This window comes from Streptomyces sp. NPDC056452 (genome assembly GCF_042796085.1).
In the GTDB taxonomy this organism is placed as follows: domain Bacteria; phylum Actinomycetota; class Actinomycetes; order Streptomycetales; family Streptomycetaceae; genus Streptomyces.
This window is the reverse complement of record NZ_JBHTRI010000020.1, coordinates 1-57671: the sequence shown is the minus strand read 5'-3', so window position 1 is coordinate 57671 and position 57671 is coordinate 1. Positions and strand designations below refer to the sequence as shown.

Below are 57671 nucleotides of genomic sequence, written 5' to 3'. Positions count from 1 at the left end.
CTTCTTTCGGCCCGTACGGCACAGCGGTCTCGCCGCCGTCGGCCGCGAGCACCACTGCCTCGTTCTCCTCGGACCCGAAGGTCTTGCGCTCCCCCACCTCGTTGACCACGAGCAGGTCGCAGCCCTTGCGTCGGAGCTTGTCGCGGCCGTTGGCGAGGACGTCGTCGGTCTCGGCGGCGAATCCGACGACGACCTGGCCGGGGCGGGCGCGGTCCGCGGAGACCTCGGCGAGGATGTCGGGATTGCGGACGAGGACGAGGGGCGCCGGCTCCTGGCCGTCCTTCTTCTTGATCTTTCCCGCCGCGTAGTCCGCGGGGCGGAAGTCGGCGACGGCCGCGGCCATCACCACCACATCGGCGTCGGCCGCCGCCTTCAGCACGGCCTCGCGCAGCTGCAGGGCGGTTCCGGCGCGCAGGACGTCGGCGCCCGCGGGGTCGGGCAGCCCGGTGTTCGCCTCGACCAGCGTCACCCGGGCGCCGCGGGCGACAGCGGTGCGCGCCAGCGCGTAGCCCTGCTTGCCGGAGGAGCGGTTGCCCAGGTAGCGGACCGGGTCGAGAGGCTCCCGGGTGCCGCCGGCGCTGATGACCACGTGCCTGCCCGCGAGGTCGGGTTCGGCCGGGCCGCGGGTCAGGACGCGGCGGCAGACCTCGAAGATCTCCCCCGGGTCCGGCAGCCGGCCCTTGCCGGTGTCGACGCCGGTGAGGCGGCCGACGGCGGGCTCGATGACGACGGCACCGCGGCGGCGCAGTGTGGCCACGTTCTCCTGGGTGGCCGGGTGCTCCCACATCTCGGTGTGCATGGCCGGTGCGAAGACGACCGGACAGCGGGCGGTGAGGAGCGTGTTGGTGAGGAGGTCGTCGGCGAGGCCGTGGGCGGCCTTGGCGAGCATGTCGGCCGTGGCGGGTGCGACCACGACGAGGTCGGCCGCCTGCCCGATCCGGACGTGCGGCACCTCGTGAACGCTGTCCCAGACCTCGCTCGACACGGGGTTGCCGGAGAGCGCCGACCAGGTGGCGGCCCCGACGAAGTTCAGCGACGCCTCGGTCGGCACGACCCTGACGTCATGACCGGACTCGGTCAGCCGGCGCAGCAGCTCGCACGCCTTGTAGGCGGCGATGCCACCGCTGACCCCCAGGACGACCTTCGGCTTGTCCACTGCGTCTCCCCGCACTCGTTTCTCCGCGCAACCGATGCGCACCCGGCTGCCTGCAGCCGGGGGACGTACGCACTCCATGCTGCCTCACCGCGTGGGAGGGCCCCCGGCGGGCCCGGCCCCGGACACACCACAGGCCCGGCGGTGGTGACCGCCGGGCCTGTGGTGAAGGTGCGTCTCCTGCTTACTGCGCGGGGCCCTCGATGGCCTCGGAGGTCAGCAGGCCCGCGTTGATCTCGCGGAGCGCGATCGAGAGCGGCTTCTCGTGCACGTGGGTGTCGACGAGCGGACCGACGTACTCGAGGAGGCCTTCACCGAGCTGCGAGTAGTACGCGTTGATCTGGCGCGCGCGCTTGGCCGCGTAGATCACAAGGCTGTACTTCGAGTCGGTGGCCTCGAGGAGCTCATCAATCGGCGGGTTGATGATGCCCTCGGGCGTGGTGATGGAAGAGGACACTCTCTGCCTTCCGAAGGGGATAGAGATCAAAGAGATCTTTGATCATGCTGGTTCCGCAGTGGTGATGCTCTGCGTCCGCGGGGCCGACGAGGTCAGTCGTCGATGCCGCGGAGGCCGGAAGCCTGCAGCATCAACGTTAGCAGCTCACGTGCCACGTCCTCGACCGAGGTGTTGACAAGGGTCGTGTCGAACTCCGCCTCGGCGGCCAGCTCGACCTTCGCCGCCATGAGCCGGCGCTCGATCACGTCGGGCGCCTCCGTCCCGCGGCCGGTGAGCCGGCGCACCAGCTCGTCCCAGCTCGGCGGGGCCAGGAAGACCAGCTGCGCGTCGGGCATCGACTGGCGGACCAGCCGGGCACCCTGCAGATCGATCTCCAGCAGCACCGGCTCGCCCGCCTCGAGGCGGTCCAGCACGGCCCGGCGCGGGGTGCCGTAGCGGTTGCCCGCGAACTCCGCCCACTCCAGCAGCTCGCCGTTGGCGATCAGCTTGTCGAACTCCTCGGTGTCCACGAAGAAGTAGTGGACACCGTTGCGTTCGCCGGGGCGCGGCTTGCGGGTCGTGGCCGACACCGAGAGCCAGACCTCGGGGTGAACCTTGCGCATATGAGCGACGACCGTGCTCTTACCGACCCCGGAGGGGCCGGAGAGCACGGTCAGCCGCGGACGTACGTCCGGGGGTACGGGGGAGTTCCCCCGGGATGTTGCAGCCATGGAGCGATTATCCCGCTTCTCAGGAGTGCCTGAGAACGTCAGGCGGCACTGCCGCCGAACTCACGCTCCAAAGATGCGATCTGGTTGGAGCCAAGACCCCGGACCCGGCGGCTCTCGGAGATGCCGAGCCGCTCCATGATCTGCTTGGCGCGGACCTTGCCCACGCCCGGCAGGGACTCCAGCAGGGCGGAGACCTTCATCTTGCCGATGACGTCGTTCTCCTGTCCCGACTTGATGACCTCGTGGAGGGAGGCGCCGGAATGCTTGAGTCGATTCTTGACCTCGGCCCGCTCCCGGCGAGCCGCGGCGGCCTTTTCGAGCGCGGCTGCGCGCTGTTCAGGGGTAAGGGGCGGAAGAGCCACGCCTACGTCACCTCGGATGTCGATCTGTCGGATACGGACCGGTGAGGAACGTGAAAGCCCCACAGCCGGTGAGCAACGAACAACCTGTGCTCGTTGGCTCTCGACCGGAGACTAGCGGCCATGGCCGCCTGAGTCAGCGAGAACAGACGAAAAGTCCTGGTCAGCCTCAGCCGACCGGGACATTTCCGTCATAACAACCCGGATTTCTGCTCAGGATTCCGTCAACGCGCTGTTACGTGGCATGGTCAGCCATCCGAGACGGCTGCGCGGACCTCGTCCGCGAACCGACCGGCGGCTTTGCGCAGCCCTGACGCGTCCGGCCCGTGGCGCAGCACGCCCCGGCTCACGCTCGGCACCACATTGCCCACCGAGGCGCCGAACACACCGGGCAGATCCGCGGGAGTGGCGCCCTGGGCGCCGATGCCGGGAGCGAGCAGCGGACCGTTGATCGCCAGATTCACACCCGCGTCCCCGAGCGTGGCACCGACGACCGCCCCGACCGAGCCGAGCGGAGCCGCGCCCTCGTTCTCGGCGGCCATGTGGTCGAGCATCAGCTGGGCCAGCGGCCGTCCGTCCGCGGTGGTGGCGCGCTGGACCTCGGCGCCCTCCGGGTTGGAGGTGAGGGCGAGGACGAAGACACCCGAGCCGGAGACCGCGGCCGCGTCGAGCGCCGGGCGCAGCGAGCCGAAGCCGAGGTAGGGCGAGACGGTGACCGCGTCGGAGAACAGCGGCGAGTCCTTGTCGAGGTACGTGGCCGCGTAGGCGCCCATGGTGGAGCCGATGTCCCCGCGCTTGGCGTCCATGAGCACCAGGGCTCCGGCGGCGCGCGCCTCCTCGACGGCCTTCTCCAGGACGGCGATGCCGCGCGAGCCGAACCGCTCGAAGAACGCCGACTGCGGCTTGAGCACGGCGACCCGGTCGGCCAGTGCCTCGACGACCGTACGGGTGAAGCGCTCCAGGCCCGCGATGTCGTCGTTCAGGCCCCAGGAGGTGAGGAGCGAGGCGTGCGGGTCGATGCCCACGCAGAGCGGCCCGCGGGTGTCCATGGCGCGGCGCAGGCGGGCGCCGAAGGGTTCGAGGGTCACTGCATGACCTTCCGTGTCGAGGCGCCGACGGCTTCGGCGAGGGTGGCGTACGGGGAGGCGGCCAGGCGCGCGGCCAGGCCCTTGTGGATCGAACGGGCGTAGAACGGGCCCTCGTAGATGAAGGCGCTGTAGCCCTGGACGAGCGTGGCACCGGCGAGGATGCGCTGCCAGGCGTCCTCGGCGTTCTCGACGCCCCCGACGCCGACGAGGGTGATCCGGGTCCCCACACGGGCGTACAGGCGGCTCAGGACCTCCAGGGAGCGCTCCTTGAGGGGTGCGCCGGAGAGTCCGCCGGTCTCCTTGACCAGCGAGGCCGGGGACTTCAGTCCGAGGCTGTCGCGGGCGATGGTGGTGTTGGTGGCGATGATGCCGTCCAGACCGAGCTCGACGGCGAGGTCCGCGACCGCGTCGACGTCGTCGTCGGCCAGGTCGGGGGCGATCTTGACGAGCAGCGGGACCCGGCGGTCCGTGACCGTGCGGTCGGCGGCCTCGCGCACCGCCGCGAGCAGCGGCCGGAGCGCCTCGGTGGCCTGGAGGCTGCGCAGCCCCGGGGTGTTCGGCGAGGAGACGTTGACGACGAGGTAGTCGGCGTGGGCGGCGAGCCGCTCGGTGGACTTGACGTAGTCCCCCACCGCCTCGGCCTCGGGGACCACCTTGGTCTTGCCGATGTTGACGCCGACCGTCGTACGGAAGACGGGCCTGCGGGTGGCCAGGCGTTCGGCGACGGCCGCGGAGCCCTCGTTGTTGAAGCCCATGCGGTTGATCAGCGCACGGTCCGCGACGAGCCGGAACAGGCGCTTCTTCGGGTTGCCGGACTGCGCCTCGCCGGTGACCGTGCCGATCTCGATGTGGTCGAACCCGAGCATCGACATGCCGTCGATCGCGATCGCGTTCTTGTCGAAGCCGGCGGCGAGCCCGAACGGGCCGTGCATCCTCAGCCCGAGGGCCTCGGTGCGCAGTTCCTCGTAGCGGGGGGCGAGCGCGGCGGCGACGAAGGTCCGCAGGCCGGGGACGCGGGCCGCGAGGCGGATCCAGCGGAAGGCCAGGTAGTGGGCCTGCTCCGGGTCCATGCGCTTGAAGACCAGCTGGAAGAAGAGTTTGTACATCACACAGTCCTCATGAAGAGGGGGACACCGTTTCCGGTGTCCCCCTGCTGGCGTCCTAGTCGCGGGCCGCGGTCAGATGTTCCGCGTGTTCCTGGAGGGAACGTACGCCGACGTCTCCGTGGTTGAGCGCGTCGATGCCCTGGACGGCCGCGGCGAGCGCCTGGACCGTGGTGAGGCACGGCACCGACCGGGCGACGGCCGCGGTGCGGATCTCGTAGCCGTCGAGCCTGCCGCCCGTTCCGTACGGGGTGTTGACGATGAGGTCGACCTGGCCGTCGTGGATCAGCTGGACGATGGTCTTCTCCCCGTTGGGGCCCTCGCCCTCGGACTGCTTGCGCACGATGGTGGCGTTGATGCCGTTGCGCTTGAGCACCTCGGCGGTGCCGGACGTCGCCATCAGCTCGAAGCCGTGGGCGACGAGTTCGCGGGCCGGGAAGATCATCGAGCGCTTGTCGCGGTTGGCGACGGAGATGAAGGCGCGGCCCTTGGTGGGCAGCGGGCCGTACGCACCGGCCTGCGACTTGGCGTACGCCGTGCCGAAGACCGAGTCGATGCCCATGACCTCACCGGTGGAGCGCATCTCCGGGCCGAGGACCGTGTCGACGCCGCGGCCGTGGATGTCGCGGAAGCGCGACCACGGCATGACGGCCTCCTTGACGGAGATCGGCGCGTCGAGCGGCAGGGTGCCGCCGTCGCCGTGCTTCGGCAGCAGCCCCTCCTCGCGCAGCTCGGCGACGGTCGCGCCCAGCGAGATGCGGGCGGCGGCCTTCGCGAGCGGGACCGCGGTGGCCTTCGAGGTGAAGGGGACGGTCCGCGAGGCGCGCGGGTTGGCTTCGAGCACGTAGAGGATGTCGCCGGAGAGCGCGAACTGGATGTTGATCAGGCCGCGCACGCCGACGCCCTTGGCGATGCCCTCGGTCGAGGCCCGCAGGCGCTTGATGTCGAAGCCGCCGAGCGTGATCGGGGGCAGTGCGCAGGCGGAGTCGCCGGAGTGGATGCCGGCCTCCTCGATGTGTTCCATGACGCCGCCGAGGTACAGCTCGGTGCCGTCGTAGAGCGCGTCGACGTCGATCTCGATCGCGTCGTCGAGGAAGCGGTCGACCAGGACCGGCCGGGTGGGGCTGATCTCGGTGGACTCGGCGATGTACGAGGAGAGGCGCGCCTCGTCGTACACGATCTCCATGCCGCGGCCGCCGAGCACGTACGACGGGCGTACGAGTACGGGGTAGCCGATCTCGTCGGCGATGGCCTTGGCCTCGGAGAACGTGGTCGCCGTGCCGTGCTTCGGGGCGGGCAGGCCGGCCTCGGCGAGGACCCGGCCGAAGGCACCGCGGTCCTCAGCGGCGTGGATGGCCTCCGGGGAGGTGCCCACGATCGGTACGCCGTTGTCCTTGAGCGCCTGCGCCAGGCCGAGCGGGGTCTGGCCGCCGAGCTGGACGATGACACCGGCGATCGGGCCCGCGAGGGACTCGGCGTGCACGATCTCCAGGACGTCCTCGAGCGTGAGCGGCTCGAAGTACAGCCGGTCGGAGGTGTCGTAGTCCGTGGAGACGGTCTCCGGGTTGCAGTTGACCATCACGGTCTCGTAGCCCGCGTCGCTCAGCGCGAAGGAGGCGTGGACGCAGGAGTAGTCGAACTCGATGCCCTGGCCGATGCGGTTCGGACCGGATCCGAGGATGATCACCGCGGGCTTGGTGCGGGACGCGACCTCGCTCTCCTCGTCGTAGGAGGAGTAGAAGTACGGCGTGTTCGCGGCGAACTCCGCGGCGCAGGTGTCGACCGTCTTGTAGACCGGGCGGATACCGAGGGCGTGCCGCACCTCGCGCACGACGTCCTCGCGCAGACCGCGGATCTCGCCGATCTGGGCGTCGGAGAAGCCGTGCCGCTTGGCCTCGGCGAGCAGCTCGGTGTCGAGGCGCTCGGCGGCGGCCAGCTCGTCGGCGATCTCCTTGATCAGGAAGAGCTGGTCGACGAACCAGGGGTCGATCTTCGTGGCGTCGAAGACCTCTTCCTGCGTGGCGCCGGCGCGGATCGCCTGCATGACGGTGTTGATGCGGCCGTCCGTGGGGCGGACCGCCTCGGCGAGCAGCTCGGCCTTGTCGCCGGGCTCGCCGGTGAAGGCGAACTGCGAGCCCTTCTTCTCCAGGGAGCGCAGGGCCTTCTGCAGCGCCTCGGTGAAGTTGCGGCCGATCGCCATGGCCTCGCCCACCGACTTCATGGTGGTGGTGAGGGTGGAGTCGGCGGAGGGGAACTTCTCGAAGGCGAAGCGAGGGGCCTTCACAACGACGTAGTCGAGGGTCGGCTCGAAGGAGGCCGGCGTCTTCTCGGTGATGTCGTTGGGGATCTCGTCGAGCGTGTAGCCGACGGCCAGCTTGGCGGCGATCTTGGCGATCGGGAAGCCGGTGGCCTTGGAGGCCAGCGCCGAGGAGCGGGAGACGCGCGGGTTCATCTCGATCACGATGACGCGGCCGTCGGTCGGGTCGATGGCGAACTGGATGTTGCAGCCGCCGGTGTCGACGCCGACCTCGCGGATGATCGCGATGCCGATGTCGCGCAGCCGCTGGTACTCACGGTCGGTGAGGGTCATCGAGGGGGCGACGGTGATCGAGTCCCCGGTGTGGACGCCCATCGGGTCGAAGTTCTCGATGGAGCAGACGACCACGACGTTGTCGTTCTTGTCGCGCATCAGCTCCAGCTCGTACTCCTTCCAGCCCAGGATGGACTCCTCCAGGAGCACCTCGGTGGTCGGCGAGAGCGTGAGGCCCTGTCCCGCGATCCGGCGCAGCTCCTCCTCGTCGTGGGCGAAGCCCGAACCGGCGCCGCCCATGGTGAAGGAGGGGCGGACGACGACGGGGTAGCCGCCGAGGGTGTCGACGCCCGCGATGACGTCGTCCATGGTGTGGCAGATGACGGAGCGGGCGGACTCGCCGTAACCGATCTTCGCCTTGACGGCTTCGACGACACCCTTGAAGAGGTCGCGGTCCTCGCCCTTGTTGATGGCCTCGACGTTGGCGCCGATGAGCTCGACGCCGTACTTCTCCAGGACACCGTTCTCGTGCATGGAGATCGCGGTGTTGAGCGCGGTCTGGCCGCCCAGCGTCGGCAGGAGCGCGTCGGGGCGCTCCTTGGCGATGATCTTCTCGACGAACTCGGGGGTGATCGGCTCGACGTACGTGGCGTCGGCGATCTCCGGGTCGGTCATGATCGTCGCCGGGTTGGAGTTGACCAGGATGACGCGCAGGCCCTCGGCCTTGAGGACGCGGCAGGCCTGGGTGCCGGAGTAGTCGAATTCGGCGGCCTGCCCGATGACGATCGGGCCGGAGCCGATGACCAGGACGGACTGGATATCGGAGCGCTTAGGCACGCTGGCCCTCCATCAGGGAAACGAAGCGGTCGAAGAGGTACGCGGCGTCGTGCGGGCCGGCGGCTGCTTCGGGGTGGTACTGGACGCTGAAGGCAGGCCGGTCCAGGAGCTGGAGGCCTTCGACGACCTGGTCGTTCAGGCAGACGTGGGAGACCTCGGCGCGGCCGAACTCCGTGTCGGAGACCTTGTCGAGGGGTGCGTCGACGGCGAAGCCGTGGTTGTGCGCGGTGACCTCGACCTTGCCGGTCGTACGGTCCTGCACGGGCTGGTTGATGCCGCGGTGGCCGTACTTCAGCTTGTAGGTGCCGAAGCCGAGTGCGCGGCCCAGGATCTGGTTGCCGAAGCAGATGCCGAAGAGAGGTGTCTTCCGCTCCAGGACGCCCTGCATGACGGAGACCGGGTGGTCGGCGGTGGACGGGTCGCCGGGGCCGTTGGAGAAGAAGACTCCGTCGGGCTTCACCGCGTACACCTCGTCGAGGGTGGCGGTGGCGGGCAGGACGTGCACCTCGATGCCGCGCTCGGCCATGCGGTGCGGGGTCATGCCCTTGATGCCGAGGTCGATCGCGGCGACCGTGAACTTCTTGGTGCCGACCGCGGGGACGACGTACGTCTCCTTGGTGGCGACCTCGGCGGAGAGGTCGGCGCCGCTCATCTCGGGCGCCTGGCGCACCTTGGCGAGCAGTATGCCCTCGTCCGCGATGGCGTTGCCGGAGAAGATGCCGACGCGCATCGCGCCGCGCTCGCGGAGGTGCCGGGTCAGCGCACGGGTGTCGATGCCGCTGATGCCGACGATGCCCTGGCTGACGAGCTCCTCGTCCAGCGAGCGCCGGGAGCGCCAGTTGGAGGGCTTGCGGGCGGGGTCGCGGACGACGTATCCGGCGACCCAGATCTGCTTCGACTCGGGGTCCTCGTCGTTCACACCGGTGTTGCCGATGTGCGGGGCGGTCATCACGACGACCTGGCGGTGGTACGAGGGATCGGTCAGCGTTTCCTGGTAACCGGTCATGCCGGTGGAGAACACCGCCTCGCCGAAGGTCTCCCCCACGGCCCCGTAGGCGCGGCCGCGGAAGGAGCGGCCGTCCTCCAGGACGAGTACGGCGGGAGCTTTGTCGGCTCCCCGGGTGGAGATCGTCATCGTGCGGTGCCTTCCGTAGTGCTGGTGAGGTGGTTGACGGCGTCGACCCAGGCCGGGTGCTCGGCGGCGTGGTCGGAGCGGAATCCGGAGTCGATCAGCTTGTCGCCGTGCGCCCAGGTGATGACCAGGAGGCCGCCCTCGGGGAGGACCTTGCCGGCGAGTGCCTTGTCCAGCCGGGCCTCGCGCAGTGCGGCGGCGGGGACGAAGAAGTCGGCCGCACCGGGGCGTACGACGTCGAGGCCCTGCTCCATGAGGGTGAGTTCCACCCGGCTGCGGGTGCCGAGGCCGTGGGCGACGATCCGGTCGAGCCACTGTCCCGCGGTCGTCGACGCGTGGTAGCGGCCGGTCAGCGTGAGCAGCTTCTCGCCGTCCGCGAATCCTTCGGGGGCCGTGGCGAGCTCGGGCAGATCCGACTGGAGGCTCCCGCGCCACTTCCACCCCTGGCGCATCAGCCAGTAGACGAAGGCGATGAAGACGACCAGTCCGAGGACCCAGCTGATGCGGGCGGACCAGTCGGTCACGTCCGCCGACTTCTGCTCGGCGGCCAGCTGGTAGAGGGGGTTCAGTGTTGTCACGCGAGCTTCCCGTCGACGACCGTGGCACGGCCCCGCAGGAAGGTGTGGGTCACTCGGCCCGGCAGCTCGCGACCCTCGTACGGAGTGTTGCGGCTGCGGGACGCGAAGCCCGCGGGGTCCACGGCTCCACGGTATGCCGGATCGACCAGGGTGAGGTTGGCGGGCTCACCCGCCGAGACGGGCCGGCCGTGTCCTTCGAGCCGGCCGATGGCCGCGGGACGGAACGACATGCGGTCGGCGACACCCGCCCAGTCGATGAGACCGGTGTCCACCATCGTCTGCTGGACCACGGACAGCGCGGTCTCCAGGCCCACCATGCCCATGGCGGCGGCGGCCCACTCGCAGTCCTTGTCCTCGTGCGGGTGCGGGGCGTGGTCGGTGGCGACGCAGTCGATCGTGCCGTCGGCGAGCGCCTCGCGCAGGGCCATCACGTCGGCCTCGGTGCGCAGCGGCGGGTTCACCTTGTAGACGGGGTCGTAGGTCCGTACGAGCTCGTCGGTGAGGAGCAGGTGGTGCGGGGTGACCTCGGCGGTGACGTTCCAGCCCTTGGACTTGGCCCAGCGGACGATCTCCACGGAGCCGGCGGTCGAGAGGTGGCAGATGTGCACCCGGGAGTCGACGTGGGCCGCGAGCAGGACGTCGCGGGCGATGATCGACTCCTCGGCGACGGCGGGCCAGCCGCCGAGACCGAGCTCGGCCGAGACGATGCCCTCGTTCATCTGGGCGCCCTCGGTGAGGCGGGGCTCCTGGGCGTGCTGGGCGACGACACCGTCGAACGCCTTCACGTACTCCAGGGCGCGTCGCATGATCACCGCGTCGTCGACGCACTTGCCGTCGTCGGAGAAGACCCTCACTCCGGCGGCGGAGTCGTGCATGGCTCCGAGTTCGGCGAGCTGCTTGCCCTCCAGGCCGACGGTGACGGCGCCGATGGGCTGCACGTCGCAGTAGCCGGACTCCTTGCCGAGCCGCCAGACCTGCTCGACGACACCCGCGGTGTCGGCGACCGGGAAGGTGTTGGCCATGGCATGAACGGCGGTGAAGCCGCCGACGGCCGCGGCCCGGGTGCCGGTGAGCACCGTCTCGGAGTCCTCGCGGCCGGGCTCGCGCAGGTGCGTGTGCAGGTCGACGAGGCCGGGCAGCAGGACCTGGCCAGCGGCCTCGATCACGGTGGCGTCGCCGGCGTCGAGCCCGGTGCCGACCGCGGAGATGGTCTCGCCGTCGATGAGGACGTCCTGGGGCTCGCCGCCGAGGACCTTCGCACCGCGGATAAGGATCTTGCTCATGGTTACTTGTTCTCCTCGGTACGGGTGTGAACGGCGGGAGCGGCGGGCTCGGAGCCGCCGAGCAGCAGGTAGAGCACGGCCATGCGGATCGACACGCCGTTGGCCACCTGCTCGACGACCGTGCAGCGGTCGGAGTCGGCGACGTCGGCGGTGATCTCCATGCCGCGGACCATCGGGCCGGGGTGCATGACGATGGCGTGCTCGGGCATGCGCGCCATGCGCAGGCCGTCCAGGCCGTAGCGGCGCGAGTACTCGCGCTCCGTCGGGAAGTACGCGGCGTTCATCCGTTCGCGCTGCACACGGAGCATCATCACCGCGTCGGACTTCGGCAGCACCTCGTCGAGGCTGTAGTTGACGTCGCAGGGCCACTGTTCGACACCGACCGGTACGAGGGTGGGCGGGGCCACCAGAGTGACGTGCGCGCCGAGTGTGGTCAGCAGGTGGACGTTGGACCGGGCCACCCGGCTGTGCAGGATGTCGCCGACGATCGTGATCCGGCGGCCCTCGAGGTCCCGGCCGAGCCCCGCGTCGGCACCGACCAGCCTGCGGCGCATCGTGAAGGCGTCCAGCAGTGCCTGGGTGGGGTGCTCGTGCGTGCCGTCGCCCGCGTTCACGACGGCCCCGTCGATCCAGCCCGATGTCGCGAGGCGGTACGGAGCCCCCGAGGCGCCGTGCCGGATGACGACGGCGTCGGCACCCATCGCCTCCAGCGTCAGGGCGGTGTCCTTGAGGGACTCGCCCTTGGAGACGGACGAACCCTTCGCGGAGAAGTTGATGACGTCGGCGGACAGCCGCTTGGCGGCGGCCTCGAACGAGATCCGCGTGCGCGTCGAGTCCTCGAAGAAGAGGTTGACGACGGTACGGCCGCGCAGGGTGGGGAGCTTCTTGATCGGCCGGTCCGCGACCCGGGCCATTTCCTCGGCGGTGTCGAGGATCAGGACGGCGTCGTCGCGGGTGAGGTCTGCGGCCGAGATGAGGTGACGCTTCATCTGGGGTTCTCCGTGGATGGTGGAGGGATCAGGCATGCGGGCGTGCGGAAGCTGCCGTACGGCCACTGGAGCGGCGTACGGGGCGCGGAGCTACTGCTCGCCCGCCGGGACGGTCTGCTTGACGCCGAGCAGCACGGCGTCGCGGCCGTCCTCCTCGGCGAGCTGGACCTTGACCGTCTCCCGCAGCGACGTGGGGAGGTTCTTGCCGACGTAGTCGGCGCGGATCGGGAGTTCGCGGTGGCCGCGGTCGACGAGGACCGCGAGCTGCACGGCGCGGGGGCGGCCGATGTCGCCGAGCGCGTCGAGTGCGGCGCGGATCGTACGGCCGGAGAAGAGCACGTCGTCGACCAGGACGACGAGCCTGCCCTCGATGCCCTCACCGGGGATCTCGGTGCGGGCCAGGGCGCGCGCGGGGCGCATCCTCAGGTCGTCGCGGTACATCGTGATGTCGAGCGATCCGACCGGCGTCTTCCGGCCGGTGATCTCTTCGAGTTTCCCGGCGAGCCGGGAGGCGAGGTAGACCCCCCGCGTCGGGATGCCGAGGAGCACGACGTCGTCGGCGCCCTTGGCGCGTTCGACGATCTCGTGGGCGATTCGGGTCAGTACCCGGGCGATGTCGGGAGCCTCGAGAACGGGGCGTGCCGCATTGCCGTGGTCGTCATGCTGTGCGTCCATAAGAAACGGACCTCCTTCTCCGCCTCACTGGACGGACGTTAAAGGACGTCGAAATTGCGTCATCCACGTTACCAGGGCTTGTGCGAGCCCCGACCCCGCCCCCGGGAGGTGGCAGTCCGGACCTTTCAGCTTGACGCATCCAAGTAACGCTGCGTAACCTCACAGTGAGTTACCAGCCACGCGGCGGAGCCGCAGAATGTTCCAGCGTCCGGGGAGCCTTATGTCCAGCGAATACGCAAAACAGCTCGGGGCCAAGCTCCGCGCCATCCGCACCCAGCAGGGCCTCTCCCTCCACGGCGTGGAGGAGAAGTCGCAGGGCCGCTGGAAGGCCGTAGTGGTCGGTTCGTACGAGCGCGGCGACCGCGCCGTGACCGTGCAGCGCCTTGCCGAGCTGGCGGATTTCTATGGCGTCCCGGTGCAGGAGCTCCTGCCCGGCACGACGCCCGGCGGGGCCGCCGAGCCGCCGCCGAAGCTCGTCCTGGACCTGGAGCGCCTCGCCCACGTCCCGCCGGAGAAGGCCGGACCGCTGCAGCGTTACGCGGCGACGATCCAGAGCCAGCGCGGCGACTACAACGGCAAGGTGCTGTCGATCCGCCAGGACGACCTGCGCACCCTGGCCGTGATCTACGACCAGTCGCCGTCCGTGCTCACGGAGCAGCTGATCAGCTGGGGCGTGCTGGACGCCGACGCGCGCCGCGCTGTGGCCCACGACGAGGGCTGACAGCCGCAGCAGAAACGTACCGCCGGGTAGGCGGGGGCCCTCGGGCACCCCGCCGGCCCGGCGTTTCCGTTTCCCGGGCCCTTGGCGGTTCGCGCTCCGTTCCCCGGACGGGCAGGTGCCGGGCACGCCGAAGGGCCCACAGCTCGCGCCATGGGCCCTTCGTTCGGCTGAACGCCGCCGGAGAGGCTACTGCTCCCGGCGAAGGTTCGGCTTGAGGTCCTTGAAACGGGCCAGCAGGCCGTTCACGAAGGACGGGGAGTCGTCCGTGGAGAACTCCTTGGCGAGCTGGACCGCCTCGTCGATCACCACGGCGTCCGGGGTCGAGTCCATCCAGATCAGCTCGTACGCGCCGAGCCTGAGGATGCTCCGGTCGACGACCGGCATGCGGTCGATCTCCCAGTCCACGGCATAGGTGACGATGAGGTCGTCGATCCGGTCCGCGTACTGCGCGTACCCCTCGACGAGCTCCATGGTGAATTCGCCGACCGGCGGCTGTCGGTCGTCGGTCCGCGAGAGCCGAACCCAGTCCGCGAGGACCGTCTGCACGGACTCACCGCGCTGGTCGGCCTCGAAGAGGATCTGGAAGGCGCGCTTGCGGGCCTTGTTCCGGGCAGCCACGGTTAGCTGTTCACCCGGCCGAGGTAGTCGCCCGTACGGGTGTCGACCTTGATCTTCTCGCCGGTGGTGATGAAGAGCGGCACGCCGATCTCGTAGCCCGTCTCCAGGGTGGCGGGCTTGCTGCCACCGGTGGAGCGGTCACCCTGGACGCCCGGGTCGGTGTGCTGGATCGTCAGCTCGACCGCGGCCGGCAGCTCGACGTAGAGCACCTCGCCCTCGTGCTGCGCGACCGAGGCGGTGAAGCCCTCGATCAGGAAGTTGGCGGCGTCGCCGACAGCCTTGCGGTCGACCATCAGCTGGTCGTACGTGTTCATGTCCATGAAGACGAAGTACTCGCCGTCCATGTACGAGAACTGCATGTCTCGGCGGTCAATGGTGGCCGTTTCGACCTTCACGCCGGCGTTGAACGTCTTGTCGACGACCTTGCCGGAGAGCACGTTCTTGAGCTTGGTACGCACGAAAGCCGGGCCCTTGCCGGGCTTGACGTGCTGGAACTCGACGACGGACCAGAGCTGGCCTCCGTCGAGCTTGAGCACCAGGCCGTTCTTGAGGTCGTTCGTGGAAGCCACGGTTGCGGAATCTCCTGGACTGAAGCTGGTGGACGACAAAGGATGCGCGCTAGAGCGCGAGCAGCTCCTTGGTCGTAATGGTGAGTAGCTCGGGTCCGCCGTCCGCCTCGGGGCGCACGACGAGCGTGTCATCGATCCGGACACCGCCCCGGCCCGGGAGGTGGACCCCCGGTTCGACGGTGACCGGCACACAAGCGTCCAGTTTACCCATGGCTGTCGGTGCCAGCTGCGGGTCCTCGTCGATTTCGAGCCCGACCCCGTGCCCGGTCCAGGCCTGGAGGCCCTCCGTGTGACCCGCCGAGTCCAGCAGATGACGGGCCGCGTGGTCCACGTCGCGGTAGGCGGCACCGGGTACGAGAGCCTCCCGTCCGGCCCGCTGAGCGGCGAAAACAAGGTCGTACAGGTCGATCTGCCATGCGGCGGGAGCGGTCCCGATGACGAAGGTCCGCCCGATCTCGCACCGGTAGCCGCGATAGTTCGCCCCCAGGCAGACGGAGAGAAAATCGCCTTCCTCCACCCTCCGGTCCGAGGGCCGGTGACGTCCCTGGCCCGAATTGGGGCCCGTACCGACGGAAGTGGAGAAGGCGGGGCCGTCCGCGCCGTGGTCCACCAGGCGGCGCTCCAGCTCCAGGGCCAGGTGCCGCTCCGTACGGCCCACCAGGATGGATTCGAGGAGCTCTCCGAGGGCCTGATCGGTGATCTCGGCGGCGATCCGCAGGCAGGCGATCTCCTCCTCGTCCTTGACGACCCGCAGCTGCTCCACGGTGAAGCCGAGGTCGGCCAGACGGAGGCGGGGGGCGACCGAGCCCATGGCACGGTGCCGGGAGACGGTGAGGTCGTGCTCCTCCACGGCGAGGGAGTCCGCGTCGAGGGAGAGGGCCAGATCCGCGGCGGCGACGACGGGATCCCCGTCGGGCGCGGGCAGCACCGTCAGCCGCAGCTGTTCGTCGGGGCGCCCGTGGGCGGGGTCGCCCGTCGGGGCACGGGGGCAGAGCAGGACGTCCTGTCCGGGGCCGAGGAGCAGCACGGCGCCGGGCGGGGCCCCGCCCGCGAGATAGCGGACGTTGGCGGGGCGGGAGACCAGGGCCGCAGCGGATCCGGCGGCGGCGTACCGGTCGCGGAGCAGCCCGCGTCGGACGGCGTACACCTCTGACATGTTCCGAGCCTACGAGCGCGGGCGGCGGGCCGCCCGGTCAGCGCATCCGACCGGGGGCGCCGCACCCGCGGCTACCAGGTCGGCGGGCTGGCTATGGAGCGGGCGAGCACGTCGTCCAGGACCCTGGCGGTGGTCTCGACGTCGTACGTGGAGTTGTCGATGATCGGCAGGCCGGAGCCGTACCAGCCGGCCATCCGGCCGTGGATCCGGGCGACTTCCTCGTCGGAGAGGCGGCGGTTGCCGCTGCGTGCCGCGTTGCGCTCCAGGACGATCTCCAGGCCGGGCAGGAGGACGACGGGCAGCAGGCCGGGGCCCACGTGGCGCTTCCAGCCTCCCAGGCCGACGACGGGCCGGTCGGGGAAGACGGCGTCGTCGAGGATGCACGAGATGCCGTTGGCCAGGAAATTACGGGCGGCGAAGCCGCAGGTGCGGCGCGCCAGCCGGTACTGCGCCTCGGAGTGGTCGTTCCACCCGGCCTGCGGGTCGGCGAAGCCAGAGCAGACCCATTCGCGGACGTCGTCGAGGGAGACATGCGCGGTGGGGACGCGGCGGCGGCCCGCCCAGAGCTTGGCGACCGTGGTCTTGCCGGCCCCTGCCGGGCCGATCAGCAGCACGGCCAGGGTCGCCGTGCCGGTGCCCGCCTCGGCGGGCGGCGCGGGCAGCGGAACGGGTCCGCCCGGCGGGAGCTGGATGTGCCCGGTGGTCTCCCGCGAGGGCGGGGACGGGGCGTGCTGGGGTGCGGGGCCGGTCCATCCCTGCCCCTGGGGGGCGGGAGGTATCGGCGGCGGTCCCGGCGGACCGGGGTGGCCGGGGTGCTGGGCCTCCTGCGTCCACAGCCCGTTTCCGGGACCGTGGGGCGGCGGCAGCGGGGCCCCCACTGCGTGCTGCATCCGGTGCCACTCCGTCTCGTGCAGGCAACTGGCGCTGGTCGACGGCAACCGTACCTTCCTGGGCCGCCACCGAGTGAACGGCCCAGGGAGGCACGAAGTGCCCGTTGACAGTCCGTCAGGCCGTCAGCTCGTCGGCCAGGGCCCGCAGGGCGAGGCGGTAGGAGCCGATACCGAATCCGGCCACGGTGCCGGTGGCCACCGGGGCGACCACCGAGGTGTGGCGGAATTCCTCACGTGCGTACGGATTCGAGATGTGCACCTCGATCAGCGGAGCGGTGCGCTGGGCGGCCGCGTCGCGCATGCCGTACGAGTAGTGGGTGAACGCGCCCGGGTTGAGAACGACCGGAATCGATCCGTCGGCTGCCTCGTGGAGCCAGCGGATCAGCTCGCCCTCGTCGTTGGTCTCGCGGACGTCGACGTCGAAGCCGAGCTCCTTGCCGACGGTGCGGCACGTGTCGACGAGACCCGCGTACGACGTCGCCCCGTACACGTCGGGCTCGCGGGAGCCGAGCCGTCCGAGGTTCGGGCCGTTGAGCACGAGGACCCTGCGGGTGGTCATGCGGAGACCTCCCCGTAGGCGGCGAGGAGGACCGCCGGGTCGGGTCCCTCGAGCACGGTGGGCTTCCCGATGCCGTCCAGGACGATGAAGCGCAGCAGGTCGCCGCGCGACTTCTTGTCGACCTTCATGTTCTCCAGGAGCTTGGGCCACTGGTCGCCGCGGTAGGTGAGCGGCAGTCCGACGGACTCCAGGACGGCGCGGTGCCGGTCGGCGGTGGCGTCGTCGAGGCGTCCGGCGAGCCGGCCCAGTTCGGCGGCGAAGACCATGCCGATCGAGACCGCGGCGCCGTGGCGCCACTTGTAGCGCTCGTTCTTCTCGATGGCGTGGGCCAGGGTGTGCCCGTAGTTGAGGATCTCCCGGAGTCCGGACTCCTTGAGGTCGCTGGAGACGACCTCGGCCTTGACCCGGATGGAACGCTCGATCAGCTCGGCGGTGTGCGGTCCCGCGGGCGTACGGGCGCCCTGCGGGTCGGCCTCGACGAGGTCGAGGATCACCGGATCGGCGATGAAGCCGGCCTTGATGATCTCGGCCATGCCGGAGACGTAGTCGTTGACCGGCAGCGAGTCGAGCGCGGCGAGGTCGCAGAGCACTCCGGCGGGCGGGTGGAAGGCGCCGACGAGGTTCTTGCCCTCGGCGGTGTTGATTCCCGTCTTGCCGCCGACGGCCGCGTCGACCATGGCGAGCACCGTCGTCGGCACGGCGATCCAGCGGACCCCGCGCAGCCAGGTGGCGGCGACGAAGCCCGCCACGTCGGTGGTGGCGCCGCCGCCGACACCGACGATGACGTCGGTGCGGGTGAAGCCGGTCTGGCCGAGCGCCTTCCAGCAGTAGGCCGCGACCTCGACGGTCTTGGCCTCCTCGGCGTTCGGCAGCTGGATCGCGATGGCCTCGTAGCCCTGGTCGGCCAGGTCCTGGCGGACCGCCTCACCGGTCTCGGCGAGCGCTTCGGGGTGCAGGACGGCGACCCTCCTGGCGCGGTCGCCGATGAGGTTCGCCAGCTCGCCGAGAAGCTGACGGCCGACGAGCACCTCGTACGGGTCGGTGCCCGCCGTGCCGGCGATCTGGATGCGCGTGGTGCCCTGCTCGGTCATACGTGTGTTCTCCCGGCCGGACAGCAGGGACTCGCCCGTGCGCTCCGGCAGTTCCAGTGCGTCGAGGACCGCCTGGGCGACCTCTTCGGGGGTGCGTTCGTCGGTGGCGACGACGGAGCGGGCCACCTCTTCGTAGAGATGGCGCCTGGCCTCCATGAGCTCGCGCCACTGCCGTCGCGGGTTGACGGCGAGCAGGGGGCGGGCGGTGTTCAGCCCGACCCGCTTGACGGCCTCGTCCACGTCCATCGACAGGTAGACGACGGCGTGGCCCGCGAGCAGCTCACGGGTGTTCTCGTCGAGCACCGTTCCGCCGCCGAGGGAGAGGACGCCCCGGTGCTGGGCCATGGCGTCCTGCACCGCCTGCCGTTCCAGCGCCCGGAAGTGCTCCTCGCCCTCGTCGAAGAAGATCTCGGAGATCGCCTTGCCCGCCGTGGCCACGACATCCGCGTCGGTGTCCCGGTAGGTGGTGCCGAGGCGCTCGGCGAGCAGCTCGCCCACCGTGGACTTGCCGACCCCCATGGGGCCGACGAGGACGATCAGCGGGCCGCTCACCGGATCTGCAGGTGGGAGAGGTACGACTGCACGTTGCGGTGGGTCTCCGCGACGCTGTCGCCGCCGAACTTCTCCGCGACCGCGTCGGCCAGCACCAGCGCGACCATCGCCTCGGCGACGATCCCGGCGGCCGGGACGGCACAGACGTCGGAGCGCTGGTGGTGGGCCTTGGCCGCCTCACCGGTGACGACGTCGATGGTGGCGAGCGCGCGGGGCACGGTGGCGATCGGCTTCATCGCGGCGCGGACCCGCAACAGCTCACCCGTGGTCAGGCCGCCCTCGGTGCCGCCGGAGCGGCCGGAGGTGCGCCTGATCCCGTCCGCGGTGGCCACGATCTCGTCGTGCGCCTTGGAGCCCGGCACCCGGGCCAGGTCGAAGCCGTCGCCGACCTCGACGCCCTTGATGGCCTGGATGCCCATCAGCGCGGCGGCGAGCCGTGCGTCGAGCCGGCGGTCCCAGTGCACATGCGAACCGAGACCGACGGGCACGCCGTACGCGAGCACCTCGACGACTCCGCCGAGGGTGTCGCCGTCCTTGTGGGCCTGGTCGATCTCCGCGACCATCGCCTTCGACGCGTCGGCGTCCAGGCAGCGCACGGGGTCGGCGTCGAGCCGCTCGACGTCGGAGGGCTTGGGGTAGACGCCGTAGGGCGCCTTGGCCGCGGCCAGCTCGACGACGTGGGAGACGATCTCGATGCCCGCGGTCTCCTTGAGGTAGGAGCGGGCGACGGCGCCGAGGGCGACACGGGCCGCGGTCTCCCGGGCGCTGGCGCGCTCCAGGATCGGCCGGGCCTCGTCGAAGCCGTACTTCTGCATCCCGGCGAGGTCGGCGTGACCGGGCCGGGGCCGGGTCAGCGGGGCGTTACGGGCCTGCTCGGCCAGTACGTCGGGGTCGACCGGGTCGGCCGACATGACCTGCTCCCACTTGGGCCACTCGGTGTTGCCCACCATCACGGCAACGGGTGAACCCATGGTCAGGCCGTGCCGGACGCCGCCGAGGAAGGTGACCTCGTCCTTCTCGAACTTCATCCGAGCGCCGCGCCCGTAACCGAGCCGTCGCCGGGCGAGCGCGTCCGCCACCATCTCCGTGGTGACCGGGATGCCGGCGGGAAGTCCCTCCAGCGTCGCCACCAGTGCGGGGCCGTGCGACTCTCCTGCGGTCAGCCAGCGCAACCTGCTCAACGGTGCTCCTCATGCTCGCGCCTGAAAACTGCAACGGCGCGACCGGGTGCGCGGCCCTGGCCCGCCACCCCGATCCTCCCACGCCCGGGGGCGCGAACCACCCGCCGGTCCAGCAGACGGACCGTTCCGGCACTCGACGCGACCCGGCGAAACGGGACGAGGCGGGCCGCAATGTGCACTTCGCCCGACCGTGGTCGGCGCGGCGTCAGTGCTCGCGAGCCGCCAGGGCCTCTTCGCCCGCCGCCCGCATCGCGGCCAGCGGACCGGGCACTCTCCCGGTCATCTGCTCCACCTGGAGGACGGCCTGATGGACGAGAAGATCGAGACCCGCGACCACGGTCCCTTCGGCTGCCGACCAGCGAGCGGCCAGCGCGGTCGGCCACGGCTCGTAGAGCACGTCGAACAGGGTGCCCGGGGCATCCGGTACCGCATCCGCCAGCGCGTCCGTGCTGCCGGCCGGGGTGGTGGCGATCACCAGCGGGGCCCGCAGTGCCTGCCCCGCCGATGTCCAGTCCGCGACCCGGACATCGACGCCGAGGCGGTCGCCCCAGCCGCGCATCTCGTCGCCGCGTTCCCTGCTGCGGACGTAGACGGTCACCGGTCCGGTGCAGATCGCGGCGAGCGCGGCGAGTGCGGAGGACGCGGTCGCTCCTGCGCCGAGGACGGCGGCGGACTCCACCTTCTCGACTCCGCGTTCGTGCAGTGCCGCGATCATTCCGGGGATGTCGGTGTTGTCGCCGACCCGGCGCCCGTCCTCGGTGAACACGACGGTGTTGACCGCCTCGACCGAGGCGGCCGTCCCACTGATCCCGTCGAGCAGCGGGATGATCGCCCGCTTGAGCGGCATGGTCAGCGAGAGTCCCGCCCAGGAGGCGTCCAGGCCCTCGACGAACCCGGGGAGTGCGGCCTCGTCCACGTCGAACCGGTCGTACGACCAGTCGTCGAGGCCGAGCTCCGCGTACGCGGCCCGGTGCAGTGCCGGGGAGAGCGAATGGGCGATCGGCGAGCCGAGGACGGCCGCGCGTCTGGGAGTGCTCACTCGTCGGCCTTCTGGTCCTCGTACTTCTGACGGTTCCGCTCGTGCTCCTCGTTGGTCACCGCGAACACCGTCTTGTCCTCGCTGATCGATACGAAGTAGTACCAGGGGCCGGGGGCAGGGTTGGCCGCAGAGTTCAGCGCTTCGGCACCGGGGTTGTTGATCGGCCCGGCCGGCAGCCCCTTGACGTGGTACGTGTTGTACGGATCGTCGAGCTTGCGCAGGTCATCGACCGCACCGATGTCCAGCGTGCTTTCCTTCTTGACGTAATTGACCGTCGAGTCGAAATCGAGCAGACCGTATGTCTCGGTGTTGTCGGGCTTGAGACGGTTGTAGACAACCCTCGAGACCTTGTCGAAGTCCTCTTTGTGCTTGCCTTCGGCCTGGACCAGACTCGCGACCGTGATCAGCTGCCAGGGACCTTCGAGACCGAGTTTCTCCGCAGTGGCCTGGAGGTCACCCTTGGCGTATTCCTTGTTCGCCCGCGCGACCATCTTCTTGAGGACGTCCTCGGGCTTCGCCCCCTTGCTGACGGGATAGGCGGCGGGGTAGAGGAAGCCCTCCAGGGGATCCTTGATATCCGGATCGTCCGGCGCCCAGTCGGGCAGGTCGAAGCTTTCGCCCTGGGTCTCGGCGACCTTCGCGGTGGTACCCGCCTTGACGCCGATCCGATCGTCGATCTTGGCGTAGATCTCCCGATTGGTCCGGCCCTCGGCGATGATCAGTGCGTTCTTGCTCGTCGGGGACAGCATCAGTTCCACGGCGTTGTCCGCCGACATCTCCTTCTTCAGGAGATAGACGCCGGCCTGGATGGATTTCCCCTTGGGATTTCCGTTCTGAGCAGAAATGAAGGCGTCGGCCGACTTCACGACGCCCGCCTTCTTCAGAATGTTCGCGATCTCGTTCCCGAGAGCACCCTCAGGGATCTCGACCTCGACCTCGCCCGAACCGCCGCCGGCGAAATCGGGCGCCGCGCCGAACTGGCTCTTGTAGTAGGAGTAGCCGAAGTAGGAGACCCCACCGAGGCCGCCCACGAGGACCAGCGAGACGACCAGGCAGGCGCAGCCGCTGCGGTTCTTCTTCTTGCCCTTGCCCCGGCGGGGTTCGCGCGGGTCGTCGTCGTAGTCGTCATCGTCCCGGGAGTCGCGGGGCTTCCGGGAATCGCGGCCCTCGTCCGGCTCGTCCGCACCCGTGAAGAAAGGATGCGTCTCCTCCTGCGGCTCGTCCGGATCCCAGTCCGGGTTCTGCCGCTGGGGCTGCTGGGGCTGCTGCGACTCAGGGGCCTGCTCGCGGCGGCCCGGGGGCTGCGGCGGGGGGTAGGCCTCGGCGGTGCCGTAGTAGTCGGCCTGCTCGCCGTAGCCGCCCGGGGCGTTGCCGTACGGCGGCTGGGGCTGGGGCTCGTACGGCATCGCGGCCTGCTGGCCCGTGTCCCAGCCGCCGTTGTACTGGGGCTGCTGGGGCTGCTGGGGCTGCTGGGGCTGCTGCTGGGCGTACGGGTCCTGCGGGTAGCCCTGCTGAGGGTGCTGCTGGGCATACGGGTCCTGCTGGTGCGCGTACGGGGCCTGCTGCTGGGTATACGGGTCCTGCGGGTAGCCCTGCTGGGGCTGCTGCTGGGCATACGGGTCCTGCGCATAGGGCTGCTGCTGGCTGTCGTACTGGCCCTGGCCGTGGGCAGCCTGCCGGCCGCCTTCCCACCCCTGGTCCCCGTACAAGGGGTCCTCGGGGTGCCACGGTTCGGAGCCGGGGCCCCGGCCATACTCAGTCATCGATCCCCTTGAGCCGCGAGACGACGTTCCGTCTCTTCGCTTCGCTGTGCGGTGTTTGTTCGAACACCGACGCATCGCGCGGAACGTTACCGTATCGCGATCAGACAACCACTTCGACGCCCTCGCCGGGAGCTTGCCCCGAAGCCCTTTCGGACTCCAGAGCGTTCTGAAGGATCACCACAGCGGCAGCCTGGTCGATGACAGACCGGCCCTTCTTGGACTTCACGCCCGAAGCGCGGAGCCCCTGAGTGGCCGTCACTGTGGTCATCCTCTCGTCCACCAATCGCACCGGAATGGGTGCGACCGAGCGGGCGAACACCTGGGCGAAGGCCCGGACCTTCGCCGCCGCGGGACCTTCGCCGCCTCCCAGCGAGCGGGGCAGACCGACGATGACCTCGATCGGCTCGTACTCCTCGACGATCTGGCCGAGCCGCCGGTGGGCGGCCGGGACGTCGCGTCCCGGTACGGTCTCCACCGGCGTGGCGAGGATCCCGTCGGGGTCGCACGAGGCGACCCCGATACGGGCGTCACCGACGTCGATGGCGAGTCGACGTCCACGGCGCATCTGCGTCATCTCCGACGTCACGCCGTCTCGGTGACGAGGCGTTCGACAGCGGCGACGGCGTCACCGATGGCGTCCGGGTTCTGGCCGCCGCCCTGGGCGACGTCCGGCTTGCCGCCGCCACCGCCACCGAGGGTCTTGGCGGCGGTACGGACCAGGTCACCGGCCTTGAGGCCGCGTTCGCGGGCGGCCTCGTTGGTGGCGATGACGGTCAGCGGGCGCCCGTTGGCCGTGGTGAACAGGGCCACGACGGCCGGCCGGCCGCCCTGGATGCGTCCACGCACGTCCAGGACGAGCTTGCGCAGGTCGTCGGCCGAGGTGCCGTCCGGCACCTGTCCGGTGACCAGGGCGACGCCCCGTACGTCCTTGGCGGAGTCGAGCAGACCGGCGGCGGCCGCCAGGACCTTCTCCGCGCGGAACTTCTCGATCTCCTTCTCGGCGTCCTTCAGCTTGCCGAGCATGCCGGCGATCTTCTCCGGGAGCTCCTCGGACCGGCCCTTGACCAGTTCCTGGAGCTGGGCGACGACCGTGTGCTCCTTGGCGAGGAAGTTGTACGCGTCCACGCCGACCAGGGCCTCGATACGGCGCACCCCGGAACCGATCGAGGACTCGCCGAGGAGCTTCACCAGGCCCAGCTGGGCGGTGTTGTGCACGTGGGTGCCGCCGCACAGCTCCTTGGAGAAGTCGCCGATGGTGACGACCCGGACCCGCTCGCCGTACTTCTCGCCGAACTCGGCGATGGCGCCCTGCTTCTTGGCCTCGTCGATGGACATGACCTCGGCCTGGACGTCCAGTTCGCGGGACAGGACCTCGTTGATCTTCTGCTCGACGTCGGTGAGGACCGTGCCGGGTACGGCGGCGGGCGAACCGAAGTCGAAGCGGAAGCGGCCGGGCGAGTTCTCCGAACCGGCCTGGGCGGCCGTCGGGCCGAGGGCGTCGCGCAGCGCCTGGTGCGTGAGGTGCGTGGCGCTGTGGGCGCGGGCGATGGCGCGGCGGCGGGTGTTGTCGATGGAGGCGTAGGCGGCGGCGCCGACGGTGACCTCACCGACCTGGACCGAGCCCTTGTGGACGGAGACACCCGGGACCGGCTGCTGTACGTCGCGGATCTGGATGACGGCGCCGGTGTCGAGCCGGATCCGGCCCTGGTCGGCGAGCTGGCCGCCGCCCTCGGCGTAGAACGGGGTCCGGTCGAGGACGACCTCGACCTCGTCGCCCTCGGAGGCGGCGGGCGAGGAAACACCGTCGACGAGCAGGCCGACGATCCTCGACTCGCCCTCGGTGCTGGTGTAGCCGGTGAACTCGGTGGCGCCCGAGGTGTCGGCCACCTCGCGGTAGGCGGACAGGTCGGCGTGACCGGTCTTCTTGGCCTTGGCGTCGGCCTTGGCCTTGTCCCGCTGCTCCTGCATCAGGCGGCGGAAGCCCTCCTCGTCGACGGAGAGGCCCTGTTCGGCGGCCATCTCCAGCGTGAGGTCGATCGGGAAGCCCCAGGTGTCGTGGAGCAGGAACGCCTTGTCGCCGGCGAGGACCTGGCCGCCGGCGGCCTTGGTCTCGGTGACGGCGGTCTCGAGGATGTTCGTGCCGCCCTTGAGGGCCTTGAGGAAGGCGGCCTCCTCGGCGAGGGCGACGGTCTCGATGCGCTTGCGGTCGGTGAGGAGCTCCGGGTACTGCTCGCCCATCGTGTTGATCACGACGTCGACCAGGTCGCGGGCCACCGGTCCGGTGGCGCCCATGAGCCGCATGTTGCGGATGGCGCGGCGCATGATGCGGCGCAGCACGTAGCCGCGGCCCTCGTTGCCGGGGGTGACGCCGTCACCGATGAGCATGACCGACGTGCGGATGTGGTCGGCGACGACGCGCAGGGACACGTCCGAGCCCTGCTCGGCGCCGTAGCGCACGCCGGTGAGCTCGGTGGCCTTGTCCATGACTACGCGCAGGGTGTCGGTCTCGTACATGTTCTGTACGCCCTGCAGGATCATCGCGAGGCGTTCGAGGCCGAGACCGGTGTCGATGTTCTGCGACGGCAGGTCGCCGAGGATCGGGAAGTCCTCCTTGCCGTCGCCGGCGCCCCGCTCGTACTGCATGAAGACCAGGTTCCAGATCTCCACGTAGCGCTCGTCGTTGACGGCGGGGCCGCCCTCGACGCCGAACTCCGGGCCGCGGTCGTAGTTGATCTCGGAGCACGGGCCGCAGGGACCGGGGACGCCCATGGACCAGAAGTTGTCCTTCTTGCCCAGGCGCTGGATGCGCTCGGCCGGAACGCCGATCTTCTCGCGCCAGATCTGCTCGGCCTCGTCGTCGTCCAGGTAGACCGTGATCCACAGACGCTCGGGGTCGAGGCCGAAGCCGCCGTCCTCGACGGAGTTGGTCAGGGCCTCCCAGGCGTACTGGATGGCCCCTTCCTTGAAGTAGTCCCCGAAGGAGAAGTTGCCGCACATCTGGAAGAACGTGCCGTGCCGGGTGGTCTTGCCGACCTCTTCGATGTCCGGCGTACGGACGCACTTCTGCACGCTGGTGACGCGCGGGGCGGGCGGCTTGACCTCGCCGAGGAAGTACGGCTTGAAGGGGACCATGCCCGCGGGGACCAGCAGCAGAGTCGGGTCGTCCGCGATGAGCGACGCCGAAGGCACGACGGTGTGACCGCGCTCCTCGAAGAAGCTCAGCCAGCGGCGGCGAATTTCAGCCGACTCCATTAGTGGTCCTCATTCCGGTTGTTCGAGTTGTAGGGGAGCTTGCGGTACGTGGCGGCGCGGTCCGGATCGGTAGCTTCGACCGCGAAGTGGGCGCGTACCGGGAGTTCGGGGTCGACAGGCGCCTCGAGGCCCAGCGCCCCGCCCAGTTCGGCCTCGCGCCGGACCATGCCCTCGCGGACGTCGAGAGCGAAGTCCTTCAGCTTGTGACCTGCCTCGATCGCCTTGTCGGCGGCCTGCGCCGCGAGGCTCTCGGGAGTCAGCTGCTTGATCTTGCGGTTGACCTTGGTGGTGGCCCAGACACCGGCGGCTGCGCCGGCGGTGAACCAGAACGTACGGCGGAACATCGCTGCGTCAGTCCTTCTGTCCACGGGAGCTTCGGCCGTTCCGCTTCTTGCTGCGGGCGGACGGCACGGTACGGCCGACAATCACGGTGCGGCGGGAGGTCCGGGGGGCCGGCTCCGGTGCCGGAGCGGTCCGGCGGCCGAGCGCCTGGCGCACCCCGTACCCGAACGCGGCGACCTTCACGAGCGGCCCGCCGAACGTCGACGCGACGGTGGTGGAGAGCGCGGAGGCGTTGGAGGTGACCTCCTGCACGTCACTCGCGATGGCGTCGACCTTGTCGAGCTGGGTCTGCGCGGAGCGCAGGGTCGCGGAGGCGTCGGCGAGCAGCGGAACGGCCTGCTCGGTCACGTCCGCCACCAGCTTGGTGGTCGCCCTGAGCGTCTGGGCCAGCCTCACCAGCACCACGGCGAGGAACGAAACCAGGATCGCCCAGAAGACGGCCACCAGGATCCCGGCCACCTCTCCACCGGACACAGTGCACCGCTCCCTGCTTGTCGCTTGCCCCGGCCGGGGCTTGTCTCTGCCTGTCTCGGGTCGGCCGGTGCGTGCTGCCACCACAGCCGGTCCTCGTCCCTCGACCCTATCGCGCCGGGCGTCAGGCCCTGTACCGCATTACGGGCGGGCGGGGCGAGCCCGGGGGCGGGGAGATTGTACGGAGAGCTTATGTGCCAGTACTCTGCGTGTTTCATGCGACGCCCTCAGCGCCCCTCCCCCACACCCGACGACGCCGAACCCTCGCCCGCCGCCGTCCACGGAAACCTCCCGGCCGAACTGAACACCTTCGTGGGACGCGAGGACGAAATGGCCCGGCTGGGGCTGCTGCTGGACGAGTCCAGACTGGTCACGGTCGCCGGAGTGGCCGGGGTCGGCAAGACCCGTTGTGCCGTCCGTATCGCGGCACTGGTGGAGAAACGGTACTGCGACGGGGTCTGGATCGCCGAGCTGTCGGCCATCCATGATCCGGCCCTGCTCGAACACGCGTTGGTCGACGCCCTGGGCCTCACCGATCACACCAAGAGGCCGCCACGCACCACGTTGGTGGAGCACTGCGCCGAACGTCAACTTCTGCTCGTGATCGACGGCTTCGAACATCTCATCGATTCGTGTGCCGAGCTCGTGGGCGAACTGCTGCGCAGGGCACCGCGCCTGCAGATCCTCGCCGCCGGGCGGCGCCCGCTGCGCGTGGACGGCGAGGCCACCTTCGCGCTGGCGCCGATGGCGAGCGAGGACGCCATCGAGCTCTTCGCCCAGCGGGCCCGGGCCGTGCAGCCGGGGTTCCGGCTGACGGACGACAACCACGAGTCCGCACGTGAGCTGTGCCGGCGCCTCGACGGGATTCCGCTCGCCCTCGAACTGGCCGCCGGGCGGCTGCGGGCCCTGTCCATGGAGCAGGTGCTCCAACGGCTGGACGACCGCTTCCGGCTGCTGACCGGAGGCAGCCGGAGCGCGTTGCCCCGCCATCAGACCCTGCGGACGGCCATCGGCTGGAGCCACGAACTGTGCGCTCCCGAACAGCGCCTGCTGTGGGCGCGGCTCTCGGTGTTCGCCGGGCAGTTCGACCTGGAGGCCGTCGAGTACATCTGCAGCGGCCCCGACCTGCCGGCCGACTCGGTGCTCGACGTTCTGGACGAGCTGCTCGCGCAGTCCGTCGTACTGCGCGAGGACTCGGCGGTGGGCAGCCGGTACCGGCTGCTGGACACCGTGCGGGAGTACGGCGCCGAGTGGCTGGGCGCGACCGGTGACACCGAACGGCTGCGCCGCAGGCACCGGGACTGGTTCCTGGGCCTTGCCACCTGGTGCGAGCTCGACTGGTTCAGCCCCCGGCAGGCCGCGGCAGCCGCCCGCATCGACAGCGAGCTGCCCAATCTGCGCCGGGCCATGGAGTGCTCGATGGAGAGCCCCGACGAGGTCCACCTCGCCCAGTACCTGGCGGGCACCCTCTGGTTCTACTGGGCGGGCTGCGGCAGGCTCTCGGAGGGGCGCCACTGGCTGGACCACGTACTGGAGGAGGAGTCGCCCTACGATCCGTCGCGGCTGAAGGCGCTGTGGGTGCTGGGCTATGTGGCGGTGCTGCAGGGCGATGCGATCGGTGCGGTCTCGGCCCTGCAGGAGTGCCGGGAGGAGGGCGAGCTTTCCGGGGACGCCGCCGCGGTGGCCTACGCGGTGCACCGCTCCGGCTGCCTGGCGATCGTCACCGACGATCTCGCCCGGGCCGAGGAGCTGCTGCGCGAGGCCCTGGCGCGCTACCGGGAGATCGGCGAGCTGAACAGCAATGTACTGATGGCCCAGATCGAGCTGGCGATGGCCGTGGCCTTCGGAGGGGACCTGGACGGGGCTGCGGAGATCTGCGACGAGGTCCGCGAGATCTGCGAGGACCACGGGGAGCGCTGGGCCCTCGCCTACGCGCTGTACGTACTGGCTTTCGCCGCTCTGCAGCGGGGGCGGACGGCGCGGGCGCGGCAGATGCTCGGTGAAGCCCTGTCCATCGCGCACACCTTCCACGACCTGCTCGGCACGGTCCTCTCGCTGGAGCTGATGGCCCTGGTGACCGCCGTGGAGGGCGACGCCGCGGAGGCCGCCGTGCTGCAGGGCGCCGCGGAGCGGATCTGGCCGTCGGTGGGCCTGCCCCTGTTCGGCTCGGCGTACTACGGCAGGCCGCGCGCCGACTGCGAGGCACGGGCCCGGAACGTGCTCGGCGATGTGCGGTACGAGACGGAGCGGCGCTCCGGAAGCCGGCTGGACACGAAGGCCGCGGTGGCGAGGGCTCTCGGTGAGGAGGCCCGCGTCCGTCCGGGCGGGGAGGGGACGCGCGGTGTGGGGGCGCCGGGGGAAACGCGAAGGCCCGCCGCCTCCCGTACGACAGGGAGGGGCGGGCCCGAGCTCTGAGGTGGCTACGCCTGGATCAGCGGGCGTAGTACTCGACGACGAGCTGCTCGTCGCAGATGACCGGAATTTCCTTGCGGTTCGGGTCACGGTCCAGGCGGAAGGCCAGGGCCTTCAGGTTCACCTGGAGGTAGCGCGGGGTCTCACCGTCGGTGTCGTAACCACCCTCGCGGGCCACCTGGAAGGGGACCTTGGTGCGGCTGCGCTCGCGGACCTGCACGACGTCGTCGGGGCGCACGCGGAACGACGGCTTGTCGACCTTGCCACCGTTGACCTCGATGTGGCCGTGGACGACCATCTGGCGGGCCTGGTAGATGGTGCGGGCGATGCCCGAACGCAGGACCAGGGCGTCGAGACGGCGCTCGAGCTCGACGACCAGCGCCTCGCCCGTCTTGCCTTCGGCCTTCTTGGCGCGGTCGTAGGCACGCGCCATCTGGCGCTCGCTGATGTCGTACTGCGCACGCAGACGCTGCTTCTCGAGCAGACGGACCTTGTAGTCCGAGTTCTGCTTGCGGCCACGGCCGTGCTCGCCCGGCGGGTAGGGGCGGGCTTCGAAGTACTTGACAGCCTTCGGCGTCAGAGCGATGCCGAGGGCACGCGACTTCTTGACCTTGGGACGCGACTGGTTAGGCACGTTCTCCAGACCTCCGTTGTAGGTTAAGTTAGGTAAGGCTTACCTTACTCAAGGAGATCGCATGTCTCGCCCTGGGAACACCACTCACGTCACGGACAGCACAGACAGCGGCAGCACACCAGAAGGTGCTGCTACGACGGAAGGCCGATCTGATCGTGGTCAGCCGCGTCCCAGCGGGCTTGAAAACACTCGGATGCCGTCAGCAGCCGAGCGCACACGAACTCTCGTACAGAGTACCTGCTCCGCGGCACTGCTCGTACCCGGGCTGGATGTGATCCCTCCCGACCTCCTGGTGCCCGACTCCAGGTACATCGGCCCCGACGGGGATCTGTTCCTCCGGTTCCCCGCCGACTCACCGGTCGTACGGGCCGCGACACACGCCCAGGGCGACGAGCTCCCCGCCGTGCTGGAGATCACCGATGTCGCACCGGTCTCCGTCCCGCACCGGATCCGCGGCCGTGCCCGGATCTTCGGCTGGCTGACCCGCGTACCGGGCCTGGCGGAGCCCGGCCGGATGATTCTCAGGCTGGAGGTCGGGGAGGCGGCGGTCGACGACCTGTGGGGCGCCGAGGCCATCGATCCCGAGGCACTGCGCGACGCGGAGGCCGATCCGCTCGTCGGCCACGAGGCCGAGCTGCTCCAGCATCTGCACGCGGCCCACAGCGAGCGGATGGAGACCTTGTCCACACTGCTCGGCGAGCGGGCCGCGGACACCCGCGCGGCCCTGCGGACCGCCGCCGTCCCGGTCGCGCTCGACCGCTTCGGTCTCCGGGTCCGGTTCGTCGAGGACGGCGGGGACTGCTTCGACGCCCGCTTCGAATTCCCGGACCCCGTACGCGATGTCGGCGAGCTGCGCCGCGCCATGCACACGCTCTTCGAAGCGGCCTCCTGCTGAGCCGGTCCCGGGGCGACCGCACCCGGCCGCCCACGGGTCACGACGACGCGGTGCCGCCCGGTTCGCCGCGGCCGAGCCGCTCACGGACGCGTTCCGCCACGTCCGCGTAGCGCGCTTCCGCGCCGTAGCGCGTGGGTTCGTAGTAGCGCTTGCCGCGCACCGCCTCCGGGGCGTACTCCTGGGCGGCGATCCCGCCGGGGACGTCGTGCGGATAGACATAGCCCTGGGCGTGGCCCAGCTTGGCGGCGCCCTTGTAGTGGCCGTCGCGCAGATGGGCGGGCACCGGGCCTGCGAGGCCCCTGCGCACATCCTCCTGCGCCGCCGAGATCGCCAGGGTGGCCGCGTTGGACTTCGGGGCGAGCGCCAGCGCGATGGTGGCGTGGCTGAGGGTGAGCGCCGCCTCCGGAAAGCCGATCATGGCTACCGCCTGGGCCGCTGCCACCGCGGTGGGCAGCGCCGTCGGATCGGCGAGCCCGATGTCCTCGCTCGCGGAGATCATCAGCCGCCGGGCGATGAACCGGGGGTCCTCACCCGCCTCGATCATCCGGGCGAGGTAGTGCAGGGCGGCATCGACGTCGGAGCCGCGGATGGACTTGATCAGGGCACTCGCCACGTCGTAGTGCTGGTCGCCGTCACGGTCGTACTTCACGGCCGCCCGGTCGACGGTCTCCTCGAGCGTGGTGAGCGTGATCTCCGGCTCGTGCTTGGCGAGGGCCGCTCCGGCCGCCGCCTCCAGCGCGGTCAGGGCGCGCCGGGCGTCACCGCCCGCGATCCGCAGCAGATGCGCCTCCGCGTCGTCGGTCAGGGTGACCGCTCCGCCCAGCCCCCGCTCGTCGGACAGGGCCCGGCGCAGCAGGGCGCGCAGATCCTCGTCGGTGAGGGGCTCCAGGGTCAGCAGCAGGGAGCGCGACAGCAGCGGCGAGATGATCGAGAAGTACGGGTTCTCCGTGGTGGCCGCGATCAGGGTCACCCAGCGGTTCTCCACGGCGGGGAGCAGGGAGTCCTGCTGGGCCTTGGAGAAGCGGTGGATCTCGTCGAGGAAGAGGACGGTCTCCTTGCCGAAGCCCCCGGTGGCGCGGCGCGCGCCCTCGATGACGGCCCGGACCTCCTTGACGCCGGCGGTGATCGCGGAGAGCTCGACGAAGCGCTTGTTGGTGGCCTTGCTGACCACGTACGCCAGGGTCGTCTTGCCGGTGCCCGGCGGCCCCCACAGGATCACGGAGGAGGGCCCTGCCGGGCCCCCGCTCCCTTCGCCGACGAGTCGGCGCAGGGGCGAGCCCTGCTTGAGCAGATGCTGCTGGCCCACGACCTCGTCGATCGTACGAGGACGCATCCGGACAGCGAGGGGGCTGCTGGACGGGTCCTTCTCCTGGCGGTCTTCGGCTGCTGCGGTAAAGAGGTCGGGCTCCACGCTCCGCAGCCTATGTCACCCCACTGACAGGACCGCCGGCTGCGTCAGCTGGTCCAGAAGTCCCACCAGCGGGTCAGGATCAGCATGCCGATGATCCCGATCCAGAGCACCGGCGGCACCCAGTGGAATTCGGTGAGGGTGTTCCGCAGCCAGGCGGGGGCGGGCAGGATGCCGTGCTTGATGTTGTGCGTGGTGACGTAGCAGAACATCAAGATCGTGGCGACCCAGGCCAGGCAGCACCACAGGCAGAGCGAGTTGATGTTGTAGAGCGACTGGTACTGGAGCCAGGTGCAGAACCCGACGCCGAACAGCGTGCCCGCGTTCAGGCCGAGCCAGTACCAGCTGCGGAAGCGCGCGCCGGCCAGGAGCGCCATGCCGATGCCGATGACGACCGAGTAGGTGGCGATGCCGAGCATCGGGTTGGGGAAGCCGAACGCCGCCGCCTGCTCGCTCTTCATGATGTTGCCGCAGGCGACGACCGGGTTCAGGCTGCAGCCCGGGGTGAAGCTGGGGTCCTCGAGCAGCTTGAACTTGTCGATCGTGATGACCCAGGCGGCGAGCAGCCCGGCCGCGCCGGTGATCACCAGCAGCAGCGCGAGCGCGCGACTGCCGCCGAAGGTCTTCGCGCCGTCGTCCTCGTCCTGCCGGGAGGAGGGGTGGTCTACCGCTGCCATCGTCATATCGCCGTTCCATCACTGAGTCGCCAGCCGGGCTTGGTCATTGTGCCGCACCACCGGTACGGCCAACCGTTCGATGAACATAAAGGTGTGCGCGAACGGGGCCCTGAATGCGGGCTCCTGGAGCCCTTCGACGCGCGGGGAGGAGCACCACCGTCGAGATCCTGCGGGGTCACCGCAGCCGCGACGGCGGAACAGTCCGTGTGCCCGACGCCGATCCACCCGCCGGTGGCGCTCCCGGATCGGCGTCGTACGGCAGGATGAATCGGCTCCCCCCGAGTTGACGGTGCGGGAGCCGGCCGGGCGGACCGGTCCTGTGCCTGCTCACCGTCCGAAGGCACGGCGGGCACCGAACGCACGTGTGCCCGCCCGGGCGGACCGGGCGGGCACAGGTGAACTCGGAGGGACTCGGCCGATCAGGCCAGCCTGGCCTGCACCGCGGCCACGAGCTCGTCGAGCGCCACCGCCTGCTGCTCGCCCGACTCCATGTCCTTGAGCTGGACCGTGCCCTCGGCGAGGTCGCGCTCGCCGGCCACGATCGTGAAGCGGGCACCGGAGCGGTTCGCACTCTTCATCGCACCCTTGAGGCCCCGGCCGCCGAACGCGAAGTCGGTGGCGACACCTGCCCTGCGCAACTCGGTGACCAGGCCGAAGAGCACGCGACGGGCCTCCTCGCCGAGCGGTACCGCGTACACGCTGGTGGTGGCGGGGACGGCGAGCTCGATGCCCTCCGCCTCCAGTGCGAGCACCGTACGGTCCACGCCGAGCGCCCAGCCGACGGACGGCAGCGCGGGGCCGCCGATCATCTCGGACAGCCCGTCGTAGCGGCCGCCGCCGCCCACTGCGGACTGGGAGCCCAGACCGTCGTGGACGAACTCGAAGGTCGTGCGCGTGTAGTAGTCGAGGCCTCGGACCAGCTTCTCGTCGTCCTCGTACACCACTCCGGCCGCCGTCAGCAGGTCGCGGACCTCCTCGTGGTACGCCTTGCAGGCGTCGCACAGGAAGTCGCGCAGCTTGGGCGCGCCGGTCAGCTGCTTCTGCACGTCGGGCCGCTTGTCGTCGAGGACGCGGAGCGGGTTGATCTCGATGCGGCGGCGGGTCTCCTCGTCCAGGTCGAGGTCGCGCAGGAAGGTCTGGAGCGCCTCCCGGTAGACGGGGCGGCACTCCTTGTCGCCCAGCGAGTTCAGCAGGATCCGGAACTGCGCGAGGCCCAGCGAGCGGTACGCCTGGTCGGCCAGGATGATCAGCTCGGCGTCCAGCGCCGGGTCCTCGGTGCCGATGGCTTCGGCGCCGACCTGCGAGAAGTGCCTGTAACGGCCCTTCTGCGGGCGCTCGTAGCGGTAGTACGAGCCGGAGTACCAGAGCTTGACGGGGAGGTTGCCGGCCTTGTGGAGGTTGGCCTCCAGTGCGGCGCGCAGCACCGAGGCGGTGCCCTCCGGGCGCAGCGCGAGCTTGTCGCCGCCCTTGGTCTCGAAGGCGTACATCTCCTTGGACACGATGTCGGTGGACTCACCGACTCCGCGGGCGAACAGGGCGACGTCCTCGAATCCGGGCGTCTCGATGTAGCCGTAGCCGGAGTTCTTCAGGGGTGCCGAGATCGCCGCGCGCACCGCGAGGTACTTCGCGGAGTCCGGCGGGATCAGGTCGTACGTGCCCTTGGGGGCCTGGAAGGTACTCACAGGAACTTCTCTCGTCACATTCCTCGGCGGGGCGCGTCCATGCCGTGCAGGTACGGGTTGGAGGCGCGCTCGCGGCCGATGGTCGTCTGGGGGCCGTGGCCGGACAGCACCACGGTCGAGTCGTCGAGCGGCAGGCACACACGGGCCAGCGACTCGAGCAGCTCGGCGTGGTCGCCGCCGGGCAGGTCGGTGCGTCCGACGGAGCCGGCGAAGAGCAGGTCGCCCGAGAAGAGGACCTGCGGAACGTCCGCGGTCTCGGGCATCCTGAACGTCACCGACCCCTTGGTATGGCCGGGCGCGTGCGAGACGCCGAACTCCAGGCCCGCCAGCTTCAGCAGGGCGCCGTCGGTCAGCTCCTTGACGTCGTCCGGCTCGCCCACGGTCAGCTCACCCATGAGCGGCATCCCGATGGAACGGCCCAGCGCCTTCTCCGGATCGCTCATCATGTACCGGTCCTCGGGGTGGATCCAGGCGGGGACGTCATGGGCGCCGCACACGGGGACGACCGAGGCCACATGGTCGATGTGGCCGTGGGTGAGCACGACGGCGACGGGCTTGAGCCGATGCTTCTTCAGCGCTTCCTCGACGCCCTGGGCGGCCTGGTGGCCCGGGTCGATGATCACGCATTCCTCACCTGCGGCGGGGGCGACCAGGTAGCAATTGGTCCCCCAGGCCCCGGCGGGGAACCCGGCAATAAGCACGATCGTCCTTAGTGTTCGTCCGACGGGAGAGGGCTGTGGAGACGGATACGGCAGATCAGAGCCTACCGGCGCTCCTCATTCCACAGCTAACCCATATACGGTACGGGGCAACCCAGGCCGGATTACACGACGTACAAGGAGACCAACCGGTGGTCAGCAGCGATCAGCGGCGGCGGCAGCTCGCCCGGGAGAAGTTCGAGCGGCAGCAGCAGCGCCGGGAGGAAGCGCGCCGGAAGACCAGGCGCCTTGCCGTGATCATCGTGTCGGCTGTGGCCGTGGTGGCGGTCATCGGCGCGGGCGCCTACGTCTCCCGGGACGGCGACGACACGAAGGACTCCGCGGATGCGGCGGCGAGCGCGAGCCCGACGCCCTCTCCCTCGGAGAGCGAGAGCAAGGCTCCCGAGCCCGCGATGAAGATCGACAAAAAAGCGAAGTACTCGATGTCGCTGAAGACGAGCCAGGGCGACATAGCGATCGCGATGGACGCGGCGAAGACCCCGCACACCACGAATTCGTTCAAGGCCCTTGCGGACAAGGGGTACTTCGACAGCACGAAGTGTCACCGCCTGACCACGGAGGGCATTTTCGTCCTGCAGTGCGGTGACCCCAAGGGAGACGGAACGGGCGGTCCCGGCTACACGATCCCGGACGAGAACCTGACCGCGCTCGGCAAGGCGGGCGACGACGGGGCGGTGACGTATCCGGCGGGCACCGTCGCGATGGCGAACACCGGCCAGCCGGGCACGGGCGGCAGCCAGTTCTTCCTCGTCTACAAGGACACCAAACTGCCGCCCAGCTACACGCCGTTCGGCACCATGGACGATGCCGGTCTGAAGGCCGTCAAGAAGATCGCCGCGGCGGGCGTCACCGGTGGGGCGGCCGACGGTGCTCCGAAGAAGGCGGTCACGGTCGAGAAGGCGACGGTCGACAAGGCCTGACCGGCCGGGCGGCCGGCCGGCCCCCGTCACTCGGCGCGGGCGGAGAATTTCGGCCGCGCTGAGTGCGGACAGCCGGGCGGCCGGTCGCCTAGATTGGCGTTGTGCAGGGCGGGCGCTGCCCGCCCCAGGAAACTGTGGACGATGTCCGGGGGGCGAACCCCCTCGTAGGCATCAGGTGGAGGAGGCGCTGTGAGCAGCGACCCGTGGGGCCGTGTCGATGAGACGGGCACCGTGTACGTGCGTACGGCCGAGGGCGAGCAGGTCGTCGGATCGTGGCAGGCCGGTTCCCCCGAGGAGGCACTGGCCTATTTCGAGCGCAAGTACGAGGGCTTGGTGGTCGAGATCGGCCTCCTCGAGCGGCGGGTGAAGACCACCGATCTGTCGGCGAAGGATGCGACGGCGGCGATCGAGCATCTGCGTCAGCAGGTCGACGAGCACCACGCCGTCGGCGACCTCGCGGCGCTCGGCAAGCGGCTGGACTCCCTCGTCGCGACCGTCGACTCACGGCGGGAGGAGCGCAAGGTCCAGAAGGCGAAGCAGACCGACGAGGCGCGCCACGCCAAGGAGGCGCTCGTCGTCGAGGCCGAGGAGCTGGCCCAGAGCGAGCAGTGGCGGTCCGCGGGTGAGCGGCTGCGGGCGCTCGTCGACACGTGGAAGGGCCTGCCGCGGCTCGACCGCAAGTCGGACGACGAGCTGTGGCACCGCTTCTCGCATGCCCGGTCGGCGTTCTCGAAGCGCCGCAAGGCGCACTTCGCCTCGCTGGACGCCCAGCGCGAGGAGGCCCGCAAGGTCAAGGAGAAGCTGGTCGCGGAGGCCGAGTCGCTCTCCGGTTCCACCGACTGGGGCACGACGGCCGCCCGTTACCGCGACCTGATGACCGAGTGGAAGGCCGCGGGCCGCGCCCAGCGCGAGTCCGAGGACGATCTGTGGAACCGCTTCCGCGGCGCCCAGGACGTCTTCTTCGCGGCGCGCAGCGGGGTCTTCGCGGAGCGTGACGCGGAGCAGGGCGAGAACCTCAAGCTGAAGGAGGAGCTCGTCGTCGAGGCCGAGAAGCTGGTGCCGGTGACGGATCTGAAGGCGGCCAGGGCCGCGTTCCGCTCCGTCAACGAGCGCTGGGAGGCCATCGGCCATGTCCCGCGTGACGCCCGCCCGAAGGTCGAGGGCCGGATGCACGCGGTGGAGAAGGCGCTCCAGGAGGCCGAGGAGTCCGAGTGGCGCCGGACGAACCCTGAGGCGCGGGCCCGCGCCGAGGGTCTGACCGGTCAGCTCCAGGCCGCCGTCGACAAGCTGCGTACGCAGATCGACACGGCGCGCGCCTCGGGCAACAACGCCCGGGCGGACAAGCTGTCCCGCGAGCTCGAGGGCCGGCAGGCGCTGCTGGACCAGGCGCTGAAGGGCCTGGAGGAGTTCGGCGGCTGACAAGCCGGGTTCCGTCGTACGAGAGGGGCTCCTGTACGTGTCACGTACAGGAGCCCCTCTCGTACGTCCGCGCTACGGCCGGCGGGCCGAGGTGACCCGGTAGACGTCGTACACGCCCTCGACGCCCCGTACGGCCTTCAGGACGTGGCCGAGGTGCTTGGGGTCGCCCATCTCGAAGGTGAAGCGCGAGGTGGCCACCCGGTCGCGGGACGTCTGCACGGCCGCCGACAGGATGTTGACGTGCTGGTCGGACAGGACCCGCGTGACGTCGGAGAGCAGCCTCGACCGGTCCAGTGCCTCGACCTGGATGGCGACGAGGAACACCGACGACTGGGTCGGCGCCCACTCGACCTCGAGGATCCGCTCCGGCTGCTGCGACAGCGAGTCGACGTTGACGCAGTCGGCGCGGTGCACGGAGACACCGCTGCCGCGGGTCACGAAACCGATGATCGGGTCACCGGGCACGGGGGTGCAGCAGCGGGCCAGTTTGACCCAGACGTCCTCGACGCCCTTGACGACCACACCCGGATCCGCCTTGGCACGGCGCTTGTTGCGGCCGTGGGAGGGCGGCGAGCTCTCCGCGAGGTCCTCGTTGGCGGCGTCCTCGCCGCCGAGCGCCTGGACCAGCTTCTGGACGACGCCTGCCGCCGCCACGTGCCCCTCGCCGATCGCCGCGTACAGCGACGAGATGTCGGGGTAGCGCATCTCGTGGGCGAGGGTGACCAGGGAGTCGCCCGTGAGGATCCGCTGGATCGGCAGGTTCTGCTTGCGCATGGCCCGCGCGATGGAGTCCTTGCCCTGCTCGATCGCCTCGTCGCGGCGCTCCTTGGAGAACCACGCACGGATCTTGTTGCGCGCCCGCGGCGACTTGACGAATCCGAGCCAGTCCCGGGAGGGTCCGGCGCCGGCCGCCTTGGAGGTGAAGACCTCGACCAGGTCGCCGTTGTCGAGCGTCGACTCGAGCGGTACGAGCCGCCCGTTGACCCGTGCTCCTATGGTCCGGTGGCCGACCTCCGTATGGACGGCGTACGCGAAGTCGACCGGGGTCGCACCCGCGGGCAGCGCTATGACGTCGCCCTTGGGTGTGAAGACGAAGACCTCGTTGCGCGAGAGGTCGAAGCGCAGGGACTCCAGGAACTCGCTGGGGTCCTCGGTCTCCTTCTGCCAGTCCAGGAGCTGGCGCAGCCACGCCATGTCGTTGACGGTGTCCTGGCCGCGGCCGGTGTTCTTGGGTACGTCGGTGCGCACCTTGGAGGCGCCCGCCGAGGGCTCCTGCTTGTACTTCCAGTGCGCGGCGATGCCGTACTCGGCGCGGCGGTGCATGTCGAACGTACGGATCTGGAGCTCGACGGGCTTGCCGCTGGGGCCGATCACCGTGGTGTGCAGTGACTGGTACATGTTGAACTTCGGCATCGCGATGTAGTCCTTGAACCGGCCGGGGACCGGGTTCCATCGCGCGTGCACGGTGCCGAGCGCCGCGTAGCAGTCGCGGACCGTGTCGACGAGGACACGGATGCCCACCAGGTCGTAGATCTCGGCGAAGTCCCGGCCTCGCACGATCATCTTCTGGTAGACGCTGTAGTAGTGCTTCGGCCTTCCGGTGACGGTGGCCTTGATCCGGGCGGCGCGCAGGTCGGACTGGACCTCGTCGGTCACTATGGCGAGGTACTCGTCGCGCTTGGGCGCGCGCTCGGCGACGAGGCGGACGATCTCGTCGTACATCTTCGGGTAGAGGATCGCGAAGGCGAGGTCCTCCAGCTCCCACTTGATGGTGTTCATGCCCAGGCGGTGAGCCAGGGGCGCGTAGATCTCAAGGGTCTCGCGGGCCTTCTTCTCCTGCTTCTCCCGCTTGAGGTAGCGCATGGTGCGCATGTTGTGGAGGCGGTCGGCCAGCTTGATGACGAGGACCCTGGGGTCCTTGGCCATGGCGACGACCATCTTGCGCACGGTCTCGGCCTGCGCGGCCTCGCCGAACTTGACCTTGTCGAGCTTGGTGACGCCGTCCACGAGGAGCGCGACCTGGTCGCCGAAGTCCTTGCGCAGCGTGTCCAGGCCGTACTCGGTGTCCTCGACCGTGTCGTGCAGCAGTCCGGCCATCAGCGTCGCCGGGTCCATGCCGAGCTCGGCGAGGATCGTCGTGACGGCGAGCGGATGGGTGATGTACGGGTCGCCGCTCTTGCGCTTCTGGCCGCGGTGCCAGCGTTCGGCGACCTGGTAGGCGCGCTCGATCTGGCGCAGCGTGGCGCTCTCGATCTTGGGGTCGTTGCTGCGGACCGTGCGCAGCAGCGGTTCGAGGACCGGGTTGTACGGGCTGGAGCGCTGCACACCGAGCCGGGCGAGCCTGGCCCGGACACGGTTGGAGGAACCACCGGAGCGGGTCGGCGGGGCGGGCGGGGTGGCGGCCGGCTTGGCCGGGGGCTTCGCTGCGGGAGGCGTCACGGCCGGGGGCTTCGCGGCCGGGGCGGGTGCCGCCGGGGGTGCGGGTGTCTTCGGGGCAGCCTGCGCGGACCCGGCGGAGGGTGCGGGCTCGGCATCCGGCTCGGTCGGGGGCGCCGGGGGCGCCGCCTTCACGCCGGGGGGAGGCGTCGGCTTCGCCGTCACAGGTGCGGCAGGTGTTTCGGAGGCTGTGCCCCGGTCCTGGTCCGCGTCGTCCACGGGCTCGCGCTCGCCGGGCTCCGGCTCCTGCGCGCGCTTCGCCTCCTCGGGCGTGGCGGGGTCCGCAGCGGGCTCGTCGGGCTGCGGGGCGGCGACTGGCTGGGCCTCGTCTGGCAAGTGCGCTCCTTGTGCGGATCCGGGCTACCCGGAAAGCCCATGGTATCGATCCCCGGGCCGGTCCTCGCCCGGGGACCGTGGAACCCGTCACGACGCAGGACGGGCACCCGGGTGTCCCGGGTGCCCGTCCTGTGTGACCGGCTGCTGCCGTTACGGCTGCGCAGCGCCGCTCAGAGCGTGATCAGCGCCTCCAGCGGGGCGCCGCGCAGGGCTCCCTCGAGACGTGCACGGCCGGCGAGGAAGCCGAGTTCCATGAGGACCGCCACACCCGCGACCTGGGCACCGGCCCGCCGGATCAGCTCCAGCGAGGCCTCGGCGGTGCCGCCGGTGGCCAGGACGTCGTCGATGACCATGATCCGGTCGTCGGCCGACAGGTCCTCGGCGTGGATCTCGATCTCCGCCGTGCCGTACTCCAGCTCGTACGCCTGCCCGAGCGTGGCACCGGGCAGCTTCCCGGCCTTGCGGACGGGTACGAAGCCGAGCCCGGACTTGACGGCGACGGGCGCCGCCAGGATGAAACCGCGCGCCTCGAGGCCGACGACCTTGGTGGCCCCGTACCGGACGCACAGCTCCACGAGGGAGTCGGTGAGCGCCGTGAAGGCGACCGGGTCCGCGAGCAGCGGGGTGATGTCCTTGAACACCACTCCGGGCTTCGGATAGTCCTGTACGTCGCGGATCCGGCTGAGCAGGAGCTCCCGGGTCGACTCGGTGGTGCTGGTCATCGACGCTTCCCCGGAGTCCGTCCGTGGCCCCTGGGCTGCTGGCGCTGTCCGACGACGGCGCCGGCGGCTGCGGCGTCCTCCGAGAAGCCGTCCTCCTGCGCGCGGTCGTCCCGCTCGTCCTCGACGGACTCGCCCTTGGCGGCTGCGGCAGCCCGCTTGGCGAGGATCCGCTTCTTCAGCGCCTTCATCTGCGGTTCGCGTTCCTTGAGGTCGGCGACCAGCGGTGTGGCGATGAAGATCGAGGAGTACGCACCGGCCGCGAGGCCGACGAAGAGCGACAGCGAGATGTCGTTCAGCATGCCGGCGCCGAGGACACCGCCACCGATGAAGAGCAGGCCGGCGACCGGCAGCAGCGCGACGACGGTGGTGTTGATGGACCGGACCAGCGTGCTGTTGATGGACCGGTTGGCGACCTCGCTGTACGTCCAGCGGGTCTGCTTGGTGATCCCCTTCTGGCCCTCCTTGAGGCTGTCGAAGACGACGACAGTGTCGTAGAGGGAGTAACCGAGGATCGTCAGCAGACCGATCACGGTGCCCGGGGTGACCTCGAAGCCGACCAGGGCGTAGATACCGACCGTGATCGTGATGTCGTGGATCAGTGCGACGAGGGCCGCGAGGGCCATGCGCCATTCGAAGGCGATGGCCAGGTAGATCACCACGAGGACCATGAAGATGCCGAGGCCTGTCCAGGCCTTGTTGGCGATCTGCTCACCCCAGCTGGGGCCGACCAGGTCCGCGTTGATCTTCGCCTCGGGAATGCCGAGGTCCTCCGACAGCTGCGTCTTGACCTCGTTGGCCTTGGCGGTGTCGACCTCGGTGATCTGGATACGCATGTTGCCGTCGCCCAGTTCCTGGACGATCGCCTCGTGGCCCGAGGCCTCGACCGCGCTCTCGTGGGCCTGGGAGACCGAGGCCTTGGGCTTCTCGTCGGTCGTGAAGACCGCGCCGCCCTTGAACTCGATGCCCATGTTCAGACCGCTGACCGCGAGGCCCAGGATGGCCGTGATCGTGATCAGGATCGAGACGCCGTACCAGATCTTGCGCTTGCCGATGAAGTCGTAACCGACCTCGCCACGGTAGAGCCGGGCGCCGAGATTGCCGAGTCGCGACATCTCACGCCTCCTTCGGGTGGTCGGTGGGGGCGTTGACACGGCGCGAGCGGCGCAGCGGCGGCTTGGCGCCGAGCCGCTTCGGGTCCAGCCCGGACCACGGGTGACCGCTGGCGAAGAACTTCGTCCGGCCCATCAGGGTCATGAGGGGCTTGGTGAAGAGGAACACCACGACGACGTCGAGCAGGGTCGTCAGGCCGAGCGTGAACGCGAAGCCCTGGACCTTGCCGACGGTGACCAGGAAGAGCACCGCGGCGGCGAGGAACGACACGAAGTCGGAGACCAGGATCGTGCGCCGGGCACGCGGCCAGGCACGCTCGATCGCCGGACGCAGCGTGCGGCCTTCGCGGATCTCGTCACGGACACGTTCGAAGTACACGATGAACGAGTCCGCGGTGATACCGATCGCCACGATGGCTCCACAGACCGCGGGCAGGTTCAGCGCGAAGCCGATGGCCGGGCCGAGCAGGGCCATGATCGTGTAGGTCAGGACGCCGGACACCGCGAGGCTGAGGAGCGCGATGAGCGCCAGGCCGCGGTAGTAGGCCACCAGGTAGATGACGACCAGTGCCAGACCGATGGCACCGGCGATCAGACCGGCCTTCAGTTGCTCGCCACCGAGCGCGGCGGTGACGGTGGTGACGCTCTGCTCCTGGAAGGAGAGCGGGAGCGCACCGTAGGAGAGCACGTTGGCCAGGTCCTCGGCGGACTGCTGGGTGAAGCTGCCGGAGATCTCGGCGCTGCCGCTGAGGGTCTCGTTCACCTGCGGCGCGGAGACGACCTCACCGTCGAGGGAGATCGCGAACTGGTTCATCGGGGACTGCTGGGTCGACAGCTTCTTCGTGATCGTCTGGAACTTCTTGGAGCCCTTGTCGGTGAACTCCATCGAGACGAGCCAGATGCCGCGCTGCTGGTCGAACTGGGCCTTGGCGTCGTCGACGTCCGTACCGGAGACCTCGGCCGGGCCGAGGAGGTACTTCGCGTCACCTTCGGAGCTGCACGCGACCGTGGGGTCCTCGGGCTTGACGCCTTCACCGGCCTTGGCACGGGCGGCCTTGTCCGAGCAGTCCAGCTCGGTGAACTTCTTCTCCAGCGCGGCGGTCGCCGCGTCGGGCGTCGGCGTCGCGGCCGGGGTCTCGGACGTCTTCGCGCTGTCCGAGGCACCGGGGGTCGGCGTCGCGTCCTTCTTCAGGGCGCCGGTGACCGCACGCCCCTGGGTGGTGGCGCTCGCCGAGGGCGTGCTCTTCGGATCGGAGGCAGTGTCCGGGTCGCTCGCCTTCGCGCTGGGCGTGGCGCTCGCCTTGCCGGTACCGCTCGCGGAAGGGCTGGCGGACCCGGTGGGCGTCGGTTCGCCGCCGGTGACGGTGAGCACGGGCCGGAAGTAGAGCTGGGCAGTCGTGCCGACCTGCTCCTGCGCCTGCTTCGAGTTCGTCCCCTTGGGGATGTTGACGATGATGTTGCGATCGCCCTGGGTCTGAACCTCGGCCTCGGAAACACCAAGACCATTGACGCGGCGTTCGATGATGCTGACCGCCGTGGCCATGTTGGTCTTGTTGATCGCGTTCGGCTTACCGGGCTGGTTCTTGGCCTCGAGCGTGATCGAGGTGCCACCCGCCAGGTCGATACCAAGCCTGGGCGTGGTGTGACCGGACAAGAACATCCCGCCGGTGAGCGCGACCATGGCGATCAGAATGAAAGCCAGGGCACGCCCCGGCCTGCTCTGACCGCCGGCCGGCCCTCGGCCCTTCTTCGGTGCTGCCACCTTCTCGTTTCTCCCTGTCCAACCGCCCCGCGCCGGGTACGCGCCCGAGCGGCCACGAAGTGTTGTGGGGACCCGCCCCCGCAGAAGACCGCACGGTCCGGGGGACGCCGGTCACCTGTAGGTGTCCGGCGCCCCTGGATCGTGGAACTACTTCGCGTCGCCCTCGCCGTCGGCCTTGGCGTCCTTGACCTCGGAGTCCTTGGACCCGTCGGCGTCGCCCTCGGCCTTCTTGCCCAGGTCGATCTTCGCGTCGTCGGCCGCTTCCGTGTCCGCGTCGGCGGTCTCGGAGGCGGTCAGCGAGGAGGCGTCGTCGGGCACGACCGCGCCGTCGACCTTCAGGTCCTCGTCGTCACCGTGGACGATGCGGTTGTACTCCGCGTCGTCGAGGACGGCGCCGATCGAGTTCTTGGCGTAGATGGCGTGGACGCCGGGAGCGACCTCGAGGAGAACCGTGTCGTCCTGGATCTCCTTGACGGTGGCGTACATGCCCCCGATCGTCCGGACGCCCGTGCCGGGCTGCATGTCGTTGCGCATCTGCGCAGCCGCCTGCTGCTTCTTCTTGGCGGACCGGGTCATCAGGAACATGGCCCCGATGAGCACGATGAAGGGGAGGAGGGTCACGAGACTCACGGGACGGAACTTCCTTCGCACGACCGCGCTGAAATGCGGCCTGATCTACGGGGGTGGGTACACCGACCTGTACGGGCGGCATCGGCGGAGTCTAAGCGAGTCCGCATCATTGGAACAACGCCCAGCATGGCACCGTGGTTCCCCTGGTGGCCAACCTGTGACGCATCACGCCCCGAACAGGCCCTGTTGTCCCTTTACGCCTTGCTGCGGCGGTACGAGGCCGAGGTGCGCCCAGGCCGCGGGGGTGGCAACCCGGCCTCGCGGGGTCCTCGCGAGCAGGCCTTCCCGTACGAGGAAGGGCTCCGCGACCTCCTCGACGGTCTCACGCTCCTCCCCCACCGCCACGGCGAGGGTGGACAGGCCGACGGGGCCGCCGCCGAAGAGTTTCAGCAGGGCGCCGAGCACCGCGCGGTCCAGCCGGTCCAGGCCGCGGTCGTCGACCTCGTACACCCGCAGGGCGGCTGCGGCGATGTCCCGGTCGATCCGGCCCTCGGCCTTGACCTGCGCGTAGTCCCGGACACGGCGCAGCAGCCGGTTGGCGATACGGGGCGTGCCCCGGGAGCGTCCGGCGATCTCGGCCGCTCCCTCGGTGTCTATGGCCACGTCGAGAAGGCCCGCGGAGCGGTGGATGACCCGCTCCAGCTCCGTGGGGGCGTAGAACTCCATGTGGCCGGTGAAGCCGAAACGGTCGCGTAGCGGGGGCGGCAGCAGCCCGGCCCTGGTGGTGGCCCCGACCAGGGTGAACGGGGGAAGTTCCAGCGGGATGGCCGTGGCACCGGGGCCCTTGCCGACGATGACGTCGACGCGGAAGTCCTCCATGGCCATGTAGAGCATTTCCTCGGCGGGCCGCGACATGCGGTGGATCTCGTCGAGGAAGAGGACCTCGCCCTCCTGGAGGGAGGACAGGATCGCCGCCAGATCGCCCGCGTGCTGGATGGCGGGGCCGGAGGTGATGCGGATCGGGGCGTTCATCTCGGCGGCGATGATCAGGGAGAGAGTGGTCTTGCCGAGGCCGGGTGCGCCGGAGAGCAGGACATGGTCGGCCGTGGCACCACGGGCGCGGGCGGCCTTGAGCACCAGGTCGAGCTGTTCGCGCACCTTCTCCTGGCCGACGAACTCGTCGAGGTCCTTCGGGCGCAGTGCGGCCTCGACCGCGGTGTCCTCCCCGTCCGCTCCGGCGGCGACCAGCCGGTCGTCCAGCGGGTCGTCCAGCAGGTCGTCCGTCGCGCCGGTGTCGGCTCCGGTCTCGTCCCAGTTCATCTCGTCAGTCCCGCCTCGGGTGTTTCGGTGCCGGGCCGTGCGGTGCTCCGGCCGGCGTACGGGGCGTCGGCCCCCGGGTCAGCGTGCGCGGTTGAGTGTCTGCAGGGCCGCGCGGAGCAGCTGCGGTACGGGCGGCTGTGCGCCGCCGGCGATCGCGGCCTCGGCCTGCGGTGCCACGGCGGTCACGGCCTCGTCGGCCTCGCGCGTCGCGTAGCCGAGGCCGATCAGGGCGGCCTGCAGCTGGTCGCGCCAGGAGGAGCTGACCGCGGTGCCGATGCCCTGCTGCCCGATGTGGGCCCCGACCGGCTCGCCGAGCCGGTCCTTGAGGTCCAGGAGGAGCTTCTGGGCGCCCTTCTTGCCGATGCCGGAAACGGCGGTGAGCGCCTTCTCGTCACCCGTGGCGACGGCGATGCGCAGGGCGTCCGGGCTGTGGGTGGCGAGCATGGCCTGGGCGAGGCGCGGGCCGACGCCGTTGGCGGTCTGGAGGAGCTCGAAGACCTGCCGCTCGTCGTCGTCGGCGAAGCCGTACAGCGTGAGCGAGTCCTCCCGTACGACGAGGGAGGTGGCGAGCCTCGCCTCCTGGCCGATCCGCAGGCCCGCGAGTGTGCCGGGGGCACAGTGGACGGCCATGCCGATGCCGCCGACCTCGATCACGGCCGTGGTCGGGGCGAGGGCGGCCACCGGGCCGGAGACGAAGGCGATCATGCGGTACGGCCTTTCAGCGTGCGGTGGGCGGCGACGGCCTGTTGCAGTCGGTTCTGCGCGGGTGCGCGCCAGATGTGGCAGATGGCGAGGGCGAGGGCGTCGGCGGCGTCGGCGGGTTTGGGCGGTGCGTCCAGCCTCAGCAGCCGGGTCACCATGGCTCCGACCTGTGCCTTGTCGGCGCGGCCCGAGCCGGTGACGGCCGCCTTGACCTCGCTGGGGGTGTGCAGGGCGACCGGGATGCCCCGGCGGGAGGCGCAGAGCATGGCGACCGCGCTGGCCTGGGCGGTGCCCATCACCGTACGGACGTTGTGCTGGCTGAACACCCGCTCCACAGCGACGAATTCGGGCCGGTGCTCGTCGAGCCACTGCTCGATGCCCTGCTCGATGGCGACCAGGCGGTGTCCGAGCTCGGCATCGGCCGGGGTGCGTACGACGCCGACGCCGATCATGGTCAGCGGCCGGCCCGCCACACCCTCGACGACTCCGACACCGCACCGGGTCAGCCCCGGGTCCACGCCCAGAACACGCATGGAGCGCCCCCTCCCCTCACCGATCGGTCAACTGTTCCCGCAGGCTATCGGCTCGCACCGACAATGCGACGGGCCGACGGGGTGTGTCCCCGTCGGCCCGTCGGCTCCGCTCGTGCGGAGGGTGCCCGGATGTCAGGCGTCGACCTTCTCCATGACCTCGTCGGAGACGTCGAAGTTGGCGAAGACGTTCTGCACGTCGTCGCTGTCCTCGAGCGCGTCGATGAGCTTGAAGATCTTGCGCGCGCCCTCTTCGTCGAGGTCGACCTGCATGGTGGGCAGGAAGTTGGCCTCGGCGGAGTCGTAGTCGATGCCGGCCTCCTGGAGCGCGGTGCGGACCGCGACCATGTCGGTGGCCTCGCTGACGACCTCGAAGGTCTCACCGAGGTCGTTGACCTCCTCGGCGCCCGCGTCGAGCACGGCCCCCAGGACGTCGTCCTCGGACAGCTCGCCCTTCGGGACGATGACGACGCCCTTGCGGTTGAACAGGTACGAGACGGAACCGGGGTCGGCCATCGACCCGCCGTTGCGCGTCATCGCGACGCGTACGTCGGACGCGGCACGGTTGCGGTTGTCGGTGAGGCACTCGATGAGTACCGCGACACCGTTGGGGCCGTAGCCCTCGTACATGATCGTCTCGTAGTCGGCGCCGCCCGCTTCGAGACCGCCGCCGCGCTTGACCGCGGAGTCGATGTTCTTGTTCGGGACGGAGCTCTTCTTCGCCTTCTGGATGGCGTCGACGAGCGTCGGGTTGCCTTCGGGGTCCACGCCGCCGGAACGGGCCGCAACCTCGATGTTCTTGATCAGCTTCGCGAAGAGCTTGCCGCGCTTGGCATCAATCACGGCCTTCTTGTGCTTCGTCGTAGCCCATTTAGAGTGGCCGGACATCTGCCTTCTCCTTCGCGTCACCAAAATCTGAACGAACCCGAGAGATCCTACCGGGATCGAGTCAGCACACTGCGCGCACCATGTCGACGAAGAGTGCGTGGACCCGGTGGTCACCGGTCAGTTCGGGGTGGAATGACGTAGCCAGGGCGTTTCCCTGCCGTACGGCGACAATATGCCCGCCGTGTTCGGCGATGACTTCTGTCTCCGCCCCGACCGATTCGACCCAGGGCGCGCGGATGAATACGCCCTCGACCGGACCGCCCGCGATCCCGTCCACCTCGACGGCGGCCTCGAACGACTCGTTCTGCCGCCCGAAAGCGTTACGGCGCACGATCATGTCGATACCGCCGAGCGTCTCCTGGCCCGAGCGGGGGTCCAGGATCTTGTCGGCGAGCAGGATCATCCCGGCGCAGGTGCCGTAGACCGGCATACCGGCGGCGACCCGCTCGCGCAGCGGTTCCAGCATGCCGAACAGGACGGCCAGCTTGGACATCGTGGTGGACTCGCCACCGGGTATGACGAGCCCGTCGACCTCGGCGAGCTCCTCGGGACGCCTGACCGGCCTGGCCACGGCATCCGCCGAGGCCAGGGCGATCAGATGTTCCCGCACGTCGCCCTGGAGAGCCAGGACTCCGATGACAGGGTTGTCGGTCATCAGTGGGTTACCAGCCGCGGTTGGCGTAGCGCTCGGCCTCGGGCAGCGTGTCGCAGTTGATGCCGACCATGGCCTCGCCCAGGTTGCGGGAGGCGTCCGCGATGATCTTCGGGTCGTCGTAGAAGGTGGTGGCCTTCACGATGGCGGCGGCGCGCTTGGCGGGGTCGCCGGACTTGAAGATGCCGGAGCCGACGAAGACGCCCTCGGCACCGAGCTGACGCATCAGGGCCGCGTCCGCGGGGGTGGCGACACCACCGGCGGAGAACAGGACGACGGGCAGCTTGCCGAGCTCGGCGACCTCCTTGACCAGCTCGTACGGGGCACGGAGGTCCTTGGCGGCGGCGTACAGCTCGTTGTTGTCGAAGCCGCGCAGGCGGGCGATCTCGTTCTTGATCTGGCGCAGGTGCCGGACAGCCTCGACGACGTTGCCGGTGCCGGCCTCGCCCTTCGAGCGGATCATCGCGGCACCCTCGGCGATGCGGCGCAGCGCCTCGCCCAGGTTGGTGGCACCGCAGACGAAGGGGGTGGTGAAGGCGAACTTGTCGCTGTGGTTGACCTCGTCGGCCGGGGTGAGGACCTCGGACTCGTCGATGTAGTCGACGCCGAGGGACTGCAGGACCTGGGCCTCGACGAAGTGGCCGATGCGGGACTTGGCCATGACGGGGATGGAGACGGCCTCGATGATCTCTTCGATCATGTTGGGGTCGGACATCCGGGCCACGCCGCCGTCCTTGCGGATGTCGGCCGGAACCCGCTCCAGGGCCATGACGGCCACGGCGCCCGCGTCCTCGGCGATCTTCGCCTGCTCGGCGTTCACGACGTCCATGATCACACCGCCCTTGAGCTGCTCGGCCATGCCGCGCTTGACGCGGGCGGTGCCGGTGGCCGGGGACTCGGTGGACTGCGGGGTGCTGGGAAGCGTGGACACGGATCGACCTCACTGGGGGTGAAAAAGAAACGGGAGACTGCAGGCACGAGCAAACGCTCCGGGACCAGTCCACAGCAAGGGCCAATGGACACCCCGTGGATCGTTTTGCGTGCCGGCTCAGCTGCCGGGCCGGTCCGCCAGCGCGACCGGTGGCTCGTCGTCCATCTCGAACGCGAGCGGGAACGGGGCATGTCCGGCGAGCCGGAACAGCCGTACGGTCCGGTGCCTGCGCAGCGCGCGGGCTGCGCGCACCGAGTCGTTGTGGAAGCGCCGGGCCATCGGGACCCGGCGCACGGCGGCAGCCAGTTCCTTCGCCGCGTCCTGTCCGCCGGGGAACTCCTTGAGCGCCTCGACCTGCGCCGTCTCGCCGAACACGGCCCGCAGCGCGGTGCTCAGCTCGCTCTCGGAGACCTCGCGCTGCTCCTCCGCGGCCTGCCGTGCGGCGTGCGCCGCCTCGTACAGCACGATCGACGCCGCGGGATCCAGCACCCCGGCGGTGGCCAGTTCCTGGGTGACCGAGGCACGGCGCAGCAGCTGGGCGTCCAGGGCCGCCCGGGACGCGTCGATACGGGCGTGGAGCCGGTCGAGCCGGCCGGCGGTCCAGCTGAGGTACAGGCCGATCGCGAGGAGCGCGACGGCAATCCAGATGAAGGTTTCGATCACGGGCGGCAAGGCTACCGTCGCCGGGTGCGCCCCCGGGCCGCCGGTGCGCCGTAGCGGCCCGCGAGCCCCGGGCTCAGTCCCTGGCCAGCCCGAACCGTGCGCGCAGGCCTGTGCGTTCGTCGGTGTCCACCGATGCGGCCCCGTCCGTGACCGTCTCGTACACCGCGAGGATGTCCGCGCCGACCGTCTCCCAGTCGAAGCGGCGCACATGGGCGCTGCCCCGCTCCCGCAGACCGGCCCGTCGCTCCGGGTCGCCCAGCAGGCGGATCGCGGCCGCGGCGAGCGCGTCGGCGTCCTCGTTGGCGAAGAGGTCGCCCGCGGAGCCCTGGTCCAGCACCTGGGCGAACGCGTCCAGGTCGCTGGCGAGCACGGGCGCTCCCGCCGACAGGGCCTCGACCAGGATGATGCCGAAGCTCTCGCCGCCGGTGTTCGGCGCCACGTACACATCGACGCTGCACAGCAGCCGCGCCTTGTCCTCGTCGCTCACCATGCCGAGGAATTCGACGCGCTCGCGCATCTCCTTCGGCAGTGAGGCGACCGCTTCCTCCTCGTCACCGCGGCCCGCGACCAGCAGGCGGGTCTCCGGGCGGGCGGCGAGGATCGCGGGGAGCGCCTTCATCAGGACGGGCAGGCCCTTGCGCGGTTCGTCGATGCGCCCTATGAAGCCGAGCGTGCCGCCCTGCCACTCGGCCTTGGGCTCGGCCCCGGCGAAGAAGCCGACGTCCACGCCGTTGGGGATGACCACCGCGTCCCCGCCGAGGTGCTCGACCAGGGTGCGTCGCGCGTACTCGCTCACCGCGATCCGCGCGCTGATCTTCTCCAGTGCCGGCTGGAGGATCGGGTACGCGGCGATCATGGCCCGGGAGCGGGGATTGGACGTGTGGAACGTGGCGACGATCGGACCCTGTGCCGCCCAGCAGGCGAGCAGCCCGAGCGAGGGCGAGGTGGGCTCGTGGATGTGGATGACGTCGAACGTGCCGTCGTGCAGCCAGCGGCGCACCCGCGCGGCGGACAGGAACCCGAAGTTCAGCCGGGCCACCGAGCCGTTGTACGGGACGGGCACGGCACGGCCCGCGGACACCACGTACGGCGGCAGCGGCGTGTCGTCGTCGGCGGGCGCCAGCACCGAGACGTGGTGACCGAGGCGGATCAGGTGCTCGGCCAGGTCCCGGATGTGGAACTGCACCCCGCCGGGAACGTCCCAGGAGTACGGGCAGACGATGCCGATCTTCACGGAGCTTCCCCCTGGGGGTCCAGATCGGAGATCCAGAGCCGCTGCAGCATGTGCCAGTCCTCCGGATGCTCGGCGATCCCGGTGGCGAAGGCATCGGCCAGCGCCTGTGTCATGGAGGACGTGTTCTCGGCGCGGGTACCTGTCCCGGGTACGCCGACGGGCGGATGGATCTGCGCCTGCATGACGGGCGTGCCGTCGTACCAGAGCGTGACGGGCAGCAGCAGCGCGCCGGTCTGCTGGGCGAGCAGCGCGGGGCCCGCGGGCATCCGCGCGGTGTCGCCGAAGAAGTTCACCTCGACGCCGGACGCCGACAGGTCGCGGTCTGCGACCAGGCAGATCAGGCCGCCGGACCGCAGCCGCCTGGCCAGGGTCCCGAAGGCCGCGCCCCCGTTGTGCGGCAGGACCTCCATGCCCAGGCCCTGGCGGTAGGCCACGAACCGGTCGTACAGGGTCTCCGGCTTCAGCCGTTCGGCGACCGTCGTGAACGGCACCTTCAGGTCGGTGGTGACCCAGGCGCCCGCCAGGTCCCAGTTCCCCAGGTGCGGCAGCGCGAGGATGACCCCGTTCCCGGCGTCCATGCCCTCGGTGAGCCGGTGGACGTCCCGGACGTTGATGCTGTTCCTGATCCGCTGCGGACTCCAGGTCGGCAGCCGGAAGGACTCCATCCAGTAGCGCATGTAGGAGCGCATGCCGGCCTTCGACAGCTCGGCGAGGCGGGCGGGGCCCGCGTCGGGCACCACCCTGGCCAGGTTCGACTCCAGCCGCAGCACCGACTTGCCCCGCCGCTTCCAGGCCTGGTCGGCGATGGTACGGAAGAGCGCGCGGGCCGCCGGCTCGGGCAGCTTCTTGACCGCGCCCCAGCCGAGCCCGTAGAGCCCGTCGGTGAGCCGCCCCCTGAGATCGGATCCGGTGCCGCTCACTGCGCGGCCTCGCTCCCCTGTTCCGCGGTCCCGCCCGCGACGGCGGCCGCCGCGTCGGCCTCGGCCGACTCCCGGCGCACGGTCACCACCCGCTGGACCAGGGTCACCAGGCTGCCCGCGGCGACGATCCACAGTGCGATCGGCAGCAGGACCTGGATCCCGGGTACGCCGAACCCGTGCAGACCGGCCAGACCTGCGGCGACCAGCGAGATCACCAGCCGCTCGGCACGCTCCACCAGCCCGTTGACCGCGACCGGCAGGCCGATCGACTCACCGCGGGCCTTGGTGTACGAGACCACCTGGCCACTGGCCAGGCAGAAGATCGCGACCGCGCACAGCACGTTGTCGTCGCCGCTGCCCGCGTACCAGAGGGCGAACCCGGCGAAGATCGCCCCGTCGGCGACCCGGTCGAGCGTCGAGTCCAGGAACGCGCCCCACCGGCTGGAGATCCCGGCCTGCCGCGCCATGTTGCCGTCGACGAGGTCGGAGAAGACGAAGACCGTGATCACGATCGTGCCCCAGAAGAACTCCCCCATCGGGAAGAAGACCAGCGCACCTGCCATCACTCCGGCCGTACCGACAAGAGTGACCGCGTCGGGGCTGACCCCGAGGCGGAGCAGCAGAGCGGCGAACGGTGTGAGGACACGCGTAAAAAATGCACGCGCGTACTTGTTCAGCATGGCCTTCCCGAGGTTCGGTGGGCCGCGCGGCCACTTCGGCCACCGGCTGGCCCATCGTAGTCACGAGCCGTGCCGTCCCACGGCGGGGCACCCCGTCCCGGTGGGTCACCCGGATGTCACCGGCGTCGGGGTGCGACGTATGGACGCGGCCCGGCCCGAGTGGAAAGCTCGAATGACGCGGGCGCCGCCGGAGCCGCGCTCGGCTCCTCCTGCCCGTGACCCCTACTCCCCAGGGCTTCGACAGCCCCACCGATCGGGAGGAACGCATCATGGGCGACAGGACGCATACGCACACCGGGGCCGCCGGCAGAGCAGCGACGGCCGACCGGCCCGCTTCCGTACGGAACGTGGTGCTGGTCGGCCACAGCGGCTCGGGCAAGACCACTCTGGTCGAGGCTCTCGCGCTCACGGCGGGCGCGGTCAACCGGGCCGGCCGGGTCGAGGACGGTGGCACCGTCTCCGACTACGACGAGATCGAACAACGCCGGCATCGTTCCGTACAGCTCTCGCTGGTCCCCGTCGAATGGGGCGGCTACAAGATCAATCTGCTGGACACCCCCGGCTACGCGGATTTCGTCGGGGAACTCAGGGCCGGTCTGCGCGCGGCGGACGCGGCCCTCTTCGTTGTCTCGGCGGCGCAGGAGGCCGACGCGGTCGCGGGCACCACCCGCGCGGTCTGGGAGGAGTGCGCCGCCGTCGGGATGCCGCGGGCGATCGTCGTCACGCACCTGGACACCGCCCGCACCCCCTTCGACGAGATGACCCGGGTCTGCGGCCGGCTCTTCGGCGGCGACGACCCCGACGCCGTGCTCCCCCTCTATCTGCCGGTGCAGGGCCCCGAGGCCCCTGACGGTCATGCGCCGCTGACCGGCCTCACCGGACTGCTCACGCAGCGGATCTTCGACTACTCCTCCGGGGAGCGGAAGGAGAACCCTCCCGCCGGCGACGAGCGTGCGCCGCTCCTGGCGGCTCGCAACCGGCTCATCGAAGGGATCATCGCCGAGAGCGAGGACGAGTCCTTGATGGACCACTACCTCGGCGGTGGCGACATCGACACCGAGACGCTCGTCGACGACCTGGAACGCGCCGTCGCGCGCGGTGCCTTCCACCCCGTCCTCACCGCGGCCCCGGCCGTCGACGGCGCGCGTCAGGGGATCGGCACGGTCGAGCTCCTGGACCTGATCACCGGCGGCTTCCCCTCCCCGCTCGAGCGGACCCTCCCCGCGGTCACCACCCCCGAGGGCGCCCCGCGCCCCGCACCGGTCTGCGACCCGCAGGGGCCCCTGGTCGCCGAGGTGGTGAAGACGGCGTCCGACCCCTATGTGGGACGTGTCTCCCTCGTACGCGTCTTCTCCGGCACCCTGCGCCCCGACGACACGGTGCACGTGTGCGGCCACGGCCTCACCGACCCGGGGCACGAGGCGCGCCCCTGCCACGACGCGGACGTACGGGTCGGCGCGCTCTCCTCCCCCTTCGGGAAGCAGCAGCGACCCCTGGACCACTGCATCGCCGGAGACCTCGCGTCCGTCTCCAAGCTGGGCGGGGCCGAGACCGGGGACACGCTCTCCGGCACCGGGGACCCGCTGCTGATGGAGCCGTGGACCATGCCGGACCCGCTGCTGCCCCTGGCGGTGCGCGCGCACAGCAAGGCCGACGAGGACAAGCTCTCCCAGGGCCTGGCCCGGCTCGTCGCCGAGGACCCGACCATGCGCCTGGAGCAGAACAAGGACACCCATCAGGTCGTCCTGTGGTGCATGGGAGAGGCCCAGGCGGACGTCGCCCTGGAAAGGTTGCGCAGCAGGTACGGCGTGCAGGTCGACGCCGTGCCCCACCGGGTGCCCCTGCGGGAGACGTTCGCGTCACGGACCGTCGGGCGGGGCCGCCACGTCAAGCAGTCCGGCGGCCACGGCCAGTACGCGATCTGCGAGATCGAGGTGGAGCCGCTGCCTCCCGGTTCGGGCATCGAGTTCGTCGACAAGGTGGTGGGCGGCGCGGTGCCGCGCCAGTTCATCCCGTCCGTCGAGAAGGGGGTGCGCGCCCAGGCGGCCCGCGGCGTCGCGGCGGGGCACCCGCTCGTCGACGTCCGCGTCACCCTGCTCGACGGGAAGTCGCACTCGGTCGACTCGTCCGACGCCGCTTTCCAGACCGCCGGCGCCCTGGCTCTGCGCGAGGCCGCCGCCGACACCCGTATCCAGCTCCTCGAACCGGTCGCCGAGGTCCGGGTGCTGGTCCCCGACGACTACGTGGGGGCCGTGATGAGCGATCTCGCCGGCCGGCGCGGCAGGGTGGTGGGCACCGAGCAGGCAGCCGGGGAGCAGACGCTCGTGCGCGCCGAAGTGCCCGAGATCGAGATCGGCAGGTACGCGGTCGATCTACGCTCCCTGTCGCACGGCACCGGACGGTTCGACCGGGCGTACGCCCGGCACGAGCCGATGCCTCCCCAACTCGCCGACCGCATCCGCGAAGAGCAGGAAATCGGCACAAACGGAACGTAGCTGACCGGAATTGACACCTGCCACCCCGTCCCGGCCCTCACAGCCGGGCGGCGTCGCGATCCGGACGATACGCTGTGGTCCCAGCTCAGAAGGTGTGCGACGTACGGTAGTTGGGAACAGCCGCAGGAGCAGACCAGGCGTCAAGTGGGGGCGGCAGAGTGGCCAACGACGGATTCGATTTCTCTCCCGGAGCGCAGATCCCTCTCCAGGGTTCGGCCGGACAGGCGGTGGCGACCAACGCCCTCGCCTCCGCCGCATACCGCGACAGCGATGTGTCGGAGATCCTCAAGGCCAACAGCGAGTGGCACAAGTCCGAGGTGAAGCCGGGCGACTCCAAGCTCTTCAAGTCCGACTACTTCAAGCCGAATCTCGGTGAGGCGTTCTCCCGCGCCGTCCAGGAACGCACGCTCGGCGGCGACCGCAAGGCACTCATCCAGTCCTTCGGCACCGACCCGCAGACCGTCGTCGAGCACTGCCTGTCCGCCACCCGGCTGCGCAAGGCGCGCGACACCCGGCTGACCCTGGTGACCGCTCTCTTCGGCTTCGCGTTCCTGCCCGGACTGGTCCTGTGGGTCCTGGCCTTCCGGCTTCGCGACTCCCTCAACAACTCCAAGGACAAGGTCTTCCAGTCGCTGGGCGGCGTCCTGCTCGTCGCCGTCGGCGTCGTCGCCACCATCTTCCTGGTCGCCATGCCGGTCACCGGACTCCTGGCCCTCTACCTCCGCGCCATGGTCGTCGCCCCGGTCATCGGCTGGCTGCTCGCCAAACGGATCGCCGAGACGTCCGCCAAGGACATGCGCGACCGCTGGGAGGGGCTCCTCTCCGGCACCGGCGTCAGGGCCAAGATCCCCGAGGCCGTACCGAAGAACCCCAACGAGACGGCCCGCGAGGCCCTGCGCCAGGGCCTGGAGAAGCTCTCAGCCGAGCAGCAGTCCAACGCGGTCTTCTACGCCGGCCCCAAGGGCATCCTCGGCATGGGCACCCGCTGGGGCAGCTGGCAGCTCGCCGAGGAGCTCGTACCCAAGGACCCCACCAAGGAGATCCACCAGTTCCGCAGCTGGGACCTGATACGGGTCATCCACGACCAGCTCAAGATGCTGGAGCGCGGCCCGCTGAACACCGGAGGCTTCCCCACTCCCTCCGTCAAGCACTGGATCGTGTCGCCGGTCGGTGAGAACGCCGACTCCGTCTCGCGCCCCGCGGGCGAGGACGTCGCCACCTTCCAGGTCAAGCCCCACGAGATACAGCGGATCTGCAACCACCAGCAGTTCGGCAGCGGCGACCGGCACTACCTGGGCGTCCAGTTCACCCTCTGGGACGGCCAGTTGGTGATCACGATGCTGATCACCGTCACCGTGCTCCACGAGACCCTGCGGATCGAGGTCACCGGACACGCACTGGGGCCGGTCCACTCGCTCTTCCTCTCCAAGCCCGAAGCCGAGACGAAGACGGTGAAGAAGGCCGTCAAGTTCTGGGAGACCCGCAAGGTCACGCTCCCCCTCGTCAAGGCGAAGGAAGTCGTCAGGCTCGCGCTGCGTGCCCCGTTCACCTGGTACCCGCCGCTGCTCGACTACCTCGGGGGCAAGATCGTCCTCCCCGAGCCCTTCGGCCTGCGCCACGCCTGGGCCGCCAAGCCGTGGGGCCACCGCTTCATGGCCGACGACGCCATGCGGGCGGCCACCCCGGTCCTGCGGTCCGTGCACTCCGCGGCCATGCGGGTCCTGAAGGAGAACGGCGTCGACACCGAGCGCTTCGACAACCGCTCCATGATCCTCAGCGGTCTCGTCCAGGACCCGGCACCGCGGAAGGCCGACGTCTACGACGCATGACAACGCAGTGGTGGGCGCCCCGGCCACC

Annotated in this window: 52 protein-coding genes (1 of these 52 running past the window's edge); 7 read left to right on the top strand and 45 right to left on the bottom strand. The window is 70.2% G+C overall.

The genetic code is table 11. From position 1 onward, the window contains the following. The 12 genes from coaBC to pyrR form a co-directional block, all read right to left on the bottom strand. Positions 1–1156 carry the 5' portion of a bifunctional phosphopantothenoylcysteine decarboxylase/phosphopantothenate--cysteine ligase CoaBC gene (gene coaBC / locus ACFQ6X_RS20450; RefSeq protein WP_383183320.1) on the bottom strand. It extends 47 nt beyond the left edge of the window, so 1156 of the gene's 1203 nt are visible here — the first part of the coding sequence; it begins with the start codon at positions 1154–1156; its stop codon lies off the left edge, out of view. 181 nt (positions 1157–1337) lie between these two features. Then, positions 1338–1610 (bottom strand): DNA-directed RNA polymerase subunit omega, encoded by a 273-nt coding sequence (gene rpoZ, locus ACFQ6X_RS20445; protein ID WP_003970369.1) that lies wholly within the window; start codon positions 1608–1610, stop codon positions 1338–1340. 92 nt (positions 1611–1702) lie between these two features. After that, positions 1703–2320: a guanylate kinase gene (gene gmk / locus ACFQ6X_RS20440; protein ID WP_383183317.1), complete on the bottom strand. Its 618-nt coding sequence runs from the start codon at positions 2318–2320 to the stop codon at positions 1703–1705. A 38-nt stretch (positions 2321–2358) separates the two neighbouring features. Further along, positions 2359–2682, bottom strand: coding sequence for an integration host factor (locus tag ACFQ6X_RS20435; protein WP_018524251.1), 324 nt, complete (start codon positions 2680–2682; stop codon positions 2359–2361). Between the two features lie 245 nt (positions 2683–2927). Further along, positions 2928–3767, bottom strand: a complete 840-nt coding sequence (gene pyrF / locus ACFQ6X_RS20430; RefSeq protein WP_383183315.1) for an orotidine-5'-phosphate decarboxylase — start codon at positions 3765–3767, stop codon at positions 2928–2930. Continuing rightward, positions 3764–4873, bottom strand: coding sequence for a quinone-dependent dihydroorotate dehydrogenase (locus ACFQ6X_RS20425; protein ID WP_383183313.1), 1110 nt, complete (start codon positions 4871–4873; stop codon positions 3764–3766). The genes pyrF and ACFQ6X_RS20425 overlap by 4 nt, the downstream gene beginning before the upstream one ends. A gap of 55 nt (positions 4874–4928) precedes the next feature. Continuing rightward, entirely contained in the window at positions 4929–8237 is a 3309-nt protein-coding gene (carB, locus tag ACFQ6X_RS20420) for a carbamoyl-phosphate synthase large subunit (protein WP_383183311.1), read from the bottom strand. After that, positions 8230–9372, bottom strand: a complete 1143-nt coding sequence (gene carA, locus ACFQ6X_RS20415) for a glutamine-hydrolyzing carbamoyl-phosphate synthase small subunit (protein ID WP_383183309.1) — start codon at positions 9370–9372, stop codon at positions 8230–8232. The genes carB and carA overlap by 8 nt, the downstream gene beginning before the upstream one ends. Beyond that, positions 9369–9947 (bottom strand): hypothetical protein, encoded by a 579-nt coding sequence (locus ACFQ6X_RS20410; protein WP_383183307.1) that lies wholly within the window; start codon positions 9945–9947, stop codon positions 9369–9371. Before ACFQ6X_RS20410 ends, carA begins: the two co-directional genes overlap by 4 nt. Beyond that, the gene (locus tag ACFQ6X_RS20405; protein ID WP_383183305.1) at positions 9944–11230 is read right to left on the bottom strand and encodes a dihydroorotase; all 1287 of its coding nucleotides are present in this window, start codon (positions 11228–11230) and stop codon (positions 9944–9946) included. Before ACFQ6X_RS20405 ends, ACFQ6X_RS20410 begins: the two co-directional genes overlap by 4 nt. Positions 11231–11232: 2 nt before the next feature. Next, positions 11233–12219: an aspartate carbamoyltransferase catalytic subunit gene (locus tag ACFQ6X_RS20400; protein ID WP_383183303.1), complete on the bottom strand. Its 987-nt coding sequence runs from the start codon at positions 12217–12219 to the stop codon at positions 11233–11235. A 90-nt stretch (positions 12220–12309) separates the two neighbouring features. Beyond that, positions 12310–12894 carry a bifunctional pyr operon transcriptional regulator/uracil phosphoribosyltransferase PyrR gene (gene pyrR / locus ACFQ6X_RS20395; RefSeq protein ID WP_329212938.1) on the bottom strand — a complete coding sequence of 195 codons (585 nt, stop codon included), beginning with the start codon at positions 12892–12894 and terminating at the stop codon, positions 12310–12312. A 220-nt stretch (positions 12895–13114) separates the two neighbouring features. Between pyrR and bldD the strand changes: the two genes are divergently transcribed. Next, a complete protein-coding gene (gene bldD, locus ACFQ6X_RS20390) occupies positions 13115–13615 on the top strand; it encodes a transcriptional regulator BldD (protein WP_014157378.1) in 501 nt (166 codons plus the stop codon). 186 nt (positions 13616–13801) lie between these two features. On the opposite strand, the gene nusB is transcribed toward bldD, so the two are convergent. The 13 genes from nusB to ACFQ6X_RS20325 all read right to left on the bottom strand — a co-directional run bounded on the left by nusB (position 13802) and on the right by ACFQ6X_RS20325 (position 27086). Further along, on the bottom strand, positions 13802–14233 hold the full coding sequence (gene nusB, locus ACFQ6X_RS20385; RefSeq protein WP_056787023.1) for a transcription antitermination factor NusB: 432 nt from the start codon (positions 14231–14233) through the stop codon (positions 13802–13804). Between the two features lie 2 nt (positions 14234–14235). After that, positions 14236–14802, bottom strand: a complete 567-nt coding sequence (gene efp, locus ACFQ6X_RS20380) for an elongation factor P (protein ID WP_031097761.1) — start codon at positions 14800–14802, stop codon at positions 14236–14238. Positions 14803–14851: 49 nt separating this feature from the next. Beyond that, positions 14852–15958: a M24 family metallopeptidase gene (locus tag ACFQ6X_RS20375; RefSeq protein ID WP_383183299.1), complete on the bottom strand. Its 1107-nt coding sequence runs from the start codon at positions 15956–15958 to the stop codon at positions 14852–14854. Positions 15959–16029: 71 nt separating this feature from the next. After that, entirely contained in the window at positions 16030–16848 is an 819-nt protein-coding gene (locus ACFQ6X_RS20370; RefSeq protein ID WP_383183297.1) for a Pro-rich N-terminal domain-containing protein, read from the bottom strand. A 115-nt stretch (positions 16849–16963) separates the two neighbouring features. Beyond that, positions 16964–17407 (bottom strand): type II 3-dehydroquinate dehydratase, encoded by a 444-nt coding sequence (gene aroQ, locus ACFQ6X_RS20365; RefSeq protein WP_329212932.1) that lies wholly within the window; start codon positions 17405–17407, stop codon positions 16964–16966. Then, positions 17404–19050, bottom strand: coding sequence for a 3-dehydroquinate synthase (aroB, locus tag ACFQ6X_RS20360; protein WP_383183295.1), 1647 nt, complete (start codon positions 19048–19050; stop codon positions 17404–17406). Before aroB ends, aroQ begins: the two co-directional genes overlap by 4 nt. Next, positions 19047–20231 carry a chorismate synthase gene (aroC, locus tag ACFQ6X_RS20355; RefSeq protein WP_329212930.1) on the bottom strand — a complete coding sequence of 395 codons (1185 nt, stop codon included), beginning with the start codon at positions 20229–20231 and terminating at the stop codon, positions 19047–19049. The genes aroB and aroC overlap by 4 nt, the downstream gene beginning before the upstream one ends. Positions 20232–20436: 205 nt before the next feature. Further along, positions 20437–21270 carry a shikimate dehydrogenase gene (locus ACFQ6X_RS20350; protein ID WP_383183293.1) on the bottom strand — a complete coding sequence of 278 codons (834 nt, stop codon included), beginning with the start codon at positions 21268–21270 and terminating at the stop codon, positions 20437–20439. Further along, positions 21267–23033 (bottom strand): endolytic transglycosylase MltG, encoded by a 1767-nt coding sequence (mltG, locus tag ACFQ6X_RS20345; protein WP_383183291.1) that lies wholly within the window; start codon positions 23031–23033, stop codon positions 21267–21269. Before mltG ends, ACFQ6X_RS20350 begins: the two co-directional genes overlap by 4 nt. A gap of 100 nt (positions 23034–23133) precedes the next feature. Continuing rightward, positions 23134–23607 (bottom strand): Holliday junction resolvase RuvX, encoded by a 474-nt coding sequence (gene ruvX, locus ACFQ6X_RS20340; protein ID WP_356416382.1) that lies wholly within the window; start codon positions 23605–23607, stop codon positions 23134–23136. An 8-nt stretch (positions 23608–23615) separates the two neighbouring features. After that, positions 23616–26285, bottom strand: coding sequence for an alanine--tRNA ligase (gene alaS, locus ACFQ6X_RS20335; protein ID WP_383183289.1), 2670 nt, complete (start codon positions 26283–26285; stop codon positions 23616–23618). Continuing rightward, on the bottom strand, positions 26285–26629 hold the full coding sequence (locus tag ACFQ6X_RS20330) for a DUF6167 family protein (RefSeq protein WP_383183287.1): 345 nt from the start codon (positions 26627–26629) through the stop codon (positions 26285–26287). The genes alaS and ACFQ6X_RS20330 overlap by 1 nt, the downstream gene beginning before the upstream one ends. A 7-nt stretch (positions 26630–26636) precedes the next feature. After that, positions 26637–27086 carry a DUF948 domain-containing protein gene (locus ACFQ6X_RS20325; protein WP_383183446.1) on the bottom strand — a complete coding sequence of 150 codons (450 nt, stop codon included), beginning with the start codon at positions 27084–27086 and terminating at the stop codon, positions 26637–26639. Between the two features lie 228 nt (positions 27087–27314). Here ACFQ6X_RS20325 and ACFQ6X_RS20320 point away from each other — a divergent pair, with 228 nt between their 5' ends. Beyond that, complete coding sequence (locus ACFQ6X_RS20320; protein WP_383183285.1) at positions 27315–29513, top strand: ATP-binding protein; 2199 nt, start codon at positions 27315–27317, stop codon at positions 29511–29513. A 16-nt stretch (positions 29514–29529) separates the two neighbouring features. Here the strand turns inward: ACFQ6X_RS20320 and rpsD are convergent, their stop codons facing one another. Then, positions 29530–30144, bottom strand: a complete 615-nt coding sequence (rpsD, locus tag ACFQ6X_RS20315) for a 30S ribosomal protein S4 (RefSeq protein WP_015607373.1) — start codon at positions 30142–30144, stop codon at positions 29530–29532. 193 nt (positions 30145–30337) lie between these two features. Between rpsD and ACFQ6X_RS20310 the strand changes: the two genes are divergently transcribed. Continuing rightward, the gene (locus ACFQ6X_RS20310) at positions 30338–31039 is read left to right on the top strand and encodes a DUF2470 domain-containing protein (RefSeq protein ID WP_383183283.1); all 702 of its coding nucleotides are present in this window, start codon (positions 30338–30340) and stop codon (positions 31037–31039) included. A 37-nt stretch (positions 31040–31076) separates the two neighbouring features. Here the strand turns inward: ACFQ6X_RS20310 and ACFQ6X_RS20305 are convergent, their stop codons facing one another. The 4 genes from ACFQ6X_RS20305 to ACFQ6X_RS20290 all read right to left on the bottom strand — a co-directional run bounded on the left by ACFQ6X_RS20305 (position 31077) and on the right by ACFQ6X_RS20290 (position 35507). After that, a complete protein-coding gene (locus ACFQ6X_RS20305; RefSeq protein ID WP_383183281.1) occupies positions 31077–32450 on the bottom strand; it encodes a replication-associated recombination protein A in 1374 nt (457 codons plus the stop codon). Between the two features lie 44 nt (positions 32451–32494). Beyond that, positions 32495–33130: a vitamin K epoxide reductase family protein gene (locus ACFQ6X_RS20300; RefSeq protein WP_383183279.1), complete on the bottom strand. Its 636-nt coding sequence runs from the start codon at positions 33128–33130 to the stop codon at positions 32495–32497. A 413-nt stretch (positions 33131–33543) separates the two neighbouring features. Beyond that, positions 33544–34806: a histidine--tRNA ligase gene (gene hisS / locus ACFQ6X_RS20295; protein ID WP_383183277.1), complete on the bottom strand. Its 1263-nt coding sequence runs from the start codon at positions 34804–34806 to the stop codon at positions 33544–33546. 14 nt (positions 34807–34820) lie between these two features. Then, complete coding sequence (locus ACFQ6X_RS20290) at positions 34821–35507, bottom strand: MBL fold metallo-hydrolase (protein ID WP_383183275.1); 687 nt, start codon at positions 35505–35507, stop codon at positions 34821–34823. A gap of 149 nt (positions 35508–35656) precedes the next feature. On the opposite strand from ACFQ6X_RS20290, the gene ACFQ6X_RS20285 reads away from it, so the two are divergent. Both ACFQ6X_RS20285 and ACFQ6X_RS20280 read left to right on the top strand, forming a co-directional pair. After that, positions 35657–36445: a peptidylprolyl isomerase gene (locus ACFQ6X_RS20285; RefSeq protein WP_383183273.1), complete on the top strand. Its 789-nt coding sequence runs from the start codon at positions 35657–35659 to the stop codon at positions 36443–36445. 189 nt (positions 36446–36634) lie between these two features. Further along, the gene (locus ACFQ6X_RS20280; RefSeq protein ID WP_329212917.1) at positions 36635–37864 is read left to right on the top strand and encodes a DUF349 domain-containing protein; all 1230 of its coding nucleotides are present in this window, start codon (positions 36635–36637) and stop codon (positions 37862–37864) included. 72 nt (positions 37865–37936) lie between these two features. On the opposite strand, the gene ACFQ6X_RS20275 is transcribed toward ACFQ6X_RS20280, so the two are convergent. The 15 genes from ACFQ6X_RS20275 to pgsA all read right to left on the bottom strand — a co-directional run bounded on the left by ACFQ6X_RS20275 (position 37937) and on the right by pgsA (position 53319). Beyond that, positions 37937–40435, bottom strand: a complete 2499-nt coding sequence (locus ACFQ6X_RS20275; RefSeq protein WP_383183444.1) for a RelA/SpoT family protein — start codon at positions 40433–40435, stop codon at positions 37937–37939. 371 nt (positions 40436–40806) lie between these two features. Next, positions 40807–41358, bottom strand: a complete 552-nt coding sequence (locus ACFQ6X_RS20270; protein WP_383183271.1) for an adenine phosphoribosyltransferase — start codon at positions 41356–41358, stop codon at positions 40807–40809. Further along, entirely contained in the window at positions 41355–42470 is a 1116-nt protein-coding gene (gene secF / locus ACFQ6X_RS20265; protein ID WP_383183269.1) for a protein translocase subunit SecF, read from the bottom strand. The genes ACFQ6X_RS20270 and secF overlap by 4 nt, the downstream gene beginning before the upstream one ends. A gap of 1 nt (position 42471) precedes the next feature. After that, the gene (secD, locus tag ACFQ6X_RS20260) at positions 42472–44229 is read right to left on the bottom strand and encodes a protein translocase subunit SecD (RefSeq protein WP_383183267.1); all 1758 of its coding nucleotides are present in this window, start codon (positions 44227–44229) and stop codon (positions 42472–42474) included. Between the two features lie 147 nt (positions 44230–44376). Beyond that, positions 44377–44859 (bottom strand): preprotein translocase subunit YajC, encoded by a 483-nt coding sequence (gene yajC, locus ACFQ6X_RS20255; protein ID WP_383183265.1) that lies wholly within the window; start codon positions 44857–44859, stop codon positions 44377–44379. Positions 44860–45024: 165 nt separating this feature from the next. Further along, a complete protein-coding gene (ruvB, locus tag ACFQ6X_RS20250; protein WP_383183263.1) occupies positions 45025–46119 on the bottom strand; it encodes a Holliday junction branch migration DNA helicase RuvB in 1095 nt (364 codons plus the stop codon). Between the two features lie 78 nt (positions 46120–46197). Beyond that, the gene (gene ruvA / locus ACFQ6X_RS20245; protein WP_329212910.1) at positions 46198–46824 is read right to left on the bottom strand and encodes a Holliday junction branch migration protein RuvA; all 627 of its coding nucleotides are present in this window, start codon (positions 46822–46824) and stop codon (positions 46198–46200) included. Beyond that, the gene (gene ruvC, locus ACFQ6X_RS20240) at positions 46821–47354 is read right to left on the bottom strand and encodes a crossover junction endodeoxyribonuclease RuvC (protein ID WP_383183260.1); all 534 of its coding nucleotides are present in this window, start codon (positions 47352–47354) and stop codon (positions 46821–46823) included. The genes ruvA and ruvC overlap by 4 nt, the downstream gene beginning before the upstream one ends. A 132-nt stretch (positions 47355–47486) precedes the next feature. Beyond that, positions 47487–48239 (bottom strand): YebC/PmpR family DNA-binding transcriptional regulator, encoded by a 753-nt coding sequence (locus ACFQ6X_RS20235; RefSeq protein ID WP_266929230.1) that lies wholly within the window; start codon positions 48237–48239, stop codon positions 47487–47489. Positions 48240–48300: 61 nt separating this feature from the next. Beyond that, a complete protein-coding gene (gene pdxT / locus ACFQ6X_RS20230) occupies positions 48301–48894 on the bottom strand; it encodes a pyridoxal 5'-phosphate synthase glutaminase subunit PdxT (protein ID WP_383183258.1) in 594 nt (197 codons plus the stop codon). A 7-nt stretch (positions 48895–48901) separates the two neighbouring features. After that, on the bottom strand, positions 48902–49822 hold the full coding sequence (pdxS, locus tag ACFQ6X_RS20225; RefSeq protein ID WP_383183256.1) for a pyridoxal 5'-phosphate synthase lyase subunit PdxS: 921 nt from the start codon (positions 49820–49822) through the stop codon (positions 48902–48904). A 117-nt stretch (positions 49823–49939) separates the two neighbouring features. After that, positions 49940–50485: a hypothetical protein gene (locus ACFQ6X_RS20220; protein ID WP_383183254.1), complete on the bottom strand. Its 546-nt coding sequence runs from the start codon at positions 50483–50485 to the stop codon at positions 49940–49942. Positions 50486–50558: 73 nt separating this feature from the next. Then, a complete protein-coding gene (locus tag ACFQ6X_RS20215; protein ID WP_383183252.1) occupies positions 50559–51719 on the bottom strand; it encodes a glycosyltransferase family 4 protein in 1161 nt (386 codons plus the stop codon). Then, a complete protein-coding gene (locus tag ACFQ6X_RS20210; RefSeq protein WP_383183250.1) occupies positions 51716–52639 on the bottom strand; it encodes a phosphatidylinositol mannoside acyltransferase in 924 nt (307 codons plus the stop codon). The genes ACFQ6X_RS20215 and ACFQ6X_RS20210 overlap by 4 nt, the downstream gene beginning before the upstream one ends. After that, positions 52636–53319, bottom strand: a complete 684-nt coding sequence (gene pgsA / locus ACFQ6X_RS20205) for a phosphatidylinositol phosphate synthase (RefSeq protein ID WP_383183248.1) — start codon at positions 53317–53319, stop codon at positions 52636–52638. Before pgsA ends, ACFQ6X_RS20210 begins: the two co-directional genes overlap by 4 nt. Positions 53320–53588: 269 nt before the next feature. On the opposite strand from pgsA, the gene ACFQ6X_RS20200 reads away from it, so the two are divergent. Continuing rightward, positions 53589–55814, top strand: coding sequence for an elongation factor G-like protein EF-G2 (locus ACFQ6X_RS20200; RefSeq protein ID WP_383183246.1), 2226 nt, complete (start codon positions 53589–53591; stop codon positions 55812–55814). A gap of 158 nt (positions 55815–55972) precedes the next feature. After that, entirely contained in the window at positions 55973–57643 is a 1671-nt protein-coding gene (locus ACFQ6X_RS20195; protein ID WP_383183244.1) for a hypothetical protein, read from the top strand. Positions 57644–57671: the final 28 nt, after the last annotated feature.

Coding starts and splice junctions, on each gene's coding strand:
- ruvC (WP_383183260.1), bottom strand. CDS start 47,354: ATGCGTGTTCTGGGCGTGGACCCGGGGCTGACCCGGTGCGGTGTCGGA.
- ACFQ6X_RS20235 (WP_266929230.1), bottom strand. CDS start 48,239: ATGTCCGGCCACTCTAAATGGGCTACGACGAAGCACAAGAAGGCCGTG.
- ruvA (WP_329212910.1), bottom strand. CDS start 46,824: ATGATCGCCTTCGTCTCCGGCCCGGTGGCCGCCCTCGCCCCGACCACG.
- ACFQ6X_RS20270 (WP_383183271.1), bottom strand. CDS start 41,358: ATGACCAGCACCACCGAGTCGACCCGGGAGCTCCTGCTCAGCCGGATC.
- ruvX (WP_356416382.1), bottom strand. CDS start 23,607: ATGACGCAGATGCGCCGTGGACGTCGACTCGCCATCGACGTCGGTGAC.
- gmk (WP_383183317.1), bottom strand. CDS start 2,320: ATGGCTGCAACATCCCGGGGGAACTCCCCCGTACCCCCGGACGTACGT.
- ACFQ6X_RS20400 (WP_383183303.1), bottom strand. CDS start 12,219: ATGAAGCGTCACCTCATCTCGGCCGCAGACCTCACCCGCGACGACGCC.
- ACFQ6X_RS20310 (WP_383183283.1), top strand. CDS start 30,338: ATGCCGTCAGCAGCCGAGCGCACACGAACTCTCGTACAGAGTACCTGC.
- mltG (WP_383183291.1), bottom strand. CDS start 23,033: ATGACTGAGTATGGCCGGGGCCCCGGCTCCGAACCGTGGCACCCCGAG.
- ACFQ6X_RS20320 (WP_383183285.1), top strand. CDS start 27,315: ATGCGACGCCCTCAGCGCCCCTCCCCCACACCCGACGACGCCGAACCC.
- bldD (WP_014157378.1), top strand. CDS start 13,115: ATGTCCAGCGAATACGCAAAACAGCTCGGGGCCAAGCTCCGCGCCATC.
- aroQ (WP_329212932.1), bottom strand. CDS start 17,407: ATGACCACCCGCAGGGTCCTCGTGCTCAACGGCCCGAACCTCGGACGG.
- ACFQ6X_RS20375 (WP_383183299.1), bottom strand. CDS start 15,958: ATGTCAGAGGTGTACGCCGTCCGACGCGGGCTGCTCCGCGACCGGTAC.
- pdxT (WP_383183258.1), bottom strand. CDS start 48,894: ATGACCGACAACCCTGTCATCGGAGTCCTGGCTCTCCAGGGCGACGTG.
- ACFQ6X_RS20370 (WP_383183297.1), bottom strand. CDS start 16,848: ATGCAGCACGCAGTGGGGGCCCCGCTGCCGCCGCCCCACGGTCCCGGA.
- carA (WP_383183309.1), bottom strand. CDS start 9,372: ATGACGATCTCCACCCGGGGAGCCGACAAAGCTCCCGCCGTACTCGTC.
- ACFQ6X_RS20330 (WP_383183287.1), bottom strand. CDS start 26,629: ATGTTCCGCCGTACGTTCTGGTTCACCGCCGGCGCAGCCGCCGGTGTC.
- secF (WP_383183269.1), bottom strand. CDS start 42,470: ATGTCGCGACTCGGCAATCTCGGCGCCCGGCTCTACCGTGGCGAGGTC.
- ACFQ6X_RS20200 (WP_383183246.1), top strand. CDS start 53,589: ATGGGCGACAGGACGCATACGCACACCGGGGCCGCCGGCAGAGCAGCG.
- alaS (WP_383183289.1), bottom strand. CDS start 26,285: ATGGAGTCGGCTGAAATTCGCCGCCGCTGGCTGAGCTTCTTCGAGGAG.
- ruvB (WP_383183263.1), bottom strand. CDS start 46,119: ATGAACTGGGACGAGACCGGAGCCGACACCGGCGCGACGGACGACCTG.
- pgsA (WP_383183248.1), bottom strand. CDS start 53,319: ATGCTGAACAAGTACGCGCGTGCATTTTTTACGCGTGTCCTCACACCG.
- ACFQ6X_RS20405 (WP_383183305.1), bottom strand. CDS start 11,230: ATGAGCAAGATCCTTATCCGCGGTGCGAAGGTCCTCGGCGGCGAGCCC.
- ACFQ6X_RS20425 (WP_383183313.1), bottom strand. CDS start 4,873: ATGTACAAACTCTTCTTCCAGCTGGTCTTCAAGCGCATGGACCCGGAG.
- pyrR (WP_329212938.1), bottom strand. CDS start 12,894: ATGGACGCACAGCATGACGACCACGGCAATGCGGCACGCCCCGTTCTC.
- ACFQ6X_RS20300 (WP_383183279.1), bottom strand. CDS start 33,130: ATGACGATGGCAGCGGTAGACCACCCCTCCTCCCGGCAGGACGAGGAC.